This window comes from Crocinitomix catalasitica ATCC 23190 (genome assembly GCF_000621625.1).
Classification (GTDB): domain Bacteria; phylum Bacteroidota; class Bacteroidia; order Flavobacteriales_D; family Crocinitomicaceae; genus Crocinitomix; species Crocinitomix catalasitica.
The window spans coordinates 1-57671 of record NZ_JHXV01000029.1; the positions used below are offsets into that span (position 1 = coordinate 1).

At 33.2% G+C, this 57671-nt stretch carries 46 protein-coding genes (1 of these 46 running past the window's edge); 14 read left to right on the forward strand and 32 right to left on the reverse strand.

Translation table 11 applies throughout. From position 1 onward, the window contains the following. From T367_RS22670 to T367_RS0115280, 3 genes are all read right to left on the reverse strand, one after another. The coding region (locus tag T367_RS22670; protein ID WP_027419591.1) for a helix-turn-helix domain-containing protein at nt 1-204 on the reverse strand (204 nt) is incomplete at its 3' end. A 163-nt stretch (nt 205-367) separates the two neighbouring features. Further along, nucleotides 368-619 (reverse strand): phosphoribosylformylglycinamidine synthase subunit PurS, encoded by a 252-nt coding sequence (purS, locus tag T367_RS0115275; RefSeq protein ID WP_027420626.1) that lies wholly within the window; start codon nt 617-619, stop codon nt 368-370. Beyond that, nucleotides 609-1493 carry a CDP-alcohol phosphatidyltransferase family protein gene (locus T367_RS0115280; protein ID WP_084274449.1) on the reverse strand — a complete coding sequence of 295 codons (885 nt, stop codon included), beginning with the start codon at nt 1491-1493 and terminating at the stop codon, nt 609-611. Before T367_RS0115280 ends, purS begins: the two co-directional genes overlap by 11 nt. 148 nt (nt 1494-1641) lie before the next feature. On the opposite strand from T367_RS0115280, the gene T367_RS0115285 reads away from it, so the two are divergent. Both T367_RS0115285 and porU2 read left to right on the forward strand, forming a co-directional pair. Beyond that, the gene (locus T367_RS0115285; protein WP_027420628.1) at nt 1642-2739 is read left to right on the forward strand and encodes a putative type IX sorting system protein PorV2; all 1098 of its coding nucleotides are present in this window, start codon (nt 1642-1644) and stop codon (nt 2737-2739) included. Beyond that, entirely contained in the window at nt 2714-7912 is a 5199-nt protein-coding gene (gene porU2 / locus T367_RS0115290) for a putative type IX secretion system sortase PorU2 (RefSeq protein ID WP_027420629.1), read from the forward strand. The genes T367_RS0115285 and porU2 overlap by 26 nt, the downstream gene beginning before the upstream one ends. 239 nt (nt 7913-8151) lie before the next feature. Here porU2 and T367_RS0115295 read toward each other — a convergent pair whose 3' ends face one another. From T367_RS0115295 to T367_RS0115335, 9 genes are all read right to left on the reverse strand, one after another. Next, nucleotides 8152-8922 (reverse strand): M15 family metallopeptidase, encoded by a 771-nt coding sequence (locus tag T367_RS0115295; protein ID WP_027420630.1) that lies wholly within the window; start codon nt 8920-8922, stop codon nt 8152-8154. A gap of 6 nt (nt 8923-8928) precedes the next feature. Further along, a complete protein-coding gene (locus T367_RS0115300) occupies nt 8929-9498 on the reverse strand; it encodes a hypothetical protein (RefSeq protein ID WP_027420631.1) in 570 nt (189 codons plus the stop codon). Next, on the reverse strand, nt 9495-10133 hold the full coding sequence (locus T367_RS0115305; protein WP_027420632.1) for an alpha/beta hydrolase: 639 nt from the start codon (nt 10131-10133) through the stop codon (nt 9495-9497). Before T367_RS0115305 ends, T367_RS0115300 begins: the two co-directional genes overlap by 4 nt. Further along, complete coding sequence (locus tag T367_RS0115310; RefSeq protein ID WP_035845226.1) at nt 10123-10857, reverse strand: alpha/beta fold hydrolase; 735 nt, start codon at nt 10855-10857, stop codon at nt 10123-10125. The genes T367_RS0115305 and T367_RS0115310 overlap by 11 nt, the downstream gene beginning before the upstream one ends. A gap of 14 nt (nt 10858-10871) precedes the next feature. Further along, the gene (efp, locus tag T367_RS0115315; protein ID WP_027420634.1) at nt 10872-11438 is read right to left on the reverse strand and encodes an elongation factor P; all 567 of its coding nucleotides are present in this window, start codon (nt 11436-11438) and stop codon (nt 10872-10874) included. A 14-nt stretch (nt 11439-11452) separates the two neighbouring features. Beyond that, nucleotides 11453-12229, reverse strand: a complete 777-nt coding sequence (gene lpxA / locus T367_RS0115320) for an acyl-ACP--UDP-N-acetylglucosamine O-acyltransferase (protein WP_027420635.1) — start codon at nt 12227-12229, stop codon at nt 11453-11455. Next, the gene (locus T367_RS0115325; protein WP_027420636.1) at nt 12226-13629 is read right to left on the reverse strand and encodes a bifunctional UDP-3-O-[3-hydroxymyristoyl] N-acetylglucosamine deacetylase/3-hydroxyacyl-ACP dehydratase; all 1404 of its coding nucleotides are present in this window, start codon (nt 13627-13629) and stop codon (nt 12226-12228) included. Before T367_RS0115325 ends, lpxA begins: the two co-directional genes overlap by 4 nt. Then, complete coding sequence (lpxD, locus tag T367_RS0115330) at nt 13622-14683, reverse strand: UDP-3-O-(3-hydroxymyristoyl)glucosamine N-acyltransferase (protein ID WP_027420637.1); 1062 nt, start codon at nt 14681-14683, stop codon at nt 13622-13624. Before lpxD ends, T367_RS0115325 begins: the two co-directional genes overlap by 8 nt. Before the next feature lie 88 nt (nt 14684-14771). Next, a complete protein-coding gene (locus T367_RS0115335; protein WP_027420638.1) occupies nt 14772-16010 on the reverse strand; it encodes an HD domain-containing protein in 1239 nt (412 codons plus the stop codon). Nucleotides 16011-16057: 47 nt separating this feature from the next. Between T367_RS0115335 and porX the strand changes: the two genes are divergently transcribed. Then, the gene (gene porX / locus T367_RS0115340) at nt 16058-17602 is read left to right on the forward strand and encodes a T9SS response regulator signal transducer PorX (protein ID WP_027420639.1); all 1545 of its coding nucleotides are present in this window, start codon (nt 16058-16060) and stop codon (nt 17600-17602) included. Between the two features lie 475 nt (nt 17603-18077). After that, entirely contained in the window at nt 18078-19265 is a 1188-nt protein-coding gene (locus T367_RS0115345) for an IS4 family transposase (protein ID WP_262485463.1), read from the forward strand. Between the two features lie 354 nt (nt 19266-19619). On the opposite strand, the gene T367_RS0115350 is transcribed toward T367_RS0115345, so the two are convergent. Beyond that, nucleotides 19620-20036, reverse strand: a complete 417-nt coding sequence (locus tag T367_RS0115350) for a hypothetical protein (protein WP_027420641.1) — start codon at nt 20034-20036, stop codon at nt 19620-19622. After that, the gene (locus T367_RS0115355; protein ID WP_027420642.1) at nt 20036-25123 is read right to left on the reverse strand and encodes a fibronectin type III domain-containing protein; all 5088 of its coding nucleotides are present in this window, start codon (nt 25121-25123) and stop codon (nt 20036-20038) included. The genes T367_RS0115350 and T367_RS0115355 overlap by 1 nt, the downstream gene beginning before the upstream one ends. 320 nt (nt 25124-25443) lie before the next feature. On the opposite strand from T367_RS0115355, the gene tsaE reads away from it, so the two are divergent. Together tsaE and T367_RS0115365 are read left to right on the forward strand one after the other, a co-directional pair. Beyond that, nucleotides 25444-25857 (forward strand): tRNA (adenosine(37)-N6)-threonylcarbamoyltransferase complex ATPase subunit type 1 TsaE, encoded by a 414-nt coding sequence (tsaE, locus tag T367_RS0115360; protein ID WP_027420643.1) that lies wholly within the window; start codon nt 25444-25446, stop codon nt 25855-25857. Beyond that, nucleotides 25854-27080 (forward strand): alanine dehydrogenase, encoded by a 1227-nt coding sequence (locus T367_RS0115365; protein ID WP_027420644.1) that lies wholly within the window; start codon nt 25854-25856, stop codon nt 27078-27080. Before tsaE ends, T367_RS0115365 begins: the two co-directional genes overlap by 4 nt. Nucleotides 27081-27391: 311 nt before the next feature. Here T367_RS0115365 and T367_RS0115375 read toward each other — a convergent pair whose 3' ends face one another. Continuing rightward, nucleotides 27392-28972 (reverse strand): hypothetical protein, encoded by a 1581-nt coding sequence (locus T367_RS0115375; protein ID WP_027420646.1) that lies wholly within the window; start codon nt 28970-28972, stop codon nt 27392-27394. 239 nt (nt 28973-29211) lie between these two features. Here T367_RS0115375 and T367_RS0115380 point away from each other — a divergent pair, with 239 nt between their 5' ends. Continuing rightward, a complete protein-coding gene (locus T367_RS0115380; protein WP_027420647.1) occupies nt 29212-30369 on the forward strand; it encodes an acyltransferase family protein in 1158 nt (385 codons plus the stop codon). 51 nt (nt 30370-30420) lie between these two features. Here the strand turns inward: T367_RS0115380 and rffA are convergent, their stop codons facing one another. Then, the gene (gene rffA, locus T367_RS0115385) at nt 30421-31545 is read right to left on the reverse strand and encodes a dTDP-4-amino-4,6-dideoxygalactose transaminase (protein ID WP_027420648.1); all 1125 of its coding nucleotides are present in this window, start codon (nt 31543-31545) and stop codon (nt 30421-30423) included. A gap of 54 nt (nt 31546-31599) precedes the next feature. On the opposite strand from rffA, the gene T367_RS0115390 reads away from it, so the two are divergent. Genes T367_RS0115390 through T367_RS0115410 form a run of 5 tightly spaced genes read left to right on the forward strand, consistent with a single transcriptional unit; the run spans nt 31600 to nt 35608 of the window. Beyond that, nucleotides 31600-32439, forward strand: a complete 840-nt coding sequence (locus tag T367_RS0115390) for an NAD-dependent epimerase/dehydratase family protein (protein WP_157454265.1) — start codon at nt 31600-31602, stop codon at nt 32437-32439. Next, nucleotides 32432-33400 (forward strand): ATP-grasp domain-containing protein, encoded by a 969-nt coding sequence (locus T367_RS0115395; protein ID WP_027420650.1) that lies wholly within the window; start codon nt 32432-32434, stop codon nt 33398-33400. The genes T367_RS0115390 and T367_RS0115395 overlap by 8 nt, the downstream gene beginning before the upstream one ends. Then, entirely contained in the window at nt 33397-34044 is a 648-nt protein-coding gene (locus tag T367_RS24135) for an HAD family hydrolase (protein ID WP_027420651.1), read from the forward strand. Before T367_RS0115395 ends, T367_RS24135 begins: the two co-directional genes overlap by 4 nt. Then, complete coding sequence (locus T367_RS0115405) at nt 34041-34979, forward strand: glycosyltransferase family 2 protein (RefSeq protein ID WP_035845235.1); 939 nt, start codon at nt 34041-34043, stop codon at nt 34977-34979. Before T367_RS24135 ends, T367_RS0115405 begins: the two co-directional genes overlap by 4 nt. Then, on the forward strand, nt 34976-35608 hold the full coding sequence (locus tag T367_RS0115410) for a NeuD/PglB/VioB family sugar acetyltransferase (RefSeq protein WP_027420653.1): 633 nt from the start codon (nt 34976-34978) through the stop codon (nt 35606-35608). Before T367_RS0115405 ends, T367_RS0115410 begins: the two co-directional genes overlap by 4 nt. Here T367_RS0115410 and T367_RS0115415 read toward each other — a convergent pair. Then, nucleotides 35605-37497: a DCC1-like thiol-disulfide oxidoreductase family protein gene (locus T367_RS0115415; RefSeq protein WP_027420654.1), complete on the reverse strand. Its 1893-nt coding sequence runs from the start codon at nt 37495-37497 to the stop codon at nt 35605-35607. The two genes, T367_RS0115410 and T367_RS0115415, sit on opposite strands and share 4 nt — an antisense overlap. Before the next feature lie 19 nt (nt 37498-37516). Further along, nucleotides 37517-38791, reverse strand: a complete 1275-nt coding sequence (locus tag T367_RS0115420; RefSeq protein ID WP_027420655.1) for a serine hydroxymethyltransferase — start codon at nt 38789-38791, stop codon at nt 37517-37519. A 703-nt stretch (nt 38792-39494) separates the two neighbouring features. On the opposite strand from T367_RS0115420, the gene T367_RS0115425 reads away from it, so the two are divergent. Beyond that, nucleotides 39495-39884: a GxxExxY protein gene (locus T367_RS0115425; RefSeq protein ID WP_035845238.1), complete on the forward strand. Its 390-nt coding sequence runs from the start codon at nt 39495-39497 to the stop codon at nt 39882-39884. Nucleotides 39885-40120: 236 nt separating this feature from the next. Here the strand turns inward: T367_RS0115425 and T367_RS0115430 are convergent, their stop codons facing one another. The 4 genes from T367_RS0115430 to T367_RS0115445 form a co-directional block, all read right to left on the reverse strand. Next, the gene (locus T367_RS0115430; RefSeq protein ID WP_027420657.1) at nt 40121-40591 is read right to left on the reverse strand and encodes an XrtX-associated membrane protein; all 471 of its coding nucleotides are present in this window, start codon (nt 40589-40591) and stop codon (nt 40121-40123) included. Then, complete coding sequence (gene xrtX, locus T367_RS24140) at nt 40575-41111, reverse strand: exosortase X (RefSeq protein ID WP_051568597.1); 537 nt, start codon at nt 41109-41111, stop codon at nt 40575-40577. The genes T367_RS0115430 and xrtX overlap by 17 nt, the downstream gene beginning before the upstream one ends. Nucleotides 41112-41188: 77 nt before the next feature. After that, entirely contained in the window at nt 41189-41428 is a 240-nt protein-coding gene (locus T367_RS0115440) for a PID-CTERM protein-sorting domain-containing protein (RefSeq protein ID WP_157454266.1), read from the reverse strand. A gap of 10 nt (nt 41429-41438) precedes the next feature. Then, a complete protein-coding gene (locus tag T367_RS0115445; protein ID WP_027420659.1) occupies nt 41439-44576 on the reverse strand; it encodes a T9SS type A sorting domain-containing protein in 3138 nt (1045 codons plus the stop codon). A 189-nt stretch (nt 44577-44765) separates the two neighbouring features. Between T367_RS0115445 and T367_RS0115450 the strand changes: the two genes are divergently transcribed. Beyond that, on the forward strand, nt 44766-47165 hold the full coding sequence (locus tag T367_RS0115450; protein ID WP_027420660.1) for an exopolysaccharide transport family protein: 2400 nt from the start codon (nt 44766-44768) through the stop codon (nt 47163-47165). Nucleotides 47166-47226: 61 nt separating this feature from the next. Here the strand turns inward: T367_RS0115450 and T367_RS22685 are convergent, their stop codons facing one another. The 10 genes from T367_RS22685 to T367_RS0115500 form a co-directional block, all read right to left on the reverse strand. Then, nucleotides 47227-48381, reverse strand: a complete 1155-nt coding sequence (locus tag T367_RS22685) for a glycosyltransferase family 4 protein (protein WP_035845242.1) — start codon at nt 48379-48381, stop codon at nt 47227-47229. Continuing rightward, nucleotides 48382-49365 (reverse strand): glycosyltransferase family 2 protein, encoded by a 984-nt coding sequence (locus T367_RS24145; RefSeq protein WP_051568598.1) that lies wholly within the window; start codon nt 49363-49365, stop codon nt 48382-48384. Between the two features lie 32 nt (nt 49366-49397). Next, a complete protein-coding gene (locus T367_RS0115465; protein WP_157454267.1) occupies nt 49398-50651 on the reverse strand; it encodes a hypothetical protein in 1254 nt (417 codons plus the stop codon). Between the two features lie 46 nt (nt 50652-50697). After that, nucleotides 50698-51177 (reverse strand): KdsC family phosphatase, encoded by a 480-nt coding sequence (locus tag T367_RS0115470; protein ID WP_027420662.1) that lies wholly within the window; start codon nt 51175-51177, stop codon nt 50698-50700. 1 nt (nt 51178) lies between these two features. Beyond that, nucleotides 51179-51739, reverse strand: a complete 561-nt coding sequence (locus tag T367_RS22695) for a serine O-acetyltransferase (protein ID WP_051568599.1) — start codon at nt 51737-51739, stop codon at nt 51179-51181. Nucleotides 51740-51753: 14 nt separating this feature from the next. Beyond that, entirely contained in the window at nt 51754-52800 is a 1047-nt protein-coding gene (locus tag T367_RS0115480) for an N-acetylneuraminate synthase family protein (protein WP_027420663.1), read from the reverse strand. Further along, nucleotides 52790-53539: a cytidylyltransferase domain-containing protein gene (locus T367_RS0115485; RefSeq protein WP_027420664.1), complete on the reverse strand. Its 750-nt coding sequence runs from the start codon at nt 53537-53539 to the stop codon at nt 52790-52792. The genes T367_RS0115480 and T367_RS0115485 overlap by 11 nt, the downstream gene beginning before the upstream one ends. A 9-nt stretch (nt 53540-53548) precedes the next feature. Further along, nucleotides 53549-54694 (reverse strand): glycosyltransferase, encoded by a 1146-nt coding sequence (locus T367_RS0115490; protein ID WP_169736075.1) that lies wholly within the window; start codon nt 54692-54694, stop codon nt 53549-53551. 110 nt (nt 54695-54804) lie between these two features. Then, nucleotides 54805-55959, reverse strand: a complete 1155-nt coding sequence (locus tag T367_RS0115495) for a glycosyltransferase (RefSeq protein ID WP_169736076.1) — start codon at nt 55957-55959, stop codon at nt 54805-54807. A gap of 122 nt (nt 55960-56081) precedes the next feature. After that, a protein-coding gene (locus T367_RS0115500) for an ABC transporter ATP-binding protein (protein WP_157454268.1) crosses the window boundary here: on the reverse strand, nt 56082-57671 show its 3' portion. It continues 174 nt past the right edge of the window; only the last 1590 of its 1764 coding nucleotides appear in the window; the start codon falls outside the window, past its right edge; its stop codon occupies nt 56082-56084.

A 57671-nucleotide genomic window follows, 5' to 3' on the forward strand; every position in this document is an offset into this window, starting at 1 on the left:
TTCTTGCTCGTTAAGAGCATATTCTATTTTTTTAGGGGCACAAGAATTATCTTCAGGAGTTTCAGCTTTACGCCATTTAAATATGGTTTGACGAGAAACACCATAACGTAAGGCTAATTGCTCAATACTTAAGTTCAGATTATTTTTAATTTCTTGACGAATATGTATATTTGTCTTGGCATTGGAATGATAGATTTGTTGCATAATTATTTTTATTTGTCGTAAAACAAAAATAATCAACTATTTTATTTCCAGCCCTTTCAGCTTCGTTTCGGCTACGCCTTCACTTCGCTGAAAGGGCTTTATTGCTATCAACAATGTTGTGAAACTTTACAACTAACAACTATTATCTAATCACTACCAACTACTAAGCCTCAGTTACAGTAAAAGTATAACCTTCCATGATTTGATTCACCAATAATTTTTTACAAGCTTCATCAGCTTTAGCTTCCGCTTCTGCTTTCGAATTTGCTTCAATGAAAATACGGATGTGTTTACCAATTCTCACATTTGTGATTTCAGGTAATCCTAAATTAACCATTGATTGGCTAACAGCCTTTCCTTGTGGGTCTAACAAAGCCTCTAATGGCATTACATCAATTTCCGCTTTAAATTTCATTTGTTTTTGCTTTTACAAACTGGTTATTAATTATGGACAAAAGTAAGTATAAAATTATTATCAGAGGTATTGCCCAAAAGAATAAAGTTGCAAATAAAATTACAGCTATTCCTAAAAATGAAAATCTCAATTCATTCCCTTTCCATTTAAACGATTTGAACTTGAGTGCAAAGAGTGGAAGTTCGACGACCATTAGCACGGACATGATCACTGTTGCGCCAATTAAAAAAGCAGGACTTAATATTAATTTAGCAAATGTAATTTGCCACGAAACGAATAAAAAATCTCCCAAAGCCAAATCATTATAAGCTTGAATGATAAGTATTGGAAAAACGGCAAAAAACAAAGTCATGGCAGGTGTTGGAAGACCAATAAACGAGTCCGACTGTCTGGTGTCTAAATTAAATTTGGCTAATCTAAATAAGGCAAACACAGGGATAAGTAAAGCTAAAAAAGGAATCAATGAATAGTTTTGATTCACGTTTTCGAGTAATTGATTTTGCATTGACTCATTGTTCAATAAATTAAACTGAAACAAGGCATCATTTCTTATGCTGCCAAATTCAATTGCAGGATACGTTTCATTTAACAATACAAAAACAATAATTCCTGGCGCAACGCCAAAAGTCACCATGTCTGCTAAAGAATCTAATTGTTTTCCTAGTTCGCTAGGGACTTTTAATAGTCGAGCCATGAATCCATCCAAAAAATCAAAAAGGGCAGATACAAAAATGCAATAAGGCGCTAAATGAATTTTGCCCGTTAACGTAAATATTATGGCTAAAATTCCTCCGACTAAATTGCCTGCGGTGAATAAATTTGGGACCAATCTTTTTAATGCTTGCATGGTACAAAAATGAGGAATTATTTCCATTCTAATCTTTTACAATTATTTTTTTCGCGATTAATTAAACCAAAAGCAGCTTTTGCCCGTATATGATGTATATGAATACAATTTTTTCAAAATAGATGAGTTTATATGGCAATTCTTATAATTTACTATCTTTATGGCATCATTTGACATGAAAAAATTAGCTACACTCTCATTATTCGTTTTACTTTCATTCTTGGCAACCGCTCAAGAAACTACCTTGACTCCAAAATATTCTAACGAATTTTTAGCGATTGGTGTAGGTGCCAATGCGCTGGGGATGTCTAATGCTGTTGTCGCTGGCGTTGATGATGTGACTGCTGGATATTGGAATCCTGCAGGATTAACCGAAGTTGAAGATTTTTTACAAATTGGCGCAATGCATGCTGAGTATTTCGCTGGAATAGCAAAGTACGATTACATCGGTATCGCAAAACCTATCGATGAGCAAAGTGCTGCTGGATTTACATTCATCCGTTTTGGTGTAGATGATATTCCTAATACAACACAATTAATTGATAAAGATGGGAATGTGAACTACGATAATATTACGTCCTTCTCGGCTGGAGATTATGCATTTCTATTCTCTTATGCCCGAAAGTCTAAAATTGAAGGATTAAGTTTAGGTGGTAATTTTAAAGTTATTTATCGTCACGTAGGTGATTTTGCCAAAGCATGGGGATTCGGTTTAGATGCAGGTATAAAATATAAATTAGGTGATAAATGGAAATTCGGCGCTTTAGTTCGAGACGTTTCTACCACTTTTAATGCCTGGTCTTATTCGTTAGACGACCAAATGATTGAGACTTTTGAAATAACAGGGAATGTCATTCCTACCAATGGATTAGAAATTACTTTACCAAAAATAATTTTAGGCGCGCAATTTAAAACCAACGTCTACAAAGAATTTTATGTGAAATCGGAAATTAATTTCGACTTAAATACGGACGGAAGAAGAAATGTTTTGTTCAGAACTGATCCGATAAGTATTGATCCACATATGGGATTAGAATTAGGTTATGGTAAATGGGTAGCATTAAGATTTGGAGTTTTGAATTTCCAATGGATCAAAAATCCTGACCTATCAGAATCCTTGACCGTACAACCGAATATTGGTATTGGTGTTGGATTTAAAGGAATTAGTATTGATTACGCATTTACAGATATAGGTGACAAATCCGTTGCATTATATTCGCATATTTTTTCACTTCGTTTTAAACTAAATGACCCTAAGCAATCGGAAGAATAATATTGTTATAAATTTATTTTTTGTCTTTTCTTTTTTAGGATTGACAGGCAACAGTTTTGCTCAATATGGTAATGAGTGGATTGAATATGATCAACGTTATTACGCTTTCAAAATTGCTCACGATGGGGTTTATAAAGTCGATTATACTCTGCTAACTTCCGCTGGAATTCCAGTTGAAACAATCAATACTGCTAATTTTCAATTGATTGGATTTGATAAAGAACAACCGCTGTGGATTGAAGATGGTGGTGACGGTTCTATCGATCCAGGAGATTATATGCTGTTCTATGCACAAAAGAATACCTCTTGGCTAGACTCTATGTTGTACGATAGTCCTGATGACGTATCAAATAAGTATTATCCTCATTATAATGATACAATCAACTATTTTTTATCTTGGAATTCAGAATTAGATAATAAGCGATTTTCGAATGAAACGGATGTTGATTTTTTAGCATATACACCACGAGATTATTTTTTTAGAACGACCTTTAAAGAAGGGCATAATATGTATGCCGAAGGACATAAAGTTTCAGGAATGTCTCGTGCCAATTATATGCCTGCAGAAGGATGGTATGGCGGTCGAATTTTTATGGCTAACCCGGTGAATTACCAAGATGACCTTTTATCGACATCAAATGCTTTTACAGGAGGAGGTGCCCCGGTAGCAACAGGTGTAGCCGTATCTGGAGGTGGTTCGAATGCTGCTTTTGATGGTGCAGGCAATCATCATTTACGTTTGCAATATGGTCCGTCAAACATTACATTATTTGATACCATTTATTATGGGTTTCAAAAAAATAAATTAGAGTTTACAATTCCAGCAACAAGTTTAGGTGCATCAACAACCAAAATCAGGCATCAATTGGTAAACGATTTAGGTGTTGCTTCAGATTATCAGGCTGTCGCATTTACTGAAATAACTTATGCCCATACAGGTAATTTAGAGAGTCAATCATATTATGAAATGTCAATTCCTCACAATACTTTAGCTGCAAAATCGAGGTATGATTTCACAAATTTTTCAGGTACTAATCCTCTTGCGTTTACATTAGATGGCAAAGTAAGGAAAATTCCAGTTGTAATTTCTGGAGGAACTTACCAAGTATTAATTCCTAATCTTGAATCAGGAGCGAATCAAAAGTTTGTAATTGTTGATGAAACAGCTATACGAACACCAATAGATTTTAGGCCAGTAAACGGGACTAGTTATTTTACAAATTATGTTACGGCGAATTTTGAGGATGCCTATTTAATGGTGAGTAATCGTCTAATTTGGGCGGGAGCTAACGAGTATAAAGCATATAGAGAAACTGTCGCTGGTGGTGGTCACAATGTTTTATTGGTTGATGTTGATGAGCTTTATCTTCAATTCGGCGGTGGTGTCCAAAAGCATGTAATGGGGATTCGACGTTTTGCTCACTTTGCATATAATCATGCTACAACAAAACCTTCAAATTTATTTTTAATAGGTAAAGGTATCCGAGAAGCGAATGAGAATATTGGAGGTGCTGGAATAGGTTCTCGTCAAAATGCAGGTTCCTATGCTACTTCTTTGGTGCCGTCATTCGGTTACCCATCAAGTGATGTGCTTATTACTGCTAGGTTAGAGGATAATAGATGGGCGCCATTGTTGGCTACTGGCCGTATTGCAGCAAAATCAAGTGCTGAAGTGATTGATTATCTGAATAAGGTGAAAGATTTCGAACTGGCACAAGATCCTAATGGTTTTTATAGCAAAGAGGAAAAATTATGGCAAAAAGAGATTTTACATTTTGGTGGAGGTTCTAACGAATATGAACAGAATACCTTTAAGTTCTATTTGGAACGATATGAGGGGTATTTAGAAAGCCCTGAATTTGGGGGCAATGTAACATCATATTATAAATCAGTTTCTGATCCTGTTGATCCAGTAACATTATTTGAAGTGACAGATAAAATTAACGATGGGGTGTCATTTATGACTTTCTTCGGTCATGCTTCGGCGGATGGTTTCGATCAAAATATTGATGATCCCGAAAATTGGGACAATAAAGGGAAATATCCTATAGTTGTTGGAAATGCATGTCTAACTGGTGGTATTTTTGATCCTTATTCATATAGTGCATCAGAAAAATATTTGATCATTCCGGAAAAAGGGGCAGTAGCTTTTATTGCAAACGTAAAACAAGCCTTTTCAAATTCATTGAATACTTATTCTGACGAATTTTTTAAACTTGTTGGCAATACAAATTATGGAGGGTCGCTTGGTGAGCAAGTGAAGAAAACGATTGAGAATATACAATACGACGAAATGTCGTTTGGTTTACAAAATGTATGTAATCAAATGGTTTTACATGGCGATCCGGCGATAAAAAATAATGCACATGATAAACCTGAATTTGAAATTGACAATACAAGCCTATTTGTAAACCCGTCAGTTATTGATTTAACAGTAGATTCAATTGAAGTGAACGTTGTTCTTTATAACCTTGGACGGGCAAGTGTTGATACATTCTTTGTCGATATTAAAAGAACATTTCCAAATGGCGGAGGTGATTCAATTTATAAAAAAATGGTATATGGATTGAATTATATTGATACAGTTATTTTTACCATTCCGCTTTATAATAATGTAGGAGTAGGAATTAATACTTTTACGGCATCTGTTGATATTCCAAGCAGCGTTGAAGAACAATTTGATGAATTCAATAATAATGTATTCAGTAAACAGGTTCTTTTCGACGTTGATGGTATTTTTCCTGCATGGCCATATAATTATGCCGTTTTACCTTATGATACAATAACTGTGAAAGGCTCAACAGTCAATCCATTTGCCGGTTTGGCAACATATCGATTCGAATTAGATACCACCGATTTGTTTAATAGTCCATATAAAAAATATAAAACAATTTCTTCGCTTGGTGGAGTGATTGAAGTTAAATATGACGAATGGTTGAATGCAACAACAAATAGTCTCGAATCGCTTAATTTGGAAGATAGTACTGTTTGTTTTTGGCGAGTTGCTGTAGAGGATGAAACAGGGGATTATTTCTGGATAGAGAATTCTTTTCAATATATTGAAAATAAGTCAGGTTGGGGACAGGATCATTTTTTTCAATTTAAGAATAGTGATTATCAATTTATCGATTATGTGAGAGATGATCGTTTAAGAGAGTTTGGTCCTGCCTTTAAGACAGTTGAATGTACAGTTTATGGTAATGCAAACAATATATATGAGGCAGAATTAACGAGTTATATTATAGATAATAACGCGTCAGATGGCTATCATGCGAATAATTATTGTACAACTAATCCTCAGTTTTTGGTTGTTGTAATAGATCCGCTTGTCTTTAAAGCGTGGGGAACGAGGTTTGATAGGGGGGGGGCAATTCCAATGGAAAATCCAGATTACGATTTTGGAAATGCAAATGATAATGGAGGATGCCGTTGGCGTGTTGAGTGGAATTTTAGCTTTTATCAAAACAATCCTGAACAATTAGTCGCATTTGAGAATATGATACGTAACGAAATTCCAGATGATTATTATTATCTGATTTACACTACTAGGTTCGCGAATTATTCTGAATGGGATATTTTACATCCTGAATTGTATGATATGTTCACTGAAATAGGCGCTGATAGTATTTATGCGGGAAGAGATGAAGTACCATTTATTGTTTTTGGAAAGGCAGGGGATCCAGATTTTACCAAAGAAGTTTATGGTCAAAACATCGATGATATTATTAGTCTAAAAGATACATTATGGGGTAATGATTTTTACGGTGAAGAAAGTTCAACATTAATCGGTCCTGCAAAAAAATGGGATATCTTGTATTGGCAACAACATCCTCGAGAGGAAATGACCAATGATTCGTCAAGATTAAAGGTATATGGACGTGATTATTTTGGTACACAAACTTTATTGATTGATACTGTGTTGACACTTTTAGACTCTATACCTAATTTAGATCTAATCGTAGACGCTGATTTATATCCTTTTCTTCAATTGCGGGCACAACATTGGGATACAATAGGTTTTTCCCCTGCTCAAATTGATCGTTGGCACATTTTGTACGAACCAGTTCCAGAAGCTGCATTAAATGGATCAGGCGGCATAGTTTGGTTGCCAAATCAAGACACTTTGATTGAAGGACAAAAATTATCTGTATCATTTGATATTGATAATATTAGTGACTATCCTATGGATTCTCTACTGGTAAATTATTGGTTAGAAGATGCACAGCGTAATATTATTCCAATCAATTATCCTAGACAAGATTCTTTAAGAATTGGAGAAACCATTGGAGATACTTTAATAATTAATACTGTAGGAATTGCAGGATATAATTCCCTATGGGTTGAAGTGAATCCTTATAATGGAATTGGTGGAACGGATCAACCAGAGCAATATCATTTTAACAACCTTGGTCAAATACCTTTTCATGTATCTAGTGATGAAGAAAATCCTATTCTAGACGTTACTTTTGATGGCTTACATGTTTTAAACGGTGATATTGTCAGTCCTAAAACGCAAGTCGTTATCACATTAAAAGATGAGAATGAATATCTGATTATGAATGAAGAAGCTGATACAGCCAATTTTGGTATTTATTTAACGGATCCACAAGGACTTCAAAAAAGATTGAGCTTTAGAAATAGTTTGGGTGAGCAAATTTTAGAGTGGTTTCCTGCTGATGCATCAAATAAAAAATTTAAGATAATTTATAATGCAGATTTAAACGAATCAGGAGAGTATCGCTTATTGGTTCAAGGGGTAGATAAATCGAATAATATATCAGGTGATTTTGAATATGATATCACTTTTGAGGTTGATTTGCATTCGTCGATAACTCAATTAATGAACTATCCGAATCCTTTCAGTACGCAAACACAATTTGTATTTACACTTACTGGAGCAGTCATTCCAGACGAATTCACAATTCAAATTATGACGGTTACGGGTAAAGTTGTTCGTGAAATTACAATAGACGAATTGGGACCTATTAATATTGGAAGGAATATTACAGAATTCAGATGGAACGGAACAGATGAGTTTGGCGATATTTTAGCAAATGGAGTCTACCTCTACCATGTAATTACCAAAATCGATAATGAGGACATTGATCACCGCGATAGTGGCGCTGATGAATACTTTAAGAAGGATTTCGGGAAGATGTATATTATTAGATAAAAGACAAAGGATAAAAGCCTCTTAAATAGGGTACATTACATAGTCTATACTTGAGAGTCCGTAATTCTTTAAGATTAGGTGCTAATTCATTATTATCGGATTTATAAAAAAATAGGTTTGATTGATTTGGGGTAAGAATGCTTGTTACTACGAAGTAAATGGCACTGTTAACTGCCAATAATCCTTAAACCTATCCACTAACCACTAACCACTATCCACTATCCACTAACCACTAACCACTACTCCACAATCTCAAACATCGTCTTTGCTCTATCTCGGCTATAACGATTAAAATGCCACCATTCAGTTTCAATATTCCAAAAACCTCCAGCTTTCATAACCTCACGCAATAATTCGCGGTTCGCGATATGCTCTTTAGATAGCAGACCTGAATCTAGATAGGCTTTTTCATGCCTTGGATAAGCTATTTTTCTGATATCATCATAACCCGCACCCATGTCAAGAATATTGCCCTCAGCATCAGCAATAGTCAAATCGACTGCAGCGCCGTAATTATGCAAGGAGCCATTCTTTGGATTTGAAACAAACTTCGTTTTTTCGTGGATAGGCATCTCCAAAACATCCCACATATATTGTTGTACACTTCTTGGTCGAACGCCATCGTAGACCAACAAGGTTAAAGTCGAATCTATCGACTTAAGATACAGTTGTGATTTGCCAAGGTCTTCGGCTACGGTAGGTTGTAAATAAATTCTATTCAAATGCCCATAAACATCACGATGCATGAAATTGTTGGTGTCTGAATACCTGACATCAATTAAAATATCAGGACTAATTGATTGAATATCTACAAGGCCTGCATCAATTATTTTTTGCTCTAATGTGTCAATAATATATGCTGCGACTTGAGGAACTTCAACTTCTTCAAAGATTGTATCTTGAAGAATAATTGGTTGTTCTACAACTTCTTCAGTAATTTGATTATCGGTAACACAAGCATTTAAAATGAATACCGAGAATAAACTATTAGCAATATATCTTGCTGTCATATCGAATTAATTCAAGTGCCAAATTAAACCAAATTTTAAATATAATCGGGGTACCAAGAAAAAAGGCAATGGCATATTGGGATCGCCAATAAAATCATACATCACTAAAATTTGAGCATAAGTATCATTCGTGAAATAATTAGCGTATCCAATTCCTCCTAAAAGAGCAGGGGTGTTCGTTCTATCGCGAACAAAAGTGCTATAATCTTCGCCATTGTATAAATCAATTTCGGCTTGAATAATTAATTGTGGAATTGGCATGAAACGCGTGAAAATTCCGCCTCCATATGTATGGTATCTATAGTTTGCATAACTATTAAATTGATACATGGCTGATATACCAGTTGAAAATTTCTCTGTAATATCATAACCAACAATAGGGGCTAAAAATACATAAGAACCATAAGATCCAAAAGACAAGCCTGCTTCACCTCCAACAAATATTTTTTCTTTTATTTTGAATGGATTTAACCTTGATTCTTTTTCGGTTGAATCCTTTGATATTTTATCAATATCATACTGTGCTGATGCGTGCCAGCTAAATAAACTAAATAAAAAAACTACTAAATACTTCATGAAATTATTGATATTAAGGTTTCTGAATCTATATCGTGTTTACCACTAAATTTAATTAGCTCAAAATTCAAGCCAATCTCTTTCAGTTTATTCTTTTGCAAAAGCGCTTGTTCATCTGTGATGTAAATATCATCGTCTCCATACACAAAATAATTCTGATTGCTTTTAAATTTAGCATGCTGATGATCTTCCAAATCTGGCGGAAAGACAGCTGCCCAAAGTATAAAGGTATCAAATTTAATTGCAGTATTTGCTAACCATCTAGATGCTGTTGCTCCTCCTTGCGAAAAACCAATAAGAATATATTGATCGAATGTATATTTTCGATTAATATCATCACCAAGCGCATTTAAATAGGTGATATAATGTCTGATATCAACAAGTCGATCCTCTTTCGTCATCCACGAAGCACCAACTCTTCCGCTACTTGCTTTTAAGTAAAAACGATGAGGTGCTTCAGGGCAAATAATAAAATATTTGTCGGGATTTAGTGTATAGAACTTACGAATAAAATAAGTGGCCAATTGTCCATAACCATGCAATGCAATAATTAATGTGTCTGCTTTTTCAGGATTACCAAAGGTCGTATAACGTCCTTCTGTTTGATAATTGATTTGTTCAATTTTATGTTCCACTTAAAAAGTTTTTTACTGCTATTAACGTATCATTTTCAAATTCCTTATGTGGTGCATGTCCACAATTAGGAATAATTAAGGTTTTTGTTTCTACGGGGATATTAGCATTAATTAATTCAACTTGTTTTAGCGAGCCGTAAATATCGTCTTCACCTTGAATAATCAATGTTTTTGCTTTAATATTGGGTAATAAGTCAACAATATTCCAGTCTTTAAATTCTTTTGACAACCAGATATCATTCCATGCATTAAATACTTCTTTAAATCGTTTGCCATGGTATTTTTCTAAACCATCGAAATAACCTTTTTCAAAATCTAATTGCGCTGCTTTTACGCCATCAATTGTAATTTGTTCAACCAAAACATGCGCTGCTTCAGATACAATCTTAAATATTTTATCAGGATATAATGCGGCGTATATTAGTGCAATACTAGCGCCGTCAGAATGTCCATACAAGATTATTTTTCGGCTCGTCCCGATATGATTCGAAATAACGGCAGATAATTCGTCCGCAGCTTCATGTAAATATGCCGCTGTACGATCCTTTAAGTTACCTGGTGATTGGCCATATCCCACGCGATCATAAATATAACCGTACGCATTTATAGCTGCACAAACTGTCGTTGGAAAGTCTCTCCATTGACTGATAGAGCCTAAACCTTGGTGTAAAAAAATCACAATTGTATCAGCATTTTCATTGCCAATAAATTTATGATTTAACATGATGTAACGAGAATTTAGTCTTTTAGACGCTCAGAATACTCTCCAGAACGTGTATCAACTTTTATTTTATCACCGATATTGATAAAAAGTGGTACTTTAATTTCAGCTCCTGTATCAATTGTTGCTGGCTTTAAAGTATTTGTTGCTGTATCACCTTTAATACCAGGTTCAGTATAAGTTACTTCAGAGTCAATATAGTTTGGTAATTCAACTGTAAGTGGAATTTCTTCTTCAGCATGAAAAACAATCGTACAAATGATTCCTTCTTTTAAATATTGAGGTGTTTCTATCATTGTTTTTTGGATAAATACTTGCTCGTAATTCTCTGTATTCATAAAGTGGAAGCCATCACCTTCAGGGTATAGATATTGGTAGCTTCGTGTTTCAATTCGAACTACTTCAATTTTGTGACCTGCAGAAAAGGTGTTATCAACAACTTTGCCTGTTTCTACTTCTCTTAGTTTAGTTCGAACAAAAGCAGGACCTTTACCTGGCTTAACATGTTGGAATTCTATAACAGTAACTAATTTACCGTTATAATTCATACATAATCCATTTTTTATATCTGATGTAGTTGCCATAACTATTTTTGTTTTTATAAAGGGCCTTTAATGATGCCTTTTTTTGAGTCTTTAATAAATTCTAGTACTAATTTTTTTTCGTCACTATCTGGAATTTCACTTTCAATAGAGCTAACGCCGCTTGAAATAGAATTATTCAAAATATATAGATTGCGATAGATATCTTCAATCATTTTTAATTTTTCATTACTGATCCTTCTTCTTCTTAAGCCAATTGCATTAATACCTGCATAAGCTAAAGGTTCACGCGCAGCACGGATAAATGGCGGAACATTTTTTCTGACACTTGTCATTCCTGCGACAAAAGCATGCGTACCGATTCTAACGAATTGTTGAACACCACACATACCTTCAATAATCGCCCAATCTTCAATTGTAACGTGTCCAGAGATGCCGGAACTGTTGGCGATGATAACGTTGTTACCAATCAAACAATCGTGTCCGATATGTACATAACACATCAAAAGGCAATTGTCGCCGATAACGGTTTTCTTTCTGTCATTCGTTCCTCTGTGAATTGTCACACATTCTCGAATGATTGTACCGTCACCGATTTCCGTGGTCGTATATTCACCGCCGTATTTTAAATCTTGAGGTTCGGCTGAAATCACTGCACCGGGAAAAATTTTACAATTCTTTCCAATTCGTGCTCCCGAATAAATGGTAACATTCGCACCTATTTCAGTTCCATCGCCAATGATAACATCATCATAAATGGTTGTGAAGGATTGAATGCTTACATTCTTACCGATTGTTGCTCCTGGATTTATATTTGCTAAATGACTTATCATTCTGTTTTGTCTTTTACAACTTGTGCTAACATTTCTGCTTCCATTACTAATTTACCGTTAACATAAGCTTTTCCGCCCATATTTACCAATCCTCTTCTGATAGGAGAAAGTAAACTAAGATCAAAGACAACTGTATCACCTGGTCGAACCATTGCTTTAAATTTCACATTGTCGATCTTCATAAAATAAGTTGAATATAAATGAGGATCTTCAACTTTGTCTAAAGCAAATATTCCACCTACTTGCGCCATTGCTTCAATTTGCAATACACCTGGGAATATTGGGTTATTAGGGAAATGACCTGTAAATTGAGGCTCATTCATTGTTATGTTTTTCACACCTACAATTCCAGTCTCAGTGATTTCCATTACCTTGTCAACCAATAAGAAAGGGTAGCGATGAGGTAACATTTTTTCTATTGCTACAATATCGTAAAGCGGCTCTTTAGTTAAGTCAAAAAACTTACCTCTGCTCGCTTGATTTTTTGCAAATTCTTTTAATATTTTAGCAAACCTTACATTACCGTTATGTCCTGGTCTAGCAGCTAAGATATGTCCTTTAATCGGACGTCCTAATAATGCTAAGTCACCAACAATATCTAATAATTTATGTCTTGCTGGTTCGTTTTCAAAATGCATTTTGGTATGATTTAACGTACCAATTCCATTGAATGAAACCTTAAGTTTTTCTTTGCCTAATAATTTAGCCAATCTGTCTAATTCTTCTTGTTGAATGTTTTCTCTTTCAACTAAAACAATCGCATTATCCAAATCACCACCTTTAATCAAGTCGTTCATTGCTAAATATTCTAACTCACGTAAGAATACAAATGTTCTACATTTTGCAATTTCTTTTTCGAACTCACTCAATTTATAAATAGTGGCATGTTGTGTTCCTAATACTGGTGAATTATAATCAACCATTACCGTTAAACGATAATTATTATCAGGTACAGCTAAAAACTCGATACCTTTTTCAGCATCTTCCCATTTAATATTTTCGTCAAGAATCAAATAATTTTTAGGTTCATCTTGCTCAACTGTTCCTACTTTTTTAATCGCCTCAACAAATGCAAAAGAACTCCCATCCATAATTGGAATTTCGGGTGCGTCTAGTTGGATTAGTGCGTTATCAACCTCCATGGCGTATAGGGCAGCCAATAAATGTTCGGTTGTATAAACTTTAGCACCTTTTTCTTCTAATGTTGTTCCTCTAGCTGTAGAGACTACATTGTCAGGGTCAGCTGTAATTATCGGCTTAGATTCTATATCAATACGTTGAAATTTGTATCCGTGTTTAGCTGGCGCTGGGCAAATAGTAACATTTACTTTTTCACCTGTGTGTAAGCCAATTCCGCTTAATTTGATTTCTGATTTGAGGGTTTTCTGATTATCAGCCATTCGTCTTCTGGTTAGATTCTTTTATTTCCTTTAATTCATTTTCTAAATCTCTTAAGCGATTTAAAATTTGTGGGAGTCTTCTGAACCCCATATATGATTTTTTATAGTCTTCAGCATCATAGGCTGGCGAGCCTAGTAATGTTGTTCCTTTTTTCTTAATTGTTTTTGGTACGCCTGATTGTGCTCCAATAAGCACACCATCTGCTAGATCGATATGACCAACAATACCAACTTGTCCGCCGACCATCATGTTTTTACCCAATTTAGCTGAGCCTGCAACACCTGCTTGTGCAGCCATTACAGTATTGTCACCAATCACAACATTGTGACCGATTTGAACTAAGTTGTCTAATTTAACACCTTTTTTAATAATAGTAGAACCTAATGTAGCGCGATCAATACAAGTATTTGCACCAATTTCTACATGGTCTTCTAGAATTACATTTCCAATTTGAGGTACTTTTTGATAATTGTTTTCAGCATTCGGCGTAAATCCAAATCCGTCGGCTCCAATTACCGTTCCTGAATGAATGGTGCAATGTTTACCAACAACACAATCTCTATAGATATTAACACCCGCAAACACCTTCGTTCCTTCACCAATCTTGACATTATCACCTATAAAAGTGTTGGGATAAATATGTGCGTTGTCTTCAATTACAGCGCCATCTGAGATATAAGCAAAAGCACCTATGTAGACATTCTCTCCAATGGTGGCATTAGGTGAAATATGTGACATCTTTTCAACCTCAGGCTGTTTAGCCATTGCTTGATCGTACATACCCAATAATTTAGCGAAACAACCATAAGCATCTTCAACTTTAATTAAAGTGATATGATCTGCCAATTCCTTTTCAGCAACAAAAGTATTGTTGACAATAATTATGGAAGCTTGAGTAGTATATACGTACGGTTCGTATTTAGGATTCGCTAAAAAAGAAAGCGTTCCTGATTTTCCTTCTTCAATTTTAGAAAGTCCGTTTACCGTAGCTGAAGGATTACCTACAATCTCTCCTTCTAATAATTGCGCGATTTGTGTTGCTGAGAATTCCATTTGGTCAAAATTAATAATTAAAATTGGGGGTGTTCATTCAATAACACGAAGTTTTCAACAATAGGTTAGCAAAAAGGTTAAAAAATAATCAATCTACATTAGCGTGACACAAATAATATTTCTCAACAGGCTTTGATAGCGCCATAATATTTAAATTATCTGAGGCTTGAGCAATGTCAAGAATAATACCTGATTTATTAAGAATATTGATTTGTTGTTGCGTCTCATCATAAGCGTTATTGGTTAATTTTTCACTTGTGATAAAATAATCAACCTCATTTTCGGCCAAGCCAAATTTATTTATAATTCTTAATTGTAATTCCTTGATTTCAATACTTGAAAATGGATCTTTAGCAATTTTTGTTTTAAATAATTGTCTTGATGAGATCGATTTACATAGAATCGATAAAACTTTGTCTTCTGACGACTGCCAAACTTTAATTGAAGTACTAATATCGCTATCGTCAATCAATGCAAAATGCATTAACATTTCTCTATTGTTTCTAAATTCTTCTAATTGAACATCGTTCTTTAAGAAGACCTTTAAACTTGGACTGGCGAATAAATCGTGCCCATTTTTATAAAGGTATTTGGCACGTCTTAATATACTGATCAACATTAATTCTGATGAAACCACCGTTTTATGCATATAAACTTGCCAATACATAATTCGACGGGCACCAATAAAATTTTCAATTGAATAGATGCCTTTTGCTTCAATCACCAATTGATTATTAGCGACATTGAGCATCGTAATGATTCTGTCACTTCCTACAACTCCTTCAGAAACTCCTGTAAAATAACTGTCTCGTTGTAAATAATCCAAACGGTCCATGTCTAACTGACTTGAAACTAATTGGTGTAAGAATTTTTTAGGATGTTCATCTTTAAAAATTTGCAAAGCTAAATCTAAACGGTTGTCAAATTCCTCATTGAGTCTTTCCATGAATAGGATAGAGATATCCTCGTGGTGTACAGATTTCAATAAAGAATGTTCGAGTGTATGGGAAAATGGCCCATGACCAATATCGTGTAAGAGTATGGCGATGGTAACACCCAATTGCTCTTCTGCAGTGATTTCAACATCTTTAGAGCGCAAAACGGCGATGGCCTGTGTCATTAAATGCATCGCACCTAAAGCATGATGAAATCGGGTATGATTGGCACCTGGGTATACCAAATGTGATAAGCCCAATTGCTTAATTCTCCTCAACCGCTGAAAGTAAGGATGTTCGATCAAATCAAAAATTAATTCGTCCGGAATTGTAATAAAACCGTGTACCGGGTCGTTTATGATTTTTCTTTTGTTATGAGTATTCCTATGCAAATTCAAATGATTAATTTAACACATCAAAACTAATTAAAAATACAAAGATGGAAGCAAGAATTTTATGGGCGGATGACGAAATAGATCTACTCAAACCACATATTTTATTTTTAGAACAAAAAGGATACGAGATTGACACCGTTAATAATGGGTCTGAGGCAGTTGATATGGCTGCATCTAAGCATTATGATATAATATTTTTAGATGAGAATATGCCAGGTCTTAATGGCTTGGAAACTTTGGCACAAATTAAAGCAAATAATCAAAGTGTGCCGGTTATAATGATCACAAAAAGTGAAGAAGAGTATATTATGGAGGAAGCCATTGGTGGTCAAATCTCCGATTATTTGATTAAACCGGTAAATCCTAACCAGATTTTATTGTCTTTAAAGAAAAATTTAGATACTAAAGATTTGGTAAGCCAAAAGAATACGCACGATTATCAGGTCGAATTTAGACAAATTGGAATGCGTTTAAACGATCGACTGGACGTACATGAATGGTCGGATATTTACCGTAAGCTGGTGCAATGGGAAATCAAATTAGAAGCTTCATCTGACGAGGGTATGAAAGAGATTTTTACCATGCAGAAAAAAGAAGCCAATACGCAATTCTGTCGTTTCATTGACAATAACTATACCGATTGGATTCAAGGAAGTATGGATGGTCCTTTAATGTCGCACGAATTATTAAAAGCGAGAGTTTTTGATGCGGTGAAAAAGGAACCTGTTTATCTAATTGTTATTGATAATTTACGTTACGATCAGTGGGTGGTTTTACAACCGTTGGTAAGTGAGTTTTTTAATATCGAACAGGAAGAGATTTTTTATTCAATTCTGCCAACAGCAACGCAGTATGCAAGGAATGCAATTTTTGCTGGATTAATGCCGCTTGAAATCGAGAAGAAATATCCGCAGTTCTGGAAGAATGAAAGTGATGAAGGCGGTAAGAATATGTTTGAAGAAGACTTATTACGCGCGAATTTGAAACGTAATAATATCAATGTTAAAATGTCGTATAACAAGGTTGTTAAGTTAGATTTTGCTAAGCGTTTAGTTGATAAGTTTAACGAATTAGACAAGAATGATTTAAATGTAATTGTCTATAATTTTGTGGATATGTTGTCGCACGCTCGAACGGAGATGGAAGTGATTAAAGAGTTGGCAGATGATGAAGCAGCATACCGTTCGTTAACCAAGACGTGGTTTAACCATTCACCTTTGAAGGAAATCTTCAAAAAAATTGCAGAAAAAGGAATTAAAACATTTTTGACAACCGATCACGGAACTATTCGTGTAGAAAATGCCGTTAAGATTGTAGGTGACAAACATACCAATACGAATTTGAGGTATAAAGTCGGGAAGAATTTGAGCTTTAATGAAAAAGAAGTTTTTGTAGCTGAAAAGCCTTCAGATATTAAGTTGCCGCAAGAGAATGTGAGTTCGACTTTTGTATTTGCTAAGGATGCTGATTTCTTTGCTTACCCGAATAATTTCAATTATTATGTGAATTATTACAAGGATACTTTTCAGCATGGCGGTGTTTCGTTGGAGGAGGTCTTGATTCCTTTCGTGACGTTGAAGGCGAAGTAGCTGATCTGAAGATCAGCGAGTTTTTAGGTGATGATTTTTGGCATTTGGATTTAAAAGGAACGCGAAAAGTGCCGATTTCTATCAGTACGCGCACCAGCGTTTTTTGGTTTTCAAATTATAAATTAGATCAAACTACTAAGGGTTTAAATAAAAACCTTTTAGCTAAAGCAATTTTTTCAGTTAGAAAATACGCTCCACAGCAGAATCCTTTCTGCTGTGTTTGTGCTGGTTATTTGTTGTGTTATTGTTTGGGTTATTAATTAAGTAAAAAGGTTATTTTTTTTAGTTTAGAATTAAAAAGGAACGCGAAAGGATTCGCGCACCCAATGTCATTAAGTTAAGAGTTTAAATATTTGATTGTTAGTAATTTACACTTTTTTAAACGTATTTAATTTCGTATATTTACTTAGTAATCAAATAGTTAATATCATGAAAAAAAACTTCAGAATTTATTTTCAATTCTATCAAATGTGAGATTAATAATCCAGAACTTTCACTTCATTTTAAAGTATCAAAAACTGACTTTACGAGGAAGCGAAAACAAATTTTTTCCTCTACCTTGCTCTTTATGATGAATTTTTTAAGAAAAAGTCTTTCTTTAGAGATTGAAAATTTTGTGAAGCATGTAAGAAACTTTACTGGAAAATTGACCCTTACTAGCTACACCAAAAGTGCATTTATTCAAAGCAGAAATAAGATTAAGCCAGAAGTTTTTATTCACCTAAACAAAACACTTATCAATGAATTCTACACTGATAATGATTTATCAATTAAAATATGGAAAGGATTTAGATTATTAGCTGTAGATGGATCTAGGTTGACATTGCCAAATACCAATGAACTTTTAAATGAATTTGGGCAAACAAAGAACCAAAGCAACACTGGGGTTGTTCAAGCAAGAGTATCTGTTTTATATGATGTGTTAAATAAATTTGTTTTAGAAGGGATACTATCACCACTTTCGATAGGTGAGGTCGTGTCTGCTATTCAACACCTTGAACACACTAAAGAAAAGGACTTAGTAATTTATGATCGAGGTTATCCCTCATTTAGGTTGATATATGAGCATTGTCAGCGTAATGTTGATTTTGTGATTCGAGCGAAAAAAGACTTTAACAATGAAGTTATTGCGTTTTATAAGAGTGGCGAACAAAGTAGAATAATTCAAATAAAACCTGGTAAAAACACCAAAGTATCTGACAAACCATATAGTCAAAGTTCATTTGAAACAGTTAGATTAGTGAGAGTAAAATTACCTAATAGTGAAGACGAAATACTCATTACATCACTTTTAGATTTGAAAAAATATTCGTCTGATATCTTTAAAAAATTATACTTTCAAAGATGGGGTGTGGAACTGTTTTATGACGAGCTAAAAACTAAACTTAAAGCAGAGCATTTTTCTGGATATTCCAAGAGTAGCATCCTACAAGATTTCTATGCCGCTTTATTTGTATCAAATATTCAAAGTCTAATAGTTGGAGAAATAAACGATGAACTGAAAAAAAAATCAATTACAAAATATGAATATAAAGTCAATAACAATCTATCATATGGATTCTTGAAAGACAGAATTGTTAATTTATTTTTCTCTGGTACGGATACTCAAAATTATCTTAAAAGAATTGTTCAGAAAACATCCCATCCCGATAAGAACAAATAGAAGCTCCACTAGAGCTAAAGATAAGTATCGAAATAGACAAAAACCAAAAGTTCCTAAAAACATGAAAGATTCATTGTGATTTTGCTTAACTTAATGACTTTGTTCGCGCACCAGCGAGGGGATTAGTTGTACTGGCGCAGCAGCAGAGCTAACTTCGCAGTGGGCTACATTTATAAATTGGTTAAAGCTACTAAGGGTTTAAATAAATAAATTTTCAACTAAAGCAATTTTTTCAGTTAGAAAATCCGCTCCACAGCAGAATCTTTTCTGATGTGGTTTTGATGGTTGAGTGGGGTGTTGTTGTTTTGGGGCTTTTGAATTTACGTGAAAATTTTGAAGGCGTAGGCCCTCTAATTAAATGCGGGATGTAATTTTTTTACTTATGAAACCTAATTGCTTTTTTCTTATTAAAGATAAAACTAAAATATGTGGGCACAACGCTGGAAATTTTTCACTAACTAATGAAGGATAACCAAAAAAAACATTTTTTTTATCTTCAACCTCAATATGCCAATGTAAATTAGGGACTAATAATTTAATTGTTGATCCGATATATGAAGTAATTTGATCATAAATTAGTCCACCTTTCTCAGAACTTAAAAAATCTTCTGTAAAATTCTCGATTAGATGTTTCTCAATATTGTTCAATGACTCCAAACTTCTGTCTAAATTAAAATCTAATTCTTTTTGTAATTCAAGAACTTTATCAGGAATTGATGTAATCCACCACTCAAAGTCTTCCTTAATTTTTAGCTTTTCATCTATTGTCATTAATCAATTAGTTTTATTGTAATATTAGCATCTACTAAGGCAATATCTAATGGACGACTTGGTTGACATCCTTTGAAAACCCATTCTATAATCCAACCATCTTCAACTAAAAGTTTGTCTAATAACACTTCATTTCTTATATCAGTCGTATTATATACCTTTCCTGTTGAATATTCCTTAATTTCAATCCCTTTTTCAGAAATAACGTCAGCAATATCTAATCGTCTAGTTTTACCTCCAATGCTTATTGTTACTTCACGTTCGCCCCACCCTAATGCACTGTGATAATCATTTACTCCTTGATGTGACTTTAAAGTTCGAGTCATATTTAGATCATATAAATTACTCCATCTTGTAAATTCCCATGCATCTTCTCCTTTTTCTAACTTATATTGTTCCCATCGTTGCGCTTTATGAGTAGGAGTATTTGACTTTAGTTCAAACGGAGGATCATTTTTAATTAGATCAAAGTAATCTTCTAACTCTTTTCTACTAACAAGAGAAAGATTTTTCATCCAATCAGGATCGCCTCTTATTACCCCAACCCGCACTGAACCGTCGTCCAATTCTACAATTGCTAATTTACCATTTTTTATTTCAACATCGTCGGTTGTTTTATAAAAAATTGCGTCGTATTCAACAATAATTTGATCGGGGGTATAGTCTGTTGTGATGCGATCAGGATTTAACAACAGGGTGCCATAATCATCATCCAAAATTGTTGCAATCTCTGTACCAGAACTAACTTCGATAATTTTATTATTACTACCGAATGCTTGAAATTCTAATTTTGCGAGATTACCATATTTAATGTCTGTAGTAAATTTTTTTAATGAGGCGCTAAGATCACGAATAAGATTACCCGCTTTTTTGAATTTAGTTAGCCATTTTGCTTTGGTGATTGGAACTAAAATTGACATTATGGTTACTGTGTAACGTCCAAGCATTTCACTTTCTTGGTAAGGATTGAGTCCTTCGAAGTCGTTTTGGACCATTGTTGCAATGGAGTTAAAGTCGATATTAGATATGGCTTCAACTATGCCCTCAAAAACTTCAGGGTTACAAATAGCTTCAGCCATTAATGGAATTAATTTAGTAACCTCTGTTAGCTCATTTAATAAACCGTTATAAATACCGCATAGAAATGCAAAGTTTTTAAGAGACTGGTCATCTCCGATAAAAAAGGAGGACATATCTATAAAAGAGAATAAATCATAAAACCCTGAATAGTATGCGTCTCCCAATAATGGATTGTAATACTTTTCATGAATTTGAGTAGCTTTTTCTAGCGCATTAAGAGATGCTGCCAATTCCTCACCATATTCTGCAAGATCTATACAAAATAACTGAGAAAAGACAGCGGCGGATTCTACAAGTCCTAAGATTGCTGCATCACTGCCGTATTTTGCATAGAGTTGTTCGTGGTACTCTCCGATATCAATTGGTTCTGCGAGTCCAAGATTTTCAAGGTCTAAAATTCCTTTATAAAGAATACTATTCAGTTTTTTGGATGCATCTCTACGAATCAAATCGTTTAAACTATATTCGTAAGGAACAACGACTCCTTGAGATTTATACAAATAGCTATCGATAGAATTCGTATTGTAGGTTGATTTATCAATGCCTTCCCAAAGATTTTTTACACTGAATATAACCTCTGCATTTCTTGTAGAAGACATCAAATCCGAACCAAATATTTCTTCGAATTGAGCAACAGTAGTCACTTCTTTTTTAATTAAGAAAAGGGAGAGTAGGTTGGATTTAATTTCGAGATGATGAATCGATTTATAGACAGAATTCCCTACACCATCAGGTTCGTCTGCGAAGAAGGCAAATGTTTCGCTGGCGTCTATTTTTGTGTTTAAATATTGCGTCAATAACGTCAGATTTTCTAAGTCATCAGGATACTCATCGGCAAGATCGACAAATATTCGTTCGGCGGGACCAGCAATATCATACTGGTCATAATCAATACAAACGCCGGTGCAATTTTCGTATTCGATGTCAACTTCTCTGTTTAAACGCCCGTCAATTGAATTGGCATATGCCCAATGTGGATAACTATTATAAGTACTTGCACTTACACGATCATCCACTGTCCAGAATTGATCGCAATAACAATCGGAAGGAGTGCCAAATTGATTTTTTGGTGCTTTAGTGTAAATTGGGGTTGTACTACTTATGGAGGAAAAATCGTCAAAACGAATTTCAACCATTTTATTATGCTTTTCGTCAGAATTTTCGGGATAACTATTTAAAGTATCCATCTGTTCAGAAGTATAATAACCCGAATAATATAGAGATCCGTCGAGTGCTTTACCAAAGAATGGTTCGTACTCTATCCCATCCTTTTTAAATTTATAGACTTTGCCATGTATATCGAAAATGGAAGAATCAATGCCGTTGATGATTAACGTAGTTTTGTCTAATAGTGGAACTGCGTGACCCGCAGGAATGGCAACATATGTTTCTTGTTTCTGATAAAAGGTGAGCAATTCTGAAATATCCTCATAAGCCCCATCCTCATCATCATCCAAAATAGAAAAAACAGGACTAAAACTTTGAATCTCGTCCCATTGCGCATGGGTTAAATGAACTCCTTCTCCATAATCCATTAAATTGTTGGTGGTGCCTTGTGGGACTTCGTCGAAGGTGTGACGAAGACCAAATGCGCCGTGGCCCAATTCGTGGGCGTAGGTGCGGGCGGATTCTCCCTCGGCGATGAATCCAACTGCTTTGCCGCGCACCATATAACCTTTGGAATCGTCGTTAAAACTTGGAACAACAAAAATATAATAGGTGCGATTGGCTTGAGTGGAATCTTCGAAATAGGCGTCTCTTAAGACCCGCATTTCATTCGAATAACGACTCATCAATTCTCCTTCGGGTGCGTCTAAACCGTTGTCGTTGAGGTCAAATTCATAGTCGTAATTAGAGGCGATATCTACCTCGAATGCGCGATTGGTTTGACGGAAAATAGTATTGATTTGGCTTTGTATATCGACTGGCGGAGTGGCACCGTTAACTGGAACTATTTTTAATTTTCGAACATAGGATGCATAAATAGGAAGGTAAGCTTTACCAATTTTGGCGCCTTCAGAATCGAATGCATAAAGGTCTTTTGTAACTACATATTCGCCTAATTCAACGCGGTAGGCAGTGTCGTTAATTTGATGACTGGTCAACGCTTCTCCAAGGGAAGTTTCAAAATAAGGTGCCTCAATCGGATCGATAGATCGAATCTTGGCAATGATTTCATCACTATTTCTCGATCCCATTGCTTTATATGGTGGTCTGTAAATACTAGAATCCCGCAGCGTAATGAAGGGATAATTATCAGACCAATTGGCATAAGTGAATTCATCAAATCCATAGGTTTGATCTTCACTGGGCTCGAATATTATTTGATAATTGGCTGTAGCATCAAGTACATCATTGTCATGAGTACCGCCCATAACACGCGTATATGTGCCATCGCGGTTTAATGTATAGACATAGCCAGCTTCGTCATACACGGTGATCGGACCATCAAATTCGAATTCGAAAGTGCGTTCTTCGTCGCCAAAATAAAGAGTGAATGTACTGTCTTCATCATTGAATTCTACACGATCGACAATACCTTCAATATAGAATTCAGTTTCTTCAGGCAGCCAATCGTCCATTCCTTCTGAAATGATATCAACTCTTCCTGCACGCATCACCATGTCCTCATCGATTAGGATTCTATCGAATGTCGCATTCATACTCACTAGCATAAATGGAATTTCAATTCGACCAGCACCGGAAAATTCTCCTGGAATTCCTGTTTCCTCTGCAAAAATCACCCGCATTTCGAATTGTCCTAAGGCCACTATATTTCCTGGTATTAAACTTTTAAGTGGAACAATACTTGCTGCTCGACCAGGTAAAGCAGTCGTTCCACATGTATAATTCGGATTCGCTTGGGTGGTGAAAACAGAAGTGTTACTCCAAGGTGTTGAAGCTTCTCCCGCCATACCTTTAACGCGACATTCATATTCTGTTAGAGGCTCAAGACTATTGATTTTATATTGACCTGTTTCAATAGAATAGGGGAACCATTCGTAAGCTGGATTCCCTGTTTTTCGGACTTCTAAATGATAGGATGTAAATAAATCGCTAGCATTCCACCAAGCCAAACCTTGTCGAACACCAGTACCATTCGATTCAATTTCCATGGTATAATCTCCAATTATGGATCCCGCAATACTGCCATAAGTGAATGTGCATACGGCTGTATAACCATTGTTTCTATACAATTCCCTTCCCGAAGGATCACGGGCTTTAACGCGCCAAACATAGGTCATACCGACTTGTAAAGGCGGTTGCATGATGCCATAATTAATGAATGTAAAATTGGTTGACTCTGTATAAATTGGTAAACTCGAATTCACGACAAGGTTTGGATCACTGCCATCTGGTCGAATTTCAAACAATTCGAATAGATAAGTAGTCTCCCCAGCGAAAGGAGAAGCCATATGCAATGGTGTCCAAGAAAACAATACGCCTTGAGGATCTGTCGCATTAATTTCCGTTCCACAAAAAGGTAAGTTTAATAATGGCGGTTCGTATAAACTGAACCAAGTTTGTGCACAAGTCGAATTTGCTAGAAGAGCTTGATCAACACCTGAGAAGTTCACGATTTCTACACATATTGTTGCTGGACCTTCGGGTAAAATTTTATTCCGTTCGTAAGCACCAATGTCGAATCCTGTGATGGCTAGATTACTGGTATGCAAATAGGGTGCTAATAATGCGCCACTGATTTCTACAGGAATTCCAGGTGTTAAAGTAAAGCTTGGTAGACTGACTAAATCAGTATTCTGCATGGTATAACCGCTACCTTCAATTTTAAATCGCAGTTTAACTTGGTAACTAGGAACAGAGAAGTCTGTCAAAGTCAGTAAGACTTTCATTTGATTACTGAAAGGATCTGCATAATCAGGTAAATAAGAAGAGTAGGGTGGTGAGACCTGCAAAAATGCTTGCACAGGATAAGTCTGACTCTTTCCCGCTAAGGAAAAAAGTAGACTACATAAAAACACAATATGTAAAAGTCGTTTATACATTTACAAAATGCGCAATCAATAAAACTTGCTTAAAGTTAGGCTTGACTTAAATTGTCAGTTTTCAATATGGCTTGAAGGAATAGTCTATCGGCAATTTTTTACTTGATCACATTAATTTTGGGTTAATACTTGAGATCAATATAGAAAAAAAAAGTAAACAATCTACCTTGTGGGTTAATTATTAGTTGATTAAGTTGTGGGGTGGCGTTATAATGAATTGCGATGAAGTTTTGTGTATAGTGGCAAAAGTGGTGCAATAAATAATAAACAGGTGCATATTGAAGGATTCAATTATGTATCTTTGATTGAAAATTGGAAATATGCAAATCCGGGTACCTCAATTGGAAGACCTTCCTGAAGCAAGTCGAATATTCTTGGAACAAACTAAAGGTCATAAATCATTCGCGTTTTATGGATCTATGGGAGCTGGAAAGACAACTTTTATTACGGCTGTTCTAAAAGAAATGCAAATTGAGGACCATGTTTCGTCACCAACATTTTCAATTGTTAATGAGTATTTTTCACTATCTTACGGAAAGGTTTATCATTTCGATTTTTACAGAATAGAAGACGAAATGGAAGCATACGATATTGGGGTTGAAGAGATTTTTGAAGAAGACGCTTATTGTTTTATAGAATGGCCTGAGCGAATTGATAACCTTCTTCCCGAAAAATGCGTAAATGTGAATATTCACGAAGAGAATGGTTGTAGAATAATCGAAATAAATACATGATTACTGATCCAGAAACACTGAAAGCCTTAATGCAAGAGGGGAGTCTATTACCAAAAGCAGAAATGTTGGCAATAGGAAAGAAGAAAGGGAAATTACGCATTGGTATTCCTAAAGAGACAACCTATCAAGAGAATAGAGTCGCATTGAATCCGGAATCAGTACAGTTTTTAGTGAGCAATGGCCATCAAATTTTGGTGGAATCAGACGCAGGTAAAAAAAGTCGTTATCTGGATATTGATTATTCCGAAGCGGGAGCAGAAATTGTCTATGATCGATCTGAGGTCTTTAAATGCCACATAATATTAAAAGTAGCACCACCAACTGACGCTGAAATTGAAATGATGCCTGGTCATCAAACAATAATTTCAGCACTTCAATTGACATTACATCCCAAAAAAACACTCATGTCGCTGATGCAGAAAAAAATTACTGCAGTGGCTTGGGATTATATTCAAGACGATCAATCCATTTATCCTGTCGTTCGGGCAATGGGTGAGATTGCAGGGAATACTTCAATTTTAATCGCTGCAGAATTATTGTCTGATTATAAAACAGGTAAAGGGATAATGATGGGCGGTGTAGCGGGTGTTCAGCCTACAGAGGTTGTGATTCTAGGTGCTGGAACAGTAGGTGAATATGCCTGTCGAACTGCTTTAGGATTGGGAGCTTCAGTCAAAATATTTGACAATTCTATTTCAAAATTAAGACGATTACATAATGATATTGGAAGCAGGGTTTATACCTCTGTGATTCAACCAAAAATATTAATGAAGGCAATACAACGAGCTGATGTTGTAATAGGGGCTGTACGTGCTTCATTCGGTCGTACACCTTGTATTGTAACTGAGGAAATGGTGCAGAATATGAAAAAAGGTTCTGTCATTGTTGATGTGAGTATTGATCAAGGCGGATGTTTTGAGACTTCTCGTATCACAAATCACGAAGTGCCAACTTATATCAAGCACGATATTATTCATTATTGTGTGCCCAATATCGCATCGCGTGTCTCTAGGACAGCATCTATTGCCTTAAGTAATATCTTTTCACCCATTATGCTAGAAATTGGTGAGGTGGGGAGTTGTAAAGATTTAATAAGAAAAGATTATGGTTTTAGAAGTGGTGTTTATATCTACGAAGGCAATTTAACCAGTCAAATTCTAGGTAAAGTTTTCGACTTGCCGTATAAAAATATTGAGTGGTTGTTGGCGATGGGGAATGTTTAGGGTTCACCGGAGGTGGAAAGGCGGAAGATCCAACTACGCTGAGCTTTGTTGTACGAGGCAAAAGGCCCAACTTCGCTACTTCCTTCTCCAAAGGCTTCGGCCGTCAAAGAAAGCTAAATTGGACAAGGTAAAAGATCCAACAGCTCTGAATTTTAATATTTTAGTGGTTGTTGATTTCGACTCCGCTCAATCGACGTTAACATTTTCGCTGATTGAGCAGTGAAACAAAAAAAATAAGCATTATACCTTTGAAAGGATGAGAAAATCAAAAAAGTCCGAGGAACGATAACGGATATATTATGAAATCACCTTTATTTCAGAAGAAATACTTTATAATACCTTGTATCGAACTTATCAATTAAGCGTAATTTTTGATCATTGTATAAGACAGAGTCGCCGATTTTTTTATTAAAATTTTCCTGATCTATAGGCATAATTTTTAATGTGTAAAACACTTCATCGAAATTTGCATTTTCAATTTTTAATAAATAGTCTGAAAATCTGCTTGGAGCAAACTGTATATCGTAAGAATTACATAAAGGAATTGCATTACTGTAGAACGAATATGAATATGCAAATGTTGTAAAAAGTGGTTTGTTTGATATTTTTGGAGCAAACTTTTGGAGCCCTTCCTTAGTGGCAAACGAGGGTTTGTTAAAATATACAAAATAAATAGATGCAATAAAGGGTATAAAGATTATTGGGTAAAATCGTATTTTCTTTATTAGTAAAAAGGTCAAGAGAAGAATTAATGAAATTGTAAAAGCAACATAAAAATAAAAAGGTAGATTATCATAGTAGCCATAGTTAAGAGCTTCCCAATAAACGCTTGAATTATTAACTTTTACAGCATATAAATAAATTAATAAACAGGGAATGAATGTGCCAATTAGTTCTTTTTTATTTTTATGGTTAAGCATAATTTCAACTACTCCAACAATAGCAAACGGCATTAATACAATCCATTTTTTAAAAGGATAACTATTGACAAAGATTGATTGAAAAAAGGCCATTATTATAATACTAAGTATAATGAAATGGTATCGTTTTCCTTTTTTTGTTAGTATTAATTTACCATAGTGGAATATTATAAAAAGAAATCCCCAAAGTAAAACAGGGTTAAATCTAAAAAGGTTAGTTGTTAAAATACCAATTGGATTCAATAAATTCTTAAACCAACTATCCGTATTAATTGTTGGTCTAGCATTATCATATTCCGTAAAAGAGCCCAAATATTCTTGTATCGAATGACCTGTTAAATATAACCCAATTATGAAAATGAAAATACCTAATAAACCTCCTAAACTCACAAATAATAATTGTTTGTATTCTGAAATAGATTCTTTATTAAATACTAAATAAAGAAATGTGCCTAAAAAAAATCCAGTCGGGAGAAATGCATTATACGGGTAAATGTATAACACTGAAAGCGCACCTAAAACGCCGAGAATTAATGTTTTGTTTTTTTTTAAGTTGTTTTGAAATAGTATATACAGAAATAGTGTTATGGCTAGAATTGAATATATTAAGGGTTGATTATAGCGACTAAAAGTAAAAAAAGTAAAATCAGTTGAAACTAAAAAAAGAACAAAAAGGGGGAGGAAATAACCTTTTTCTTTAATGGAATAGTATTCTAATTGAATGTGTTGTGTGATTTTATACAGTAGAATAATAATAATAAGTGAAATTAAAACAGCAGGTGCTCTTTGGCCAATAAAAGTATTTCCGAAGCATTTATAAGATAAATAATGCAACGGGTAACTATGAAACATAAAAGGTTCATTTTCGAGATTTTTGAACCCTTCAATTAGTTTATCGTTACTGTTATAATAGTCTCTTAATGCTGAATTTGAATAGACAACTTCGTCTTCAAGACAGATACCCCCAATCATATATGAGGGAGAGTCTTGATCGAGGTACACGAATCGAAAAAAAAGCAGCGTCAAAATAATTAAAAAAAGAAAATTGACCTTGTTTGTGAAAATTTTGGACATACGAAAAATATCTGCTTATTAAGTTTAATCTTTAAGCCGACAATATAGAAATTTAGACTGAATAATTATTAATAGTTTTAAACTAGAAATACCTTTGTGTAAAATTGCATTACTTTTGAAGTTTACTTTGCACATTTATGAAGAGTATTTTTTTTAAAGGCCTAAATGAAATTAGAGCAATTGCGGCTGTTTTTGTTGTGTTTCACCATATTGAACTTTATAAACATAGAGATGGCTTAATTAGTTTGTACGATACCAATCTGAATTATTTTATTAGTCATTTAGGTAAAAATGGAGTGTATATTTTTTTTGTTTTAAGTGGTTTTTTAATTACGTATTTATTATTAAGTGAAAAATCCCAAAAAAATAAAATTGATATTCGTAAATTTTATTTTCGAAGAATATTAAGAATTTGGCCTCTTTATTACCTAATAGTTTTTTTTTCATTTGTAATCATACCATTCGGAGCAAATTATTTTGAAATATTTCAAAATGAAACGCATTATTTTAGTCGGGTTTTAATGCTGCAAGATGACCCATACTTAACGCTACTATTATTTGTGCTTTTTCTGCCTAACTTAGCTTTAATGTTAAAACCTGCTGTCGTAGGAGCATCTCAATCATGGTCAGTTGGAGTTGAAGAGCAATTTTATATCGTTTGGCCACATTTAGTGAATAAAAGTAAAAATAAATTTATTTTATTGGGTTTATTTTTTTTAATAGCAATAGCTCCAATTTATCCAATATTGTTACGATCCATTAATCTAAAAGCGAGCGAGTTTTTGATATTCATGATAAAATTAATACCAATTCATTTTATGGCAATTGGCGGTATCGGAGGTTTTCTACTTTTTTATTATAGAATTCAGATTGAGAGAGTATTAAATTTTCGTTTTGCCTTTCTATTAAATACGATGATTATAATTATTTTCTTTTGTGTAAACTTTAATTTCGCTTTGAAAAATTTATTTTTTGCAGGATTTATTATGATTGAAATTCTTTTTGTATCATCGGATCTCTTTAAAAGGAATTTAAGAAATTATACTTTAGATTATTTGGGTAAAATATCATATGGGATTTATATGTATCATCCACTTATAATGTATATCTGCTTTGCTTTATGTAACGAATATATTCCTAAAACGAATTTATTCTTATATAATATAGCTGTTTACGGTTCTATTTTTATTGGATCAATCCTAATAAGTAAAATATCTTTTATTTACTTTGAAAAATGGTTTATTGATTTAAAAAACAAGAATTTTACTGTCTTAAAAAGCGGTAGTGAAGATTAAATGAATGCACTTTCAAAGAACGGAAAATTTAGTAATTTTAAACGTATCGGATTATTCAAAAAAACTCTTAATACTATCAGAAATATAACTCACTTCCTGAATCGTTAGATCATAATATAAAGGTAACCTAATTAAACATTGACTAAAATTATCTGCATTTTCAAGGGCTTCACCTTTGTATTTATCTTGAAAAAACACACTTTTATGCAAACTAAGGTAATGGAATACTGCATGAATTTCTTTTGCTCTTAGATATTCAATTAGTTTTTGACGCTCTTCCGCTGAATTACACACCAAGTAGAACATGTGTGCATTATTAGTAGCGTATGAAGGAACTTTGGGGAGCTTAACAAATCCTTTTGCTTCAGTTTCACTTAATTGATCGTAATATTGATTCCATAGTGAAACACGCTTTGTTTGAATTTTTTCTTGATTTTCAATTTGCGCATATAAAAAAGCTGCGACAACTTCTGATGGCAAAAAAGAAGACCCTACATCTACCCAGCCATACTTATCAATTTCGCCACGAAAAAAAGCAGCACGATTTGTGCCCTTTTCCCATATAATCTCACTTCTACCAATTGAATCATCTTTATTTACAGATAATAGTCCTCCTTCTCCAGAAATAATATTTTTAGTTTCATGAAAAGAAAAGGCGCCAAAATCGCCAATTCCGCCTAAAGGTTTTCCTTTATAAAAACTATCAAAAGCCTGTGCTGCATCTTCGATAATTTTTATGTCATATTTTTTAGCCAACTCCAACATCGGATCCATATCACATGCCACACCGGCATAATGAACAGGAACAATTGCTTTTGTTTTAGGTGTAATCAGTCCTTCTAATTTATTGACATCAATATTGGGATGATCTTTTTCACTATCGGCAAATACGATAGTCGCTCCACGCAATACAAAAGCATTGGCTGTAGAAACAAATGTATAAGTAGGCATTATTACCTCATCTCCAGGTTGTATATCGGCTAATAAAGAAGCCATTTCTAGCGCATCTGTACAAGAAGATGTTAATAAGGCTTTTTTGAATTTATAATGATCTTCAAAAAATGATTGACATTTTTTAGTGTATTTACCATTTCCAGATAATTTTTTCGAATTTACAGCATCAACAATATATTCTGTTTCTTTTCCCGTTAAAAAGGGTTGGTTAAATGGAATCATGCAAAGGATTTAATGTGTGGTCAACGATTTTAAAATTCTAATTATATTTAGTGCGTGAATATAGCAATTTTTGGAATAAACCATATCATTTCTGTAAGTTTAGCGCAGATACATTACATGAATAATGACAAGATTTATGGTGTTTATCGATCTCATTTAAGTAAAAACGAATACTGTGATATTTATTTAAATAACAGCAATTTTTTTGCAAATGAAGAACGAATAAATTTTGACGTTATTTATTTTATTGCAGGGTTTGTCCCCAGAGGTGCATATAACGTAGCAGATGGGAGGTTAAACGAAATAAATGTTAATCTTCCTAAACGAATTATAGACCAATTTCCGAATGCTCGATTCGTTTATTTATCAAGTGTTGCAGTATATGATGGTCAACAGGATAAAATAGATGAGAATACAGTTTGTAAGCCAGCTAATTTATATGCAAAGAGTAAGTTGGATGGGGAGATGAATACAAAATCGGCTAAATCGTATGGCATTATGAGAATGACGTCATTATATGGTGAAGGAATTGGGGACAATAATTTTATCAATAGAGCGATAAGCCAAGCTATAAATAAAAATATTATTATTCTTTTTGGAAACGGTGAAAGAAAACAAAACTACATTCATTTTCAAGATGCTGCCCATTATTTATTTGCTATTGGGACAAGTCTAAACAACGGAATATTCTTAGCTTTGGGCGAAGGAAATTATAGTAATAAGGAAATTGCTTTGAAGATAAAGTCGTTTGTCCCAACTTTAAATATAAAATACGTTGGATCAGATGATACGCCTTCAATTTTATATTTTAATAACATTACAACTGAAAAATTGGAATATACCCCACAAGTTTCAGTGAACGAGGGGATTAAAAGGATATTAAATAATGTATAGAATATTAGTAACAGGAATTGGTGGAAATGTAGGGCAAGGAGTTTTAAAAAACTTGCGTAAGCTTAATGAAGATTTTTTTATCATAGGAATTAATATTCAGGCTGTAAGTGCAGGGAATTATTTATGTGATAAAGTAATTAAAGTTCCATATGCATATGAGGATGGCTATGTTGATGCAATAAAAGAAATTGTAAAAAATGAGCAAGTGGATCTTATTATCCCAACAACTGATTTTGAAACATTGTATCTGTCTCAAGCCAAAATTAGTAATTTGGTCACCTCTCCTTACGACACGAATGCAGTATTTGTAGATAAATATCAAACATATCTTAATTTTAAAAAATGTGATATTCCTTTTGCTTATTCTTTTTTACCATCAGAATTTCATAAAGAACCTAAAGGGGATTATATTTTTAAGCCTAAGCAAGGTCGTGGATCACGTGGTATAGTTATTAACCCTAGTGATCTTTCGAGTTTTTCCGATGATGATTATATGGGGCAAAAATATATTGAAGGAAAAGAGATTACTTCTGCCTTTTATGTTACAAAAAATGGTGATTTACACGGTGTGATTTCAATGTATCGAACGCTCGTTAATGGAACAACAGACTCTTGTTCGGTTACTAATGATCATGAAGATAAAATTATTGAAATTATAAAAAACATCATTAAAAACTTTAAAGTTAGAGGCTCTTGTAATGTGCAATCGCGAGTAGCTTCAAATGGCGAAATTATCCCTTTTGAGATCAATGGCCGCATTTCGGGTACAAATTCAATACGTTCTCATTTTGGATTTGATGATGTACGATATATTATTGAAGAGTATTTACACAATACGGAACCTTCGCCAACAAACATAATTAATGGTTCTGCAATGCGAATCTTAACAGATGTTATTTATCCAGGTGTTTTAGAAATAGAAGACGTAAAAGGACAAACGATTAAACCTATATTATTTTGAGTACTAAATACGATTTTATATTTTTTGATGTAGCAAATACATTGTTGCATAAACCTAGTTTGTTTGAAAAATTATCAGAAGCATTTGAGCGGCATAATTATAATTACGAATTGAGTGAAATTCGAAATAAACACAAATTGTTATCTGAAGTGATTAAGTTTCCAGATAAAACGAGTCTTGAATTTTATACTTTTTTTAATGCAGAACTTTGCATGAGTTTGGGGGCTATTCCTTCAGAAAGTTTATTGCATGATATGTTTAGTAATTGTTCTTATCTGCCATGGGAGCCTTTTGATGATGTCGTTGCTTTAAATAAGCTTGAAATACCCATTGGAATTATTTCAAATTGGGATGAAAAGTTAAAGTCCATGCTGTCTTCAAAAATTAATATTGAATTCGATCCAATTATCGGTTCTAATTACGAGGGTGTTTGCAAGCCTGATATTCGAATTTTTGAGAATGCTTGGAACAAATTAGGCAAGGATAAAAAGAAGATTCTTTATGTCGGCGATTCAATTAAGTTGGATATGCTACCCGCTTTAGAAATAGGCTGGGATGTATGCCTTATTGATAGAGATAATTTATTTAGTAACTTTCCTTTTCGTACAGATAGCCTTATGAATTTAAAGACTAAATTGTTATGACAAAAAATGAATTATTAAGTCTTGTCGTACCTGTTTATTATGAAGAAGAGTGCGTCTTAGAGTTTATCGCTCAAACAACTGCGGTACTGCATGAAATGGATGTTCGGTATGAAATAGTTTTTATAGATGATGGTAGCACGGATCAAACAGTTAATTTAATTAAAGGGAAAATCATAGAAAATCCTAATATTAAATTGATAGAGTTTTCGTATAATCATGGTAAACAAGCCGCTGTTTCGGCTGGTATTCGTTACGCAAAAGGAGATTATTTGATATATATGGATCCAGATTTACAAGATCCACCCCATGAAATACCTCGTTTTGTTGAAGAAATAGAGAAAGGTTATGATTTAGTCTTTGGTGTAAGAAAGGAGAAAAAGGACAGTTTTATCAATAAACTCTATTCAAAAGTATTTTGGGGAACTTTAGAAAAATTCACTGGACTAAATTTACCAAGAGGCTTGGCAGTAATGCGTATTTTTAACAGAAAGTTTGCAGATATTTTTAATCAGTATCCTGAAAGTAATCGATTTATTGAAGGGATCTTTATGCATATCGGTCTAAAACAAACAAATATAGAGGTTGAACAACAAGAGAGATTTGCAGGTAAAACTAAATTCAATTTTAAAAAGAAAATGCAGCTTGCTGTCAATGCAATAATAGATTACTCAAACTTACCGCTTAAAATAACAATGCGGGTTGGTATATTTATTACGCTGCTCGGTTTGTTGTCATTGCTATCAATATTTATTGTTAAATTTTTCTTTATTGATTTTCAAACAGGCTGGGCTTCGTTAGCAAGCATAATGATTTTTGGGTTTGGATTACAAACCTTTTTTTTAGGTATTGTCGCGAGATATATAGGAAGTATTTACAAAGAAGTCAAACGAAGACCTCATTATTCCATTAAAGAATTTAATAATTTTGAAGAATGAAAAAGCTTGCAATTATTGGAGCTGGCGATCTAGGTGCTTTAGTAAAGCATCATGCTTTAGATTCAAAATTTGAGGTCGTTGGTTTTTTTGATGATACTTTAGAAGAAGGAAGTGATATTCTAGGTGTTAGAGTTTTTGGAGGCGTTAACAAGATTAAACAAGTGTTTGATAAAGGAGAGTTTGATGTATTATTTGTAGCTATTGGGTATAAGCATTTTAAATTTAGAAACGCAATTTTCGATAAATATAAAGGCAAAATACCTTTTGCAAATATCATTCATTCCTCTGTTTATGTTGATAAATCTGTTGAATTAGGAGAGGGGATATTTATTTTACCCGGGGGAGTACTTGATGCTAATGTTAAGATTGATGATAATGTGTTACTCAATACCTGTGTAATTATTGCACATGATACACAAATAGGAGCCCATAGTTTTCTTGCGCCTGGCTGTAAACTTGCTGGATTTATAAGTGTTGGCGAGTGCTGCAATATAGGCATTGGTACAATTATCATCGATAATGTCACAATTTCAAATAATATACAAACAGGCGGAGGGGCTGTTGTGGTGAAAGATCTTAAAGAAGCAGGATTATATATTGGTTTACCTGCCAAACTGATTAAGCGTTAGTAGTATTTGGTAATCTCCTCTTCATTTATGATGAGCTTAGGAGTTTCATTAGACCAAGTAAAAGTACCAACGTCATTCCATGGTATTGCTTCTAATTTCTCGAGTTGATTCGGTACAAAATGATCAGGAGAATAGATGGGCTTATGTTTAATAATGAAAGTAGCTCCTTCCATTTGAATATTATTCTCTGCTAACCAAAATGCTGTATATAATTTTAATCCATTTGCTAATTTTTCGTGAGTGAATTTTGTTGTGTTTACGCGAAAGGTCCAATTTACCCAATTCGCACCTGTATTGTAATAACCAGGTTTCCCTTTTTTGTCAATAATCGGTAACCAAATCTTTTTGTTGCCTTGTATGTATTCTACAGCAAATAGGTCTTTGTAACTGACGTAATGGTTGTCGTTAAAAACAGGGTGATTAGTGATGCCTAAAAATAATCTGGAAAAATTTTTTATCTTGAAACTTGCTTTAAAAACGGCATTCTCAGGAAAATCACTCGTTTTCTGTGTTCTTAATTGATAAACTTTCAAATATGAGTGAAAGGAGGAATTCAATTGTATACAGCTCAATAAAATGAATATTATACATAGCTTAAAGATGCGAAATTGTTTAATAGTTAAAAATGAGGTTATTTTTTTTGTTTCATCTGTTTCTGTTAAAATATTAACAGTACAGCTGTCTTCATTACAGACTTCTATAATTCTATTTTTTGCAATTTTTTTATAAATGAATTGTCCAATATTTTTAATGCCTGGAATTAAAAGAAGCAAAGCAAGCGGGGCTGTGTATACCATCTTCAAAAGAACCTGTATGTATGTTTGATAACCAATAAAAATCTTCTGATCTTGCGATAAGGAATGGATGTTGTTAGCTAGTTCTTTAGGACTAGTTTTTTTTAAGGCATCTATTTTACCTTGAGCTTCAGATATTGAAACAAAACTAATAGCATTAAAAAGGTCTAAACTTTGAATAGCACCTTTCGTTTTGTTACATAAAGGACAGTCAGTGTCATAAATGAACGTTAATTGAGTTTTTTTAAATTGAAAAAAAATGGTGATTTTACGCCAAAATTTAGCAGGTATCATTAAGATGTAAAGGGAAATAGCTCCATAAGCAAATAAAGGTATAGGATAGTAAATAAAAATACCAATGTGCAAGCCAATTCCGATAATAACAAGACTTAATCTAATTTTTTTAAACCACATTAAGAAAATAAAAGAGGCTTCGAATAATATTGTTAGATAACCCAATACTAACATTAATAATTCCGAATTCAGAATAATGTTGAAATTAGAATTATTAAAATTAGACATCACGGATGGTCTCCACATTCCTAGTCCAGACATCCAAGTGGGTGATGTTAATTTGTAAATAACGGAGTCGGCGTAAACAAATCCAAGACCTACTAGTACAATAAGGTTGTAATATAAGACCGTTGTTTTGTGTTCAATATAATAAGTAGTACGAACACCACTATATTTTATTTTTCTAAAGAGATTATCTAATGAAAAAGAATCACTTATTGGTACGAAAATGAGTAAGAAATTGATGCCTAAATAAACATAGAACATATGGTACTCGAAGGTGGTAATCAAACCAAAAAACAAAATGGAATAAATATAATTGACAATAGTCGTTACCTTTGTTTTATAGCCGATAATTAAGAGAATCACAATCAATTGCCATACAAGTAAAAAAGGTCCGAAATTTAGTTCAAACGGTTCAACAAAAGGTATATAATCAAATCTCAATTCTTTGAAATGACGCATTTCTGCCACCTCTAAAAATAAAACAATACCCCAAAAAACTCTAAAAAGCGCTAAGCCGTTAGTACTAACTTTTTTATCGTATGCCTTTTGGAATAGATTAAATATGAATTTAAACATTTTTCAATTTTTTTAGATGCTAGTATGCAAACAAAGGCAAGTCACTCATTAAGCTATGGACCTCATTTTTAATAGTTGCAAGTACTGTTTCATCATCTTTATTCATCAATACACGATCGATTAAATCAACGATAGCACCGATTTTATCTTCTTTAATTCCTCTAGTTGTGATGGCAGCAGTTCCGATTCGAATACCAGATGTTACGAAAGGTGATTCAGTATCAAATGGCACCATGTTTTTATTGACAGTGATTTCAGCTTTTACTAAGGCGTCTTCGGCTTGTTTGCCGTTTAATCCTTTCGAACGTAAATCAATTAACATAGAATGATTGTCTGTCCCACCAGAAACGATATCATAACCTTTCTCCATGAACGCGGCAGCCATTGCTCTTGCATTGGTAACTACTTGTTGCATGTATACTTTATAAGAAGGATCTAAAGCTTCTTGAAACGCGATGGCTTTAGCAGCGATAATATGTTCTAATGGTCCACCTTGACTTCCTGGGAATACAGCTGAATCTAAAAGAGAACTCATTTTTCTAATCGTTCCTTTTTTCGTTGTAATTCCCCAAGGATTATCGAAATCATGTCTTAACATAATCACACCACCTCTTGGTCCTCTTAATGTTTTATGTGTAGTTGTGGTAACAATATGGCAATGATCGAATGGATCTTTCAATAATCCCGCAGCAATTAATCCTGCAGGGTGAGAAATATCAGCAAGAATAATAGCACCGATTTCATCAGCTACTTTTCTAATTCTTGCATAATCCCAATCTCTAGAATATGCAGATGCACCACAAATAATTAATTTTGGTTTTTCTTTTCTAGCGATTGCCTCTAATTGATCGTAATCAACTTGACCAGTTTCTTTAGAAACACCATAAAAGAAATTTGTAAAACGTTTACCAGAGAAGTTCACTGGTGATCCGTGTGTTAAATGACCACCGTGTGACAAATCAAAACCTAAAATGCGATCGCCTGGCTCTAAACAAGCTAATGTCACGGCATAATTGGCTTGAGATCCTGCATGTGGTTGAACATTTGCCCAAGTAACATTAAACAGTTTTTTTAAACGATCGATGGCTAAGTTTTCAACTTTGTCTACAACTTCACAACCGCCATAATAGCGTTTGCCTGGCAAGCCTTCAGCATATTTGTTCGTCAATACGGAACCCATGGCTTCCATAACTTGGTTACTTACAAAATTTTCTGAAGCAATTAATTCAATTCCTTCTATTTGTCTTTTGTTTTCGTCTTGTATCAGATCAAAAATTGCCGTATCTCTTGTCATAATAATTGTTTTGACAAATGTAGAAAATTAGGTTGATTTTGTAGTTGAAAATATAGATAAAAACTGTTTGTTGTGGTTGCGATTTGAAAGGTTGAACCACGGAGAGCACGAAGTAGGCACAAAGAACGCAAAGAAAAAGAATTTTACTCATTAAAAAAGAGATCATCAGACATTCTCTAAATAATTAAAGATTTACTCAAGTTCTCTATGTTCTCTGTGATGACCATGGCGATCTCTGTTGATAAGATCATTTTTAATAAATTCCAAAAAAATGGATCACGCAAACTGATTGCATTTTATTGATTTGATTATTAGTTATAAAAGTTGCAGGATTTTGTAGCGGTTTTGAATGTTCTAACCACGGTGAGCACCTAGTACAATTTCGTTTCTCAACCTCAGTAGTTTTAAGCGAAGGAGGTAACACTACATTGGTTAAATATTCACGAAGAGCACAAAGAAAAGATCGAAACTGTAAGATTTCTATGATCAACTATGTCTGAAATAAGCTTAATATTTTAAGTTAACTCGAGTCCTACATGACCTTTGTGAAAACCTTAGCGATCTCTGTGGTTAAATTTTTTAATATTAATTTCTTGAAATATTGCAGATTATGAAATGTTTTCAGTGCGTATTTAATTTATTTATTATTTTGTTATTCTCTAAACAGCTTAATTCTAGCTGTAATTTGAAAAGTGTTAAGATTATGAGTAATATTGAAAATCAGTTAGCGAATAAAATAATCGGTTGTGCTATTGACGTCCGTAGAGCCTTAGGTCCAGGATTACTCGAAAGTGCTTATAAAGCGTGTTTGTTTTATAAGCTGCAACAAGTTGGTTTAGTTGTTGAAAAAGAGAAAGCAATGCCCTTGGTTTATGAAGAAGTACACTTGGAGTTCGGGTATCGAATTGATCTATTAGTCGAAGGCAAAGTCGTGATTGAATTAAAAAGTGTTGAAGGCTTAACTGATGTTCACCTTGTACAGACTTTAACTTATTTGAAGTTAGGAGACTATAAACTTGGATTACTAATAAATTTTAATGTTTCATTACTGAAAAATGGAATTAAAAGAGTTATCAATGGGGATTTATCTTAATGTTTATAAGCAAGGTGAATAATCTGTGTTTAAAAGCAACCTATTACCTAATTTCGATTTGATCGAATTAAACTCGAACGACACAAAAATTTTTTATAAAAAATTAAGGTTAATAATAAATAAAGAACTTGATAAAGCACGAGTTCTCTGTGGACTTTGTGAAAACCTTGGTGAACTCTGTGGTTAATTTTTTTATTTGTTTTCAAGCAATATGGGAACAATTATCTACTAAATATTCAGGACTCATTTACCTCACCTGACCCCAAAAATCTAAAAAGCACGTAAAATACCATTAAAGGCAAAAAGGACTGAACAATTCCCATAATCGTTCTGATGACGCCATAGATGTCTTGTGAGAATCCAAATAAGTAACCAATTCCGTAAAAAATAGCAGAAATTAGAATTAAGACTCCATATGCGATAATGACTAGGCGGTTGTTTTCTCTTGACTTAAATGCTGTATTGATGATGAGTAAAGTCATGCCTAAAAAGAATAAAGAGAAAAGTATGGTCAAAATCCATTTTAGTGTAAGAATAGAAGACGGTGCCCATTCCAATAGAAAGTAAAATTCTTGACGTGCAGAATTTCTACGGCCTTCTGTTAGTGTTTTTAAGATCCAATTGATATTATAGAATACATAGAAACGTAAGAACCCCAAGAGGACAATACCTGCTGTAAGGATTGTTAATTTAACTTTTTTGCTCATGGCTAGGACTGTATTTTTTAGCCCACCAAAACCAAAGTAGGAATATAATGGCGTAAACAAAAATAGTGAAAGTGTAAAGGTGGTTAAAATCTAAATATTGTGGATAATAATTATTAATTAAAATCAATGCAATGATACGTAAGATGTTTGCCAAATGAATGATTATGAGCCCTAAAGGGATGAACCATAATTTCTTTCTAATTGGACCGGGAAAGGCTAAAAGAAAAATAGTAAAAATAGAGAATAATTTAAAACCATTACATTCACTTCCTACCCAAATACCGCGAAAGTTACCGCCATCTAATAATAAAATCACCATGCCTCCATCAAATTCAATATGTGTTTGTACACCAAACCAAGTAAAAATGGTTTGTGCCATGTCCACAATATTATAATTGATCCAAAAATCCCAATAGGTAAATTCTTTAATGACAAAATAATAGAGTAGGAGCCAGATGATATAACCTCCGGCAGCCAAGGTTAAAAAGCGTGCGGCTTTATTTGATGGAAGTTTGAACATAGATTATTTAAAAGAACAAATTTAAATAAAAAAAACGCAATCATAGATTGCGTTTTTTTTATTGTTTTAAAAATAATTTAGGCTTTTTTGCCATATAATTTTTTGACACCAATTGCTGCACCGGCCGCTATCAAGAAGCCAATTCCACCATCGATTGGAACACACTCAGGTGTCCAACAAGGCGGTGCATCACCTGTTGTTCCACCACCACCCGGAGGTGTTCCACCTGGAGGTTGTGCAAATAACATGACATTACTTGCCAAAAAGAAGACTGCCAAACACAATCTAAGTGTATAGTATCGAATTTCTACTTTCATTGTAATCGTATTATAAAATAATTTTTTTCGTAACAATATCATTTCCTGTTCTCAATGTCATGATATAGAAACCTTTTAGATGCGAAGGTAAGCTAATAATATTACTTCCATTCGTTATATCTATAGAAATTTCAAATTCTTCAGTTTGACCAATAGTGTTCACTAAATTAACTTGTGTTGAAACCTGGTAAGTTTCTTCACTCATTACTTCTACAATTGTCCCCATCTGCGTAATCTCTAGACCTGGAGCATCAACAATGACAGTTCCTGTTTTATCTTCAGGTGAACCTACTGTATATTCCATATCAGATGCCATATTGTTATTTAAGATCAATTTAAATCGTGTTGATTCAACCGTGTCCGCCATTCCAAAGAAAGTATAATCTGAAGTTTTTAAATCTGTAATTTCCCCATTTTCTAAATCAATCAATTGAATGTTTTTATAGAATCTAAAGTTGGCAAAGTTCTCTATTGAAACAGTATGATAACCATCATTCTTTACTTTTACGGCTAGATCAAAAGCTTTATTACGGCCATCTTTTTTGATATAGTTTTTTCGCACCATCAATGTGTCTGTAATCACCGCGAATGAAGGTGCTTTTACGAACGATGGCGCTAGATGTACGACATCAAATAAAGTGTCTGCGATATCGTTGGCGTCAGCATGTTCCGTTATATATACTGCACAATTATAAGTAGAACCGTTTTCTTTTAATCGAATAATTAAATCTTTACTGATTTCATCTTCGTCTCTAAAAAACGTAGCATCGGTAAGAATTTCTTTGTCTGCTTGGTGATATGTAACGGTTCTAGTTGCACCATTGTCATTAAAAACCCATACACCTTGACCAATTGCAATTAAACCATTGTTTGTGATTTCAGGAACACTAGAACTTCCGCCACCTGAACCATCATACCATTGAAAGCCTCCACTAGTAGCATCATAGACATAAAAATAATTGCTTATGCCTGTCCCTTTTGCAACAGTATTATAGTTAAGCGGGCAAGCATAAGGATTTCCAATTGTTGCCCAACCTCTACCTACAATCGGTTGGGTTAAATTTAGAGCTGAATTTAAAGGGCCTTTTGAAGAAATTGTAGCACCAGAGAAAACATCTAAGTCATCACCAATAAAAATTTCATATCCACGTCCATTTTCTATTGTTCTATCCACATTAGGAACATTTCGATGTTCATCTCTTTCAACATATTTTACCGAGGTAAAACAGCCATCAACTCCCCATGCACAGCCATCAGGAAAACCAGTTCCACTCATTGCGATATCCGTATCCCATTGTGCGAAAGTAGCTCCGATTACAGGTGACGCTAAAGTACGCCAATCGGCTACACCAGCAGGTAAATTCCTTCTTACAGTGAAATTACCATTAAAATAATTTGATGGACTATAATTAATACCAATACGTCCACCTTCCGTTGCGGAAATAGAATTAACAATGAAATTAGCAGCTGGATCAATTGTTACCTCACCTTTAGTAGGTGTTAAAATCCCGTTGAGAATAAAGTCACCACCTGAAAAAGTTACAATATCTAAATTTACATTATTAATATGGATATCATTGAAGCTCACTTCACTTGCAGGTGCAGACAATGTGATCTCTTGATCGGCAGGACCTGTTAAATTAAGTTCGCCTTCTGTAAAGTTCAAAGTGCCAGCAATTGTAAAGTTATTTTTAATTTCCAAATCAACATCAATTACATCCATTGTCAAAGTACCACCAGATTCTATTGATAAATAATTTGTTACAGCATTCGCATCAACAGTAACGTTATGCCCATCTAATACGAAAACAGAATCTATAACACTTGGTATACAATCACAATTCCAAGTAGAAATATCATTCCAGTCTCCCGTTGTTTCTGATTCAATTCGTTGTATATTTGAAATACCAGATACCGTGAAGAAATCACCATCAGTGATGTTTACAGTAAAACTTACAGTTTTATCAATAGCATTGTATATACCCTTAGTCGTATCAGCATTAATGAAAATACCATCGTCATCCGTTAATAAATAATAAGTGTTTGGATCGGCGAAATCATTCGCACCTTCTACGGTAAAAACTAAATCGATTGTACCCGCATCTGTACCGTTCTCATCATAACGCCATGTTCTTAACCATCGTCTATGATCAGGAAGACTTGGAGGTACATCAGATAAATTGTGATCATATAAAGGTAAGTCATCATGTCCAACGAGAGCGTATTCGTCTGTCCCTAAAGCTGATGGGTTTGATATGTTCAAAATTCCAGTCCCTTGCGATTCAGTATGAGTATTTGTACCATCGTTACCTATACCTATGATTCCGAATTTATGTACTCCTTCATGCGCGTAATAATCCTCGGGAATAGTAAGACCGTATTTATTACCTAAATAATTTTCTATTAAAATTCTTTCGAGACTGTTCAATAAAGTATTAAATACAATCACTTCAGAAATTTCTCCGTTTAATACGACACCGCCTGTTGGACGTTCTAATGTACCATTTTCATATCGTCCTAAAAAGGTCGCTTCATGAGCTGAAGTTGTATAACCTATGTCTCTTGTAACTCTATGTAATATACCATCATGATAAGATAGTAAATTACTAGAATTAAATGTGGTGAATATCATAGACGTTTCAGTAGCGTTATTAAAAGCTTTTTTTCTATAATTATCGATTGAACTAGTAAAAATAGGTGTTCCTAAATTTCGGTAGGTAATCCATTTTCTTATCTGATCAGTATGATTTGTGCTAATTAATACAGATTTTGATGTTCCTGGACTACTGAAAATAACAAAATATGATATTTCGTTACTGTTTAAACCCGGTATCGCAGAAGATGCCAAGACATCATCCGTACCGTCAAAATGCATTTGGGGCAATCCTCCAATTCCACTACTTTCAAAAACTGGTTGAAATCTAGAAAGGGGTTGCAAAAAATGATTGTCATTACCTGAAATATCTGACCACCTAGCGACACTACCACCATCAGGAAATCCTGTAGAATTGGCATCTAACCAAATTTGATTGTTGACACTGTTTCCAACGCCAGCGGGTCCGGTTTGCGCCACAATTGTATTGGAGGCTAATAAACCAAGCAAAAGTGCTGCACTTGATGAGATATATTTAAATAAAAATACTTTCATAATATTATAGGTATAATAGTTTCTATGCAATATTACGTATATTTTTTAAAATGAGTTGGTAATAAAATAGATATAGATAGATTAATTCGTTTAACATACGTCTTTTATAGATGAAATAGAAGACTTATCTTTTGAATGAGTTATTTTAAAAATAAGACTTACTTTTGTGGAAAGTAAATTTTTGTTAAAATGCAGAGTCAAGATATTAGTGCACATAATACTTCTAATAAGTTAATTGAATTAAAAGATTTGACTTTCATTAAGAATATTTTCCTTAAAAACTTATGGATTATACTCTTATTACCGCCTTTAGGCTATTTGGCAGGTTATGTTTATACCTATCGTTTAACCAATATTTATGGAGCGAAAACAGAATTACTTTTAAAATCCAATGAAACTTATGATTACCAAGATAAAATTTATCAGGGATTAGGGGCTTATGGGGTTTATATGGATGTGCAAAATCAGATTCGAATATTAAGGTCTCGGGATTTGGTTGGGGAAGTGATCGATAAATTAGATTTTACCACATCCTATTATATTGTCGGTCGTATCAAGAAAGTAGAGGTATTTGAAGGTTTGCCTTTCAAAGCTGAAATTAATGTATTGAACCAGCAATTGTATGAAAAGGAGATTGAGATTGAAATTTTAGATTTAGAATCATATAGAATTTCGTACGAATATGCCGGAGAAATTTACACGAAAGAACATTTGTTTAATAAAGTCGTTACAACAACTGACTATGAATTAAAACTTAGTCCACAATACGGATTTAGTGAAAAGAATATTGAAACTTTAAAAAGATCTAAATACGCTTTAGTGTTTCATTCAAGAGATCGATTGATTGGCCAATATCAGTCAAGGTTATCCATTAAGAATATTGAATATACCAGTGTTTTAGAATTATCAGTTCAAGATGAATTAAAAAAAAGAGCTAAAGTTTATTTGGATACTTTTGCCAATACATATGTGGATTATTCAAAACGAATCCAACTGGAAGTGAATGAAAATACATTGGATAATATTCAAAAACAATTGGATACGTTAAATGTGTTTATAAGAGCAACAGAAAATGAACTTTTGCATTTTAAAGATGAGAATGCCATATTAAATGTGGCGAAAGAAGAAATTGAATTTTTTGAAGAATACCTGTCTTATACAAGAACAAGTAGAGAATTAAAAGAGAAAAAATCTTCGGTGAATGCGCTTTTAGAATATCTTAAAACGGGCGATGATGGCCGATTTTTACCACCTGCTTTTTATATAGAATCTGAAGATCATTATATTCAAACGGCGGTAACAAATATTCGGGAAAAGCAAATCAAATATGATTTAAATAAAATTCAGGTATCTGAAGAACATACATCTATGATAAACCTTCAAAAGGAAATTGCTGGTTTGGTTAATGATGCGAAAAAGTATTTGGAAAACGTACTTGGAGGGCTGGATTTAAAAATTATTGAAACGAATAGTTTTATTGATGATTTTAAAGATCAGATCAGACGAATGCCAAAATCTGCACAGGCATTGAAGACTATTGAGAGAGAATTGGAGGTAAATAATAATATGTATTTATTCTTATTAGAGAAATTGACAAATACGCTAATTGCACGGGCAGGAATTATACCGCAAGTGAGAATCATTGAAAACACGGTAAGTACTGGTTTAATCTATCCGGATAAAACTAAAATGATGCGATTATTTGTTTTAGGTGGACTTTTACTGGCATTATTTATCGCCTTGATACGACAATTATTTTATGCAAGGATTGAAAATGTTGAAGAATTATCAGATATTGACGGAATGAATGTGATTGGAGGAGTGCCTTACTTAAAGAAAATTCTATCACCGATAATGGTGGTGAATCAGCCTAAAGCACAAGTCACAGAAAGTTTTAGAACAATACGATCCAATCTCTCTTATCTTGGAGGCGAAAGGCAAGATGGAATCGCAAAAAAAGTGATGTTATCTTCATTTTTTCCAGGAGAAGGTAAAACATTCAATTCATCAAATATTGCATCTTTAATTGCAATGGGAGATAAGAAAGTGTTGTTGATGGATTTTGATTTACACCGACCGAAAGTGCATAAGATGTTTGATATAGAAAACACGAAAGGTGTTTCTAACTATTTAATTGGAAAATTAGGTTTTGATGAAATTGTAAACTCTAATATATTACCCAATCTGGATGTAATTAGCGCTGGGCCTATTTCACCTAATCCTTCTGAACTGGTATTAAGAGATAAGGTGGATGAATTGTTTAAATATGCCGAAGACAAATATGATTATATCATTGTGGATACACCACCGTTTGGATTATTAAATGATACGATTGAATTAATCAAATATGTCGATGTCTTTTTGATCATCATGAATACGAAATTTGCCAAACGATCAGGTGTGAATAAAATGGTGAATATGCTCAACAAGTATGATGATGTGAGTAAGGGGTATATATTAAACGGAATCAAACAAAATAAATTCCAATATTATTATTCTAAATATACCTACAAATACAGTTATTCATATAATTATGGATATGGCTATGGTTACGGTGAAGAATATACAAGTGATAAGAATGAGGATTAAAAAGATCTGCTTTGAATTAAAAACATTGTGGTTTTAAATAAATGGATTTAAAATATAATTATTATAATCTTGAGCTAATTTGTAAGATCATTTTTAGGATCAATTTATCCCATAAAAACTGCGTTTTTATTTTTTTAAGTGAATTTAACTTTAATTGATTTAAAGTGTCATCATTTAATGCAATAGATGAAATTAAAGCGTTTTCTAATTCCTTTTTGTTATGTATAGGGATCAAAAATCCGTTATTTTTATCCACTAACATTTCAACAGCACCAGTATCAGTGGCAATGATAGCCAAGCCTCTCGCCATCCCTTCTAGTATCACGTTAGGCATCCCTTCAGCATGACTGGGGCATACCAATACATCCATTTCATCCAATACAGCGCAAATCGTTGCTGCCGTGCGCAATTCACCGTGATAGAAAAATTGTGCATCTTTAATTTGTTTTGCTTCGGGGATAGGTCCAATAAAATGAAATTCGTAGTTGACGTGTTCAGGTAATATTTTTAATACTTCATTTAAATCATTGATACCTTTGCGTTCTTCATCGCGCCCCATGAAAACGAATTTTCTTTTATGCTGTGTATTAAGTTCGTTTGCGGATCTCAACCATTCTTTGTTGAGACCGGAAGTGAAATCAAATACTTGTTTTTGAGATACCTTGAATTCCTTGAGTATTAAGTCCGTTATTTTTCCGCCATAAGAGAAAATATAATCGGCATTTTCATTGTTCCAACGGGTTGGGCCTTGCAATAATTTAGATTCTATTTTCTGCTTCAAAGAAGGCATGTTCTGGTACATTTCATACCCATGAAATTTTACGCTAATAGGCGGTAGTTTAATACCTTTCTTTTTCTGTTCCATCGCATACCAACCTGTAAAACCTTTGGTATAAATAAAATCAAATTGATTAAAGTCAATGGCGTTGAAAACGAGCTTGCTGTATTGATAGGATTCTCGTAAATAATGACCTGGTATTTTTCCAGGTTTAGGGAATTTTAAGCCAATTATTTTATGAAGTTGTGTATTTAGTTTACCAAAAAGTTGTTGGTTCACCATTTTGTCTGATGGCAATTCTTGATCAAAACCAACACAATGTACCAATGTAATATTGACACCAGCGAGGGTGAAATATTTGGCTAAGTTGGCGGAATGTCTTTGCATGCCTCCAGTAACATAAGGAGTAATGCCGTCAGTGATGAGCAATAGATTCATTTAATTCAACTTAAGTAGGTATTTAAATATAAATTTTAATCCTTTGGGATGGATAGGGGATAGCGTATTAATTCGGTTGTAGTTTTTTAATTTACTTAATTGTGTTTTGTCATTACATGTCTCAAAAATAAGTTGCGTGAGCTCTTCGAATTTCTTTTTCGAAAGATTTTGAACCCTGTATTGATATTGAATAGTCGACAGGGCTTCGAATAAGGTGCCTATTAGATCTTTCTTATCAAGAGAAGATTCGACTTTAGCATAGAAGTCTGCATAATAATTGCAGCAGGCTTTTACAAATTTTTCATAAAAAACATCAGTATTAAAATTTAATCGTTTTTCATCGATTCTATAAAATATTTCAATTGAACTTTCTGAAAATAGTTTACCTTTTAGATCAGCAATCAATGCTCTGGTATGCAATTCAACATCCTGTAAACGATTATAGTTTAAATTAAAACCGTTTAATTTTTCTATCGTTGTTTTTCTCCATAAAACTTGTGGAGTCCCCCATAATATTTGATGTTTTAGGAATTTTGACAATATGTTTGAATGTGAGAGGTTCGAGGGCAATATCCAATACTCTGTTTTAGGACGATCTTCAATTTGTTTTTCAAAAACTCCCATGTTAAAAACCCAGAAATCGAAAGCCGGAAAATTCGAAGCGGATTCAATTTGGTTCGAGAGACAATTTTCAGTCATTACGTCGTCAGCGTCAAAAAATAAAATATATTCCCCTTTAGCAAGTTTTAATCCTTCATTTCTGCAATAATTAGCCCCTTTATTTGTTGCGTTTGATTTTGATTTAATCTGATCGTGTTTTACAGCGAAATTATCAGCAATATTTTTAGTTCCATCCGTGGAGCAATCGTCTATAATTATGAGTTCCCAATTTTTATATGTTTGTTCAATAACGGAATTAATACAAGCCGTCAAAAATTCAGCTTTATTATATGAAGGAGTTACGATCGAGATTAAAGGATTCACAGTTTGATTTTAAATCTTTGGTATTTACTTGTCTAATTAGTGTGAATTTTTGGTTTAGGATAAATATACTGTTTTAAGTTATTTTTTTCGAAAAATAAATTATCACATTGGTTCATGGCTAAAATAATCATTTGTTCTAGTTCATTTTCAGTTTCTGCACAAATGTTTTTTATGGAACTATTTTTTATTGGGAAATTAAATTTATCCATACCTACTGGATACAAAATGGTTTTGAATCCCATAAAAAGCCTTTCATAAATTATGGAACTGTGAAAGGCTACCGCTAAGTCTACATCCTGAAAACAATGACTTGAAGCCAATTTTGTATCATTTATTTTGAAATTATGAGAATTAAGGATTAAGTTATAATGCTCACGTACTTGATCTAATCCTAGTTTTTTTTCTTTTGGGTGTAAAAAAATAGTTAATTTGAACGTTTTATTTTGGTCAACTACCTTTTGAAGTAATCGCAGGACAGTGTTTTCATTGTCAATTATATTTAACCCTTGATCCATGTGATCCTGTTTAGCCCTGATCCAACCACCCGTTGAGTAAAAGCCGATTTTATTTTTACCAATAGAAAGATCTTTATCTTCATACAAATCAATATATTCATGAGACCGTTCTGGTCCCCATTGGATTATGTTATTCGCTTGGATAGTATTCGCAAAATGTTCAGCTTCGTCTAATTGGTATGCAGTGTTTACAACTAGTGTATCTGTTAAAATATTAGAATTCCACATAGATATAGGAGCTAGTGATGTTATTTTTATGATTTTATGTTCTAGTTTTAAAAGTTTATCCGCAAGATAATTTGACGAGTTATCATAAATACAGTAATAATATATTTCAGTATTAACATTGTTTTTTAAAGCTTCCATTAAGTTTTTCCACTGTAACTTATGTTGAATCAATAGGGCGAAACTAGATTTATCTTTATAAAATAAACTTGTTAAAAATGACAATCCAACCAACGGTAGATTAAATAAAGTGAACCAAATTTTCTGTTTATTTGAAGTAAACCCAATAAAATCGTCAAGAACAATAAATTCATAACCTTTTGTACCATTATAATAGTTTAAATAGGCTATTCTAGTTTCTTTAGCATTTACGTTTATGTCAAAAATTAGATGTTTTCCTGAAATTGTTTTTTGATTTATGATTGGTTTTTTTAATAATCCGTAAAAATAAATCAGTGGCAATAAAATTTTTGAGGTGTCTTGTTTGCCAAAACGAAAAGACTTTCCAAAAGTATGGTTGAGTATAATTTGGTTGGTTTTATTCAATTTTAGATTGAATAATTTACAAAATATTAATTTATACATTAAGCATTTATATTATGCTCAAGAAATTTACATCCTTGAAAATATATTCAACAAATTCTCTAAAAGCTCCTTCTCCTCCATTTTTTTTAGTTACGTAATGTACCAAATCTTTAATATAGTCAGGAGAATTGTTCGGACAACAAGAGAAACCTACTTTTTGTAATAGTTTGACATCACCAATATCATCTCCAATGTACGCGATATCTTTCCATTCAATATTTAGTTCATTTTTTATTTTTTCAGCTACTGCAACTTTGTCAGAGATACCCTGAAAAAGATATTCTATATTTAGTTTTTCTGATCTGCGTCGAACAATCTCTGTATCTTCTCCAGTAATAATGCCAACAGGAATATTCATTTTTTTTGAGAAGAGTACACCTGCTGAATCGGAAGTGTTAAATTTTTTCCATTCATTGCCAGTTTGATCGTAAAACATTCCTCCATCAGTCCAAACCCCATCAATATCAGTTAAAATTAACTTAATCATATCATTTCGAATTATATATTTTTGAATTTGGTTTACAAGACTTATCAACAAAAGTGTTTGCTCCGATAATTGAATTTTCAGATATAACAATTGGTCCAACAATTACAGCTCCTGGATATACAATTACATTATCTTTAATTGTTGCTCGTCCTCCATTTTTCTCTCCAATCGTAACACCTTGATGTAATAATACGTTATTTCCTACTTTAGTTCTTGATCCAACAATAGTCCCAAAACCATGATTGATTTTAAAACTATGCCCGATCTCGGCGGAGTAATAAAGTTCAATCCCGGTTAGATACGATCCTATAGATGAATACTCTAATGCTTCTTTTTCACACCCCTCAATAAACAATTGTCTTGCTATCCGATAAAAAAATGTAACTAAAAGCCCCGGAAAATATTTAACTTTATTGTAGTCAAGTGGGGATGTGTAGTATTTTTTAAAATCACTTTTGAAAACATCCTCTATAATTATTATTGATTCAGTACTCAAATTGTCGTAATCTGGATTAAATATTGTTTTACTTATTATTTCTTTTAAAAAGAGCTTTAGTGTCATACAAATTTAATTTTTTAACCGATTAAAGCATTATAGATAATCTCATTTTGAGGTATATCATTAATAGCTTTTTTACCAATGATATTTGATCTTTCAGCCCATTTTAATCCATCTCCAGGAGATAACATATGGATGTCGTCTTCTGTAATGATTTCACCAGCTTTAATATTTCTTTTAGAAGCGATTGATCGTTCAAGTTTGTTTTTGGCAGCAGTAGTATCTTCAACGATGAAGATTTTCTCTTCTCCCATAGATTCATCGAGAATTCTAATATCTCTTACCATGCGATGTACGCCATCAGGACCTAATGAACCGGCCTGATCAGTACCTTTCATTCGTCGATCCAAAGTAATATGTTTTTCTATTATTTCTGCACCGCAAGCTACTGCTGCTACAGGCATAGAAATACCTATTGTATGATCTGAATAACCAATAGTATAATCACTGTAATTTTTAAGCAAGTAACTTATTGTTTTTAAATTGACATTTTTAGGGTGAGTAGGATATTGTGAAACGCAGTGCAAAATAGATAGGTCACTATGATGTTTTGTAATTACTTCTATCGCGTCATCCAGTTCTTTTTTACCTGCCATGCCGGTAGAAACGATGATTGGTATTTTTGTTTCAGCGAGAGCTGCTAACAAAGGTAAGTTTGTTAAGTCTCTACTAGCTACTTTCAATTTGTCAGGCGTAAAAAGTTTTAACATTGATAAACATCCGGTTGCACAAAGTGTTTCTACAAATTCCAAACCTTTTGACTTTGCATGTTTATATACTTCAAAATGTTCTTCATCGTTCAATTCTAGGTACTCTCTATGTTCGCCATAGGTAGTGCCGAATGAATTATCATTATCATATAAACGAGCCATTTGTGACTGCGAAAGTTCCTGATTTAAGTCGCGTTTTGTTAATTTAACGGCATCCATTCCTTTCAATATCCCACCAAAAACTTCGTCGTGAATAGGTCTTGAAATTAAGTCAATAATTAGTTTAGCAATTTCGACTGAACCATTATGGTTTTGTCCAATTTCTCCTATTAGGTATGTGTTATTATTTTGCATTTTTTTCAGTTTCTGTGATCATAGAGGAAATAAAGTTACTGTTTTTTACCATGTCTATCACATCATTATAATTAAATTCAATTTTATTATTTAAAAGCGCTTTATACACATTTGATGCGTTATCAAAATCAGCACTTGTATCTACAGTAAGTCTGATATAATTATTGTCAGAAATAACTTTATCTACCTCTAACCACGCAACTTTAAATTTATCATTGTTATCATAAATATAATTTGTGACATGTTCTAAAAAAAGGGGAGAGTCAGTTTGATTTAAGACTTCTTTAAGGGCGGCGAATTTAGTTATTTCAGCAAAGAAACCATAACTAGTTTTCATACAAGGTTTTCCATTAATTCTATGCGCTAAATAGTCAAAATCCTCATTCCAGTTTTGAATTAATTCATCAAGAAGTGAAATATCTAAAAAGGGATTGTCTGCGCAAACTCTTATTAATGTTTTATTAGGGTGTAATTTCTCGACATCAAGAAATCGTTGAACTAAATTATTCTCGCTTCCTCTGACAATAGTGCATGGATCGTTTCTTAATAAATCCACTAAACTATCGTCTTTGGTATTTGTTGTTGTCGCAACAATTATTGGGATATAATCAAATTTGGCGTTTAACTTTCTTATTATTATTTGTGGTATAGTGAGACCATTATTAAAAGGTAACAACATTTTATTGGCTAAACGGGTAGAACCGGTTCTTGCCTGTATTATAAATACAAATTCTGTCATTGTACAAATTTATTGAATTTCGGCTATTAAATTTTTAAAATTTTGAATTGAACGATCGTTACTAAAATTTTTACTCCAGGTCAATTTCGCTTTTTTTCTCAGTTCTATTTGATTTGAAAATAAAAAGTCAAAAGCGTTTAATATTTGCTCATTAGAAAAGTTTTCATCTAGTAATAGTTTTGAATCTACTATTTCACGGCAGCCACCAACATCTGTGCTAATTACGGGTATGCCAAACGAACTAGCTTCCATCATGGAAAATGGTAGGCCTTCTGTTTTACTGACACTAATAAATGCGGTAATTGGTTGAAAAGCATACATGGACATGATTTCCTCGTTAGATAATTTCCCTTTGAGTTTATATGTAATATTATGCTTAGTTTTTAGTTTGTCTATAGCAATACGTAAACCTTCATTCTTTGTAAAGTCGTAAGTACCGATGTGGTACCAAATAATTGATGTTTTATATTTTTCTGAAAGTGCAATCAAAATATTTGGAATAAGTTCAATGCGTTTTACATCTCTTCGCGCTGTATCCGCTACACTTACTATAGTTATTGGTTTGTCTGAATCCTTTAGTGGATTGTCAGTTAAATGTCTTTTATTGGTACCTAAATAGTAAACTTTAATTTTTGGATTAAATTCACTATATTTTTTATTTAGATAATGAACACCATTTTTAGAGACGCTTAGAATCAAATCTGCATTTTTAAAAATAAATTTTCTAAAACTTAATTTTTTAGTTTTTAGATAACGTTCTTCAAATAAATCTCCTCCATGCGTACAGGTAATGAATTTACAATTGTGTTTTTTTTTCAAGAAAGTCGGCAGCAGGGCATTGTTATAGGTGAAAAAAGAATACAGTACATCTGATTTGGAGAATGTGTACTTGTTATTAATAGTTTTCGATAGATCAATATATTTTAGTAAATAACTCTGTCTAAGTAAATATTCTTTTAAGTATGCAATAGAAGTGTTTTTAGAAAATAAGTCGGCAAGTAAAATAAATTGAATTGAAAAAAAATTGTTTAACAAGATTCTTTTTTTACTTGTTGAAGAATTGACAGGTAGGATATGTTTTTTAACATTTGTAGGAAAATTATATTGGTTTTTATCCTCTGTTAGTATTATTACCTCCTTAAAAATTGAAGACATTTTAATAATCTCACTTTGTGTGAAAGTAGAATTTAAACTCTCCATGAAAAAAAAACAACGGAAATTATTCATATAGATTCTTACTGTTTAAATTGAAATCACTTGAGGGATTATTCGGAAATATTTTTCCAAAATGATTCAATTTGGTCAATAAATGCTTTCGGGGTATGAATTTCATCCATACTTTTTTTACTATTTTCCATCATTTTTAATTGCTCGTTTTCGTCTAAAGTAATGACTCCTTCCATTTTAATACAAAGTGAAAGTGGGCTGTCCTCATCTAAAATAAAACCATTAGTATTATTCTTTACGAGTAGATCTGTTTGGCCAACATTTCTAGCTAAAATTATGTTGCGATGAAACATTGCTTCCATCATACTTAAAGAAGGAAAATTTTCAAAGTCCTGTGTTGAAATATAAACTTTCGTTTTTGGGAAAACATCGTGTAGCGTATTTGATTGTTTAAAGTTTATGATGTTATCTAAGCCCAGTTCAACTGTAAGTGTTTTTAATTCATCAAGTAAAGGTCCATGTCCGTATAGGTCAAAATTCCAATTTGTCCAATCAACTTTTTTTCTATCGACTAAATGCTTAACAGCATGGATATACCAATCCGGTTTTTTTTGATTATCTAATCTACTTGCAAAAATAAATGTATTGCTTTTTTCAATCTGACTTTCATTTTCTTTAAACAAAACGAAACGAGAAGTAATACACTCTATTTTTGTTTGTTCAGGCAATAAATTATTCTCTCGGAAATATTTTTTGTAATATTCATACCAACTATAAATTCCGTCAAATTTTATTTCATTGGGTTGTGAAACATATCTTTGATAATAACCTTTATCGCCGGCCAGTAATTTATATGGAATTTGACAATCTACTATGTTCTGGATCAACTTTGGCCGATTATTAATTTTACTTAGGAATAATAATCTTTCAAAATCCTGTCTCCCATAATTGGCACAATGAAAAACGTCAATTTTATATTTTTTAATTTTGTGGTATAAATCAATATTTTCGACTTGTCTCTTGAATCTGTTAGAAACATTTTTGAGCAACACTATATTTTTTGAGTCAGAAGTCAATTTATTGACTTCAAGTAAAGCATTATAGGTTGACTTGTCAAGAAAATAGAATAAATTGAATTGGCTGTTTAGCTGTCTTGAATAGATAGTGAAGAAGTCAGAAAAAAATCTTTCAACGCCGCCACCGCCCTTTAAACTGTGAGCTCCTGAGAGATAAATAGCAATATTCTTTTTCATCATTTAATTAATTTGGTAGGCATGTAAAACAATGCATCTTGTAAAGTAGACTCTAGACTTGATATCTTATTATTAAAGCCTGTTTCCATTAACCTGTATTGATGGTAAGATGAAATGGTTGTTTATATTAAATCAGCATATTGTTTTTCTCCTATAACCTTACCTTGATCCAATTCTACTATACGGGTTGTGTGTTTCAAGGTTGAATATCTATGAGCAATTATTATAATTGTTATATTTTTATCACTTAATTTGGATACTGTCTGGTTAATCTCATTTTCAGTTTGATTATCTAATGCTGAAGTTGCTTCGTCAAGAATCAATACTTCTGATTGATGATACAGTGCTCTGGCAATTATAACCCGTTGTTTCTGGCCTCCGCTTAAATTTTTTCCATTTTCTTTTATTAAAAAGTCTTGAGCTGATTTATCTTTGATTAACTCACTTAAAGATGCTAGTTCGATAGCTTGACTTAAGCGATTTTCATCAATTGAATCTTCTAAAAATGCAATATTACTAGCTAATGATCCATTTTCTATATAAGGTGATTGTTGTACATAGCTTATTTTTTGCATCCATGCAACCATATTACTTTCGTTTAGTGGTTTACCATCAATTAATATTTCTCCTTGAGTTGGTTTTATAAAACCTGCTAACATTTTAATTAATGTAGTTTTTCCAGATCCTGATTTCCCAATAATTCCTATTATTTCATTTTTATTCAACTCTAAATTTATAGAATCAAAAAAAAGAGGTTCAGACGTTTTGAATTTAAAATCAATGTTTGACATTTGAATCTTTGAGTTGAAATTTAAAGGTTCAGACGAAACTGATTTTGACTTTGATAATTCATGATTTAAAGGTTTCTCATAAGTACGGAAAAGGTAACTATATTGCTGAAGTTGCAAGAAAGAGGGAATCAATTTACTTAAAGATGGAATGATTCTGTAACCGGCAGCGGCATAAACAGCGATAAGGGGAAGGACAATAGCCGAATTGTCTGCTAAAAAGGCACCGTAAGAGAATATTAATAATAAACCTCCAACGGTTACCAATTCGAAAAGTTTAGCGGGTATTATAGCATACACACTGAGCTTTAAAGCTATACTGTTTAAAGCGGACATCGTTTTATCGTAATCCTTTATTATATTCTCTTCTTTTTGGCGAAGTTTTACATCAATATAGCCAAAAACACCTCTAATACTCTGACTATATAAAATTGGACTTAATGCATTTTGCTCTTCACCATATCGCTTCATTCTTTTTTTTACGGCGTAATTAAAAAGAACGGCAAATGGGAAGATTGTGAATACAATCAATAATAAAACCTTAAAGTCGTAAAGGGCAATACCCGAAATGATTAAGATGATTGCAATTAATTCTGAATTGATTAAAAGTAAAGATTTAACTAAGAATTGACTAAAATTCTTTGGATTACTATTCAATTCTCGAATTACTTGATTACTTTCAATTTTGTCAAATTCTTTATAATCTAAATTTAAGTAATAATTGTATGTTTTTGAGCCAATATATTCGCTTAAATCGAACGCGAATTTATTTTGAATCCAGTTACTCAGTAGTATAAAAAGGGATCTTAATATAAAAAATACGAAGGCTGCAATAAATAAATAGAGAATGAACATATTATTATCCTCAACTCCAGACCACGTTTTTAAATCAGCCAAAATACCATCTCCATATAATACTTCATT

Coding starts and splice junctions, on each gene's coding strand:
- purS (WP_027420626.1), bottom strand. CDS start 619: ATGAAATTTAAAGCGGAAATTGATGTAATGCCATTAGAGGCTTTGTTA.
- T367_RS0115280 (WP_084274449.1), bottom strand. CDS start 1,493: ATGGAAATAATTCCTCATTTTTGTACCATGCAAGCATTAAAAAGATTG.
- T367_RS0115285 (WP_027420628.1), top strand. CDS start 1,642: ATGAAAAAATTAGCTACACTCTCATTATTCGTTTTACTTTCATTCTTG.
- porU2 (WP_027420629.1), top strand. CDS start 2,714: ATGACCCTAAGCAATCGGAAGAATAATATTGTTATAAATTTATTTTTT.
- T367_RS0115295 (WP_027420630.1), bottom strand. CDS start 8,922: ATGACAGCAAGATATATTGCTAATAGTTTATTCTCGGTATTCATTTTA.
- T367_RS0115300 (WP_027420631.1), bottom strand. CDS start 9,498: ATGAAGTATTTAGTAGTTTTTTTATTTAGTTTATTTAGCTGGCACGCA.
- T367_RS0115310 (WP_035845226.1), bottom strand. CDS start 10,857: ATGTTAAATCATAAATTTATTGGCAATGAAAATGCTGATACAATTGTG.
- efp (WP_027420634.1), bottom strand. CDS start 11,438: ATGGCAACTACATCAGATATAAAAAATGGATTATGTATGAATTATAAC.
- lpxA (WP_027420635.1), bottom strand. CDS start 12,229: ATGATAAGTCATTTAGCAAATATAAATCCAGGAGCAACAATCGGTAAG.
- T367_RS0115325 (WP_027420636.1), bottom strand. CDS start 13,629: ATGGCTGATAATCAGAAAACCCTCAAATCAGAAATCAAATTAAGCGGA.
- lpxD (WP_027420637.1), bottom strand. CDS start 14,683: ATGGAATTCTCAGCAACACAAATCGCGCAATTATTAGAAGGAGAGATT.
- porX (WP_027420639.1), top strand. CDS start 16,058: ATGGAAGCAAGAATTTTATGGGCGGATGACGAAATAGATCTACTCAAA.
- T367_RS0115350 (WP_027420641.1), bottom strand. CDS start 20,036: ATGACAATAGATGAAAAGCTAAAAATTAAGGAAGACTTTGAGTGGTGG.
- T367_RS0115355 (WP_027420642.1), bottom strand. CDS start 25,123: ATGTATAAACGACTTTTACATATTGTGTTTTTATGTAGTCTACTTTTT.
- tsaE (WP_027420643.1), top strand. CDS start 25,444: ATGCAAATCCGGGTACCTCAATTGGAAGACCTTCCTGAAGCAAGTCGA.
- T367_RS0115365 (WP_027420644.1), top strand. CDS start 25,854: ATGATTACTGATCCAGAAACACTGAAAGCCTTAATGCAAGAGGGGAGT.
- T367_RS0115375 (WP_027420646.1), bottom strand. CDS start 28,972: ATGATTGGGGGTATCTGTCTTGAAGACGAAGTTGTCTATTCAAATTCA.
- T367_RS0115380 (WP_027420647.1), top strand. CDS start 29,212: ATGAAGAGTATTTTTTTTAAAGGCCTAAATGAAATTAGAGCAATTGCG.
- rffA (WP_027420648.1), bottom strand. CDS start 31,545: ATGATTCCATTTAACCAACCCTTTTTAACGGGAAAAGAAACAGAATAT.
- T367_RS0115395 (WP_027420650.1), top strand. CDS start 32,432: ATGTATAGAATATTAGTAACAGGAATTGGTGGAAATGTAGGGCAAGGA.
- T367_RS0115405 (WP_035845235.1), top strand. CDS start 34,041: ATGACAAAAAATGAATTATTAAGTCTTGTCGTACCTGTTTATTATGAA.
- T367_RS0115410 (WP_027420653.1), top strand. CDS start 34,976: ATGAAAAAGCTTGCAATTATTGGAGCTGGCGATCTAGGTGCTTTAGTA.
- T367_RS0115415 (WP_027420654.1), bottom strand. CDS start 37,497: ATGTTTAAATTCATATTTAATCTATTCCAAAAGGCATACGATAAAAAA.
- T367_RS0115420 (WP_027420655.1), bottom strand. CDS start 38,791: ATGACAAGAGATACGGCAATTTTTGATCTGATACAAGACGAAAACAAA.
- T367_RS0115425 (WP_035845238.1), top strand. CDS start 39,495: ATGAGTAATATTGAAAATCAGTTAGCGAATAAAATAATCGGTTGTGCT.
- T367_RS0115430 (WP_027420657.1), bottom strand. CDS start 40,591: ATGAGCAAAAAAGTTAAATTAACAATCCTTACAGCAGGTATTGTCCTC.
- xrtX (WP_051568597.1), bottom strand. CDS start 41,111: ATGTTCAAACTTCCATCAAATAAAGCCGCACGCTTTTTAACCTTGGCT.
- T367_RS0115440 (WP_157454266.1), bottom strand. CDS start 41,428: ATGAAAGTAGAAATTCGATACTATACACTTAGATTGTGTTTGGCAGTC.
- T367_RS0115445 (WP_027420659.1), bottom strand. CDS start 44,576: ATGAAAGTATTTTTATTTAAATATATCTCATCAAGTGCAGCACTTTTG.
- T367_RS0115450 (WP_027420660.1), top strand. CDS start 44,766: ATGCAGAGTCAAGATATTAGTGCACATAATACTTCTAATAAGTTAATT.
- T367_RS22685 (WP_035845242.1), bottom strand. CDS start 48,381: ATGAATCTATTGCTCATCACTGACGGCATTACTCCTTATGTTACTGGA.
- T367_RS0115470 (WP_027420662.1), bottom strand. CDS start 51,177: ATGATTAAGTTAATTTTAACTGATATTGATGGGGTTTGGACTGATGGA.
- T367_RS22695 (WP_051568599.1), bottom strand. CDS start 51,739: ATGACACTAAAGCTCTTTTTAAAAGAAATAATAAGTAAAACAATATTT.
- T367_RS0115480 (WP_027420663.1), bottom strand. CDS start 52,800: ATGCAAAATAATAACACATACCTAATAGGAGAAATTGGACAAAACCAT.
- T367_RS0115485 (WP_027420664.1), bottom strand. CDS start 53,539: ATGACAGAATTTGTATTTATAATACAGGCAAGAACCGGTTCTACCCGT.
- T367_RS0115490 (WP_169736075.1), bottom strand. CDS start 54,694: ATGTCTTCAATTTTTAAGGAGGTAATAATACTAACAGAGGATAAAAAC.
- T367_RS0115495 (WP_169736076.1), bottom strand. CDS start 55,959: ATGAAAAAGAATATTGCTATTTATCTCTCAGGAGCTCACAGTTTAAAG.